Source organism: Pseudarthrobacter sp. NBSH8, from assembly GCF_014217545.1.
Taxonomy (GTDB): domain Bacteria; phylum Actinomycetota; class Actinomycetes; order Actinomycetales; family Micrococcaceae; genus Arthrobacter.
In genome coordinates, this window is record NZ_CP043178.1 from 1 (window position 1) to 57,671 (window position 57,671).

Sequence of the window (57,671 nt, forward strand, 5' to 3'; positions counted from 1 at the left end):
ATGACAGTAGACGAAGCCAACCACGCCAATACTGTCGGAAGTTCCTGGCGTCGGGTAGTGAGCCTGCTTGAGCAGGACGACCGCGTATCACCACGGCAGCGGGGCTTTGTCATCCTGGCGCAGGCACAAGGCCTGATCGGATCCACGCTCCTGGTGGCAGTGCCCAACGAACTGACCCGCGAAGTCCTCCAGACCCAGGTCAAGGACGCCCTGGACGACGCCCTCCACAACGTCTTTTCCGAGGACATCCGCTGCGCAATCGATGTGGACACCGACCTGGTGCCGATCCACAAAGAGCCGGAACCTGTCGTCGAGCCTTCCTACTCACCAGACCAGCTGATCGAGCAGAAGCCGCAGCCAATGCTGCCGAGCACTTCGCACGAATTCGGCCGGCTGAACCCCAAGTACGTCTTCGATACCTTCGTGATCGGCTCGTCCAACCGCTTTGCCCATGCAGCCGCCGTGGCGGTGGCCGAAGCGCCCGCCAAGGCCTACAACCCGCTGTTCATCTACGGTGATTCCGGACTGGGCAAGACCCACCTCCTACACGCGATCGGCCACTACGCCCGTCGCCTGTACAGCGGAATCCGGGTCCGGTACGTGAACTCCGAAGAGTTCACCAACGACTTCATCAACTCCATCCGCGACGACGAAGGCGCCAGCTTCAAGACCACGTACCGCAACGTGGACGTGCTGCTGATCGACGACATCCAGTTCCTGGCCGGCAAGGACCGGACGCTGGAGGAGTTCTTCCACACGTTCAACTCACTGCACAACAACAACAAGCAGGTGGTCATCACCTCGGACCTGCCCCCCAAGCAGCTGGCCGGGTTCGAGGACCGGATGAAGTCCCGCTTTGAGTGGGGCCTGCTCACCGACATCCAGCCGCCCGAACTCGAGACCCGGATCGCCATCCTGCGGAAGAAGGCCCTCAGCGAAGGCCTCTCCGCCCCGGACGATGCCCTGGAATACATCGCCTCCAAGATCTCCAGCAATATCCGCGAACTCGAAGGCGCACTGATCCGGGTCACTGCATTCGCCAGCCTGAACCGCCAGCCGGTCGATGTGGCATTGGCGGAAATGGTCCTGAAGGACCTCATCACCGACGACGGCGCCCAGGAAATCACATCGAGCCAGATCCTGATCCAGACAGCCGAGTACTTCAAGCTCAGCATGGAAGAACTCTGCAGCAAGTCGCGGACGCGCACGCTGGTGACCGCCCGGCAGATCGCCATGTACCTGTGCCGCGAACTCACGGACATGTCCCTGCCGAAGATCGGCCAGGAGCTCGGCGGCCGCGACCACACCACGGTGATCCACGCAGACCGCAAGATCCGTGAGCTGATGGCGGAGCGTCGTGTGATCTACAACCAGGTCACCGAACTCACCAACAGGATCAAGCAGCAGCAGCGCAACTCCTGAGCCGTCGCCTCTATACCTTATTAACAGGTGCATGTGGATAACCCTGTGGATAGTTAAGGGGACAACCACGCTTAATGGGCTTAAAACCCTTAAGGCGCCTGTGGATCAGCGAAAACCCAAAAATTGTTATCCCCATCCACAGCCTGTTTAAAACCTGCTTCGCCCACAATCCATGAACAGGCCTTGACCGCTGGATCCTGCGGCCGGATCGAGTTATCCACAGTATCCACAGCAGTTATTAACACTACTAATCCCAAGAAATTGATTTCCCTCAAATAACAACCTCGATCCGCACTCCGACCCGGCCCAGGCCCAAGGGCCTCCGGACCCCAGGCGTCCAGTCCGGGGATGGGTTAATCAGTCCTCTTCCGGCTAAGCTGTCAGCAGCGCTCCCATCCTCGGGTTTCTTAGTGGTTCAGCAATCGAAGAACCATGCAGGTTCCGTCTGTTGGGGCGCCCCTACTTTTGGGCTCCCTGTGGGAGTTTCCGGTTCAAACAAGGCAGCAGCAATGAAAGGCGGCACCCTTCCGTGAAGTTCAGAGTCGAACGGGATGTCCTGGCAGAAGCCGTCACCTGGACAGCCCGGTCGTTGTCTCCGCGGCCGCCGGTTCCAGTGCTGTCGGGCCTGCTCCTGAAGGCTGAAGCCGGCACGGTCAGCCTCTCGAGCTTTGACTATGAGACCTCCGCACGGTTGGAAATTCCCGCCGATATCACCGCCGAGGGAACCATCCTTGTTTCCGGACGCCTCCTGGCCGACATTTGCCGAAGCCTTCCTTCCGCTCCGGTCCTAGTGGAGACCGATGGCAACAAAGTCACGCTCACCTGCCGCCGCAGCAGCTTCCACCTGGCCACCATGCCCGAGGCTGAATACCCGCCCCTGCCTGCCTTGCCCGCCCTCAGCGGTACCGTCCCGGGTGACGCTTTTGCCCAGGCCGTGTCCCAGGTCATCATTGCGGCCAGCAAGGATGACACCCTACCCATCCTCACCGGTGTCCGCATGGAGATCGAGGATGACCTCATCACGCTCCTGGCCACTGACCGCTACCGTCTGGCCATGCGCGAAGTGCCGTGGAAGCCCACCACACCGGGAATTTCCACCAGTGCCCTGGTAAAGGCAAAAACCCTGAACGAAGTGGCCAAGACTCTTGGCAGCAGCGGCGACATCAACCTTGCCCTTGCTGACGATGACAGCCGCCTGATCGGCTTCGAAAGCGGCGGCCGCACCACTACGTCTCTGCTCGTCGACGGCGATTACCCCAAGATCCGTTCGCTTTTCCCGGATTCCACGCCCATCCACGCAACCGTCCAGACGCAGGAACTTGTGGAAGCCGTCCGACGTGTATCGCTGGTGGCCGAACGCAACACACCGGTTCGCCTCGCCTTCACCCAAGGACTGCTGCACCTGGACGCCGGCACCGGCGAAGATGCCCAGGCTTCCGAAGAGCTCGAAGCCGGGCTCTCCGGTGAGGACATCACCGTCGCCTTCAACCCGCACTATCTGGTGGAGGGCCTGGCCGTCATTGAAACGAAGTACGTCAGGTTCTCCTTCACTACTGCGCCGAAGCCCGCCATGATCACGGCCCAGGCAGACGCTGACGGTGAAGACCAGGACGACTATCGTTACCTGGTCATGCCCGTACGCCTCCCCAACTAGGCAGCAGAAAACGTCGCTATGGGCCCTCATAACGGCACTTAGGGTGACCTGGTGGCTGCCCCGTCCAGCAACGCCCAACCCCGCGCAGAAAAGAGAGACCCGTGCACATTGGACTGATCGGCCTTGGCAAGATGGGTTTCAACATGCGCGAACGCCTGCGCAAGGGCGGCATCGAGGTCACCGGCTTTGATCGCAACCCGGAGGTCACCGATGTTGCCTCCGTGGATGCACTGATTGCTGCCGTTCCGGCCCCGCGGCTGATCTGGGTCATGGTTCCGTCAGGCGAGGTCACCAATGCCGTCATCACCGAACTCGGGGACAAGCTCGACGCCGGCGACCTGGTCCTCGACGGTGGCAACTCCCGCTTCACGGAAGACCAGAAGCATGGTGCCGCGCTGGCTGAAAAGAGCATCCGTTTCGCCGACTGCGGTGTTTCCGGTGGAGTATGGGGTCTCAAAAACGGGTACGGACTAATGGCCGGCGGCGATGCCGCCGATATTGAACGGGCACTGCCGGTTTTTGATGTACTGCGTCCCGAAGGCGAGCGGGCGGACAGCTTTGTCCACGTCGGCGGAATCGGTGCAGGACACTACGCGAAGATGGTCCACAACGGCATCGAATACGGCCTGATGCAGGCTTACGCCGAAGGCTACGAATTGTTGGCCGCCAAGGACATTGTTGACGACCTGCCCGGTACGTTCCGCGCCTGGCAGAAGGGCACAGTGGTCCGGTCCTGGCTGCTGGACCTCATGGTCAAGGCGCTGGATGAGGACCCGGGGCTGGAATCCATCGATGACTACGTCGAGGATTCGGGTGAGGGCCGCTGGACCGTTGAGGAAGCCATCGCCAACGCTGTTCCTGCACCGGCCATCACTGCTGCACTTTTCGCGCGCTTTTCCTCCCGCGAAGAAAACTCGCCGGCAATGAAGATGGTTTCAGCGTTGCGCCACCAGTTCGGCGGGCATACCACCCGCCCCGCCAAGTAACATCCACCCCGGGACCCGCCGGTTCCGAGAATTGTCGAACACCGCGTGTACCTAGAACACCTTTCGCTCACTGACTTCCGCAGCTACGCCCAGGTTGACCTTCCCCTCGAACCGGGTGTCACCGTGCTAGTCGGGGCAAACGGCATCGGCAAAACCAACCTCATGGAGGCCATCGGGTACTTGGCCACGCTCAGTTCACACCGTGTCAGTTCCGATGCCCCGCTGCTGCGGTTCGGTACGGACCGCGCGCTGGTCCGTGCCCGCCTGGTCCGGGGCGAACAGACCACGGTCCTGGAACTTGAGATCAATGCCAGCCGGGCCAACCGGGGGCGCATCAACCGCAGCAATCCCGTCCGGGCCAGGGACCTCCTCGGAATCTGCCAGACCGTGCTTTTCGCCCCCGAGGACCTGGCATTGATCAAGGGAGATCCGTCCAACCGCCGCCGGTTCCTCGACGAGTTGCTGGTCAGCCTCATGCCCCGACATTCGGCGACGCGCACGGACTACGACCGTGTCCTGAAGCAGCGCAACGCCCTGCTCAAATCCGCCCGGGCCGGAAAGTTCACTGCCGGACATGAGGCCACCCTCGATGTCTGGGACCAGCACATGGCCCGGGCGGGCGCCGAGCTGCTGCACGCACGGCTGGAACTGGTGGAACTGCTGCGCCCGCACCTGGCCAAGGCGTATGCCCAGCTCACGGATGGCTCCAAGGAAGCCAACGCGGTCTACCGGTCCACACTGCAAAACCTGATGGACGACGACGGCGGTGCAGCACCGGGTGCCGGCGGCGGTTTGATGGTGGATGGGTCCGCCGCTGCCGAAGATCTGCGGGACCTCACCGTTGAGAACCTCACCGGGCGCTATGTTCAGGCCTTTGCGGCTTCCCGCCGCAAGGAACTTGAACGCGGAATCTCCTTGGTGGGGCCGCACCGGGATGAGCTGGAACTGATCCTGGGCGAAGCGCCTGCCAAGGGTTATGCTTCGCATGGCGAGACCTGGTCCATGTGCCTCTCCCTTCGCCTTGCCTCGTACTACGTCATGCTCGAGGACGCCAGGACCGGCGGATCTGCCCCGATTCTCATCCTCGATGACGTTTTCGCCGAACTGGATGTGCAACGGCGGCGTAAACTGGCGGCAATAGTCTCCGGCGCGGAACAGGTCCTGGTGACCGCCGCCGTCGACGCCGATATCCCGGAGGAGCTCTCCGGCCGGCGGGTGAAGGTCATTCCAGGAGGAATCGATGAATAAGGATGAAAAGAGCGGGCTGCAGCCCGGCCGGGATCCTGACAACATCGATGCCCCGCAGGCTGCGCTGAACCGCATGCGGGAGGCCGCGGCAGCGCGAGGCGAGATCCGTCGCAAGGCACCCCCGAAGGCCGGCGCCGCCAAAACAAAGGGTGGGATCCGGGATACGCGGGGTTTCCGCCAGTTCCACTCCACCGGCCGGGATCCGTTGGGGCTTGGCAAAGTGGTGGGACGTCTCGTGGCCGAACGCGGCTGGAGCTCACCGGTAGCGGTGGGGTCGGTCATGGCGGAGTGGGCCACGCTGGTGGGCCCGGAAATTTCAGCGCACTGCACCCCGGAGAGTTTTACCGATACCACCCTTCACGTGCGCTGCGACTCGACCGCCTGGTCCACGCAGCTGCGGCTGCTGAGTAACAGCCTGCTGGAGAAATTCCGCACGGAACTGGGCGATGGCGTGGTCACCAGCATCCAGGTGTTGGGACCGTCGGCACCCACCTGGCGCAAGGGCGGACGTACCGTCAACGGCCGCGGGCCGCGGGATACTTACGGCTAGCAGCCGCCGTCGGCTCTTGAATATTCGTCCGGCGGCGTGTAGGGCGGTCCAACGACCACGGAGCGTATAGGAACCCGGAGGCGGGACCTCGAGGGCGCCCAAGGCGGGGTCAATGGCCTCGCACAGGCATATCCGGGTGCCGCGAAGCCTGCCGGAATGCGGGTTTGCGGCTCATTTCACGATAGAATCACAGCAGATAACTGGGCGCCGGTGAAACGTTGACTGAGTCCGTTTTCCGCACGCTCTCCGCAGGCGGACTTCGGTTCCGCACGTCGACGTATCCGTCAGTGCCATCAGCTTGTGCCTGTTGGCGGATGCTTTCCCATGGAAGGACACCGCCGGCCATCATCGAAAAAGAGGAGTCGACAGCACCTGTGGCTAACGACAATACAGATACCCAGGCAGTGGAACGAGCAGCGGAGGACGTACCTACCCCCAATACGCCGGCGGAGGCCGTGACACCCCGGGAATACGGCGCAAGCGACATCACCGTACTTGAGGGCCTCGAAGCCGTCCGGAAACGCCCGGGCATGTACATCGGTTCCACCGGGCCGCGCGGCCTGCACCACCTGGTCTATGAAGTGGTGGACAACTCTGTTGATGAGGCGCTGGCCGGGTACTGCACGCACATCGAAATAGTCCTGCAGGCCGACGGCGGCGTCAAAGTTGTTGACGATGGCCGCGGAATCCCCGTGGACATGCACCCCACCGAGCACAAGCCCACCGTTGAAGTTGTTATGACCATCCTGCACGCCGGCGGCAAATTCGGCGGCGGCGGTTACGCAGTCTCGGGCGGCCTCCACGGCGTGGGTATTTCCGTGGTGAACGCGCTCTCCAGCAGGGTGGACACCGAAGTCCGACGGCAGGGCAGCGTCTGGCGGATGTCCTTCGCAGACGGCGGCAAGCCCCAGGGAGGTCTGGTCCAGGGTGAAGAGTCCGCGACGACCGGCACCACCCAGACTTTTTACCCTGACGCCGGCATCTTCGAATCCACGGAATTTGATTTCGAGACGCTCCGCGCCCGCTTCCAGCAGATGGCCTTCCTGAACAAGGGCCTGCGGATCACCCTTACGGACGAGCGCACCGCGGCGTCGCACGCGGACGCCAATGAGGACCTTGACCTTGATGCTGTGGTCACCGAAGGTGAAGTCAGCGCCGAGCACCGCACCGTGGTGTACCAGTACGACGACGGCCTGCTGGACTATGTGAAGCACCTGAACTCGGGCAAAAAGGTTGATGTTGTCCACGAGGACGTCATTTCCTTCGAAACCGAGGACACGGAACGGCACATCGCACTGGAAATGGCGATGCAGTGGACCAACGCGTATTCCGAGAGCGTCCACACCTACGCGAACACCATCAACACCCACGAAGGCGGCACCCACGAAGAGGGCTTCCGCGCCGCGATGACCTCCCTCATCAACCGCTATGCGCGGGAGAAGAGCATCATCAAGGAGAAGGATGACAACCTCACCGGTGATGATATCCGTGAAGGCCTCACAGCGGTCATCTCCGTGAAGCTGGCAGAGCCGCAGTTCGAGGGCCAGACCAAGACCAAGCTCGGCAACTCCGAGGTCAAGGGTTTCGTCCAGAGAGTTGTCACCGACGGCCTGGGCGACTGGCTGGAACGCAACCCCGGCCCCGCCCGCGATGTCATCCGCAAGGCCATTTCCGCGGCCCAGGCGCGGATGGCTGCCCGGAAGGCCCGTGACAATGCGCGCCGCAAGAGCCCGCTGGAATCCTTCGGGATGCCCGGCAAGCTCTCCGACTGTTCCTCAAAGGATCCCGCCCGCTGCGAGGTATACATCGTGGAGGGCGACTCCGCCGGTGGTTCCGCCAAGCGCGGCCGCAATCCTGAAACCCAGGCCATCCTGCCGCTACGCGGCAAGATCCTGAATGTGGAGCGGGCCCGGCTCGACAAGGCCCTGGGCAACACCGAGGTCCAGTCCATGATCACTGCCTTCGGAACCGGCATCGGCGAGGACTTTGACCTCAGCAAGCTCCGGTACCACAAGATTGTGCTGATGGCCGATGCTGACGTTGACGGCCAGCACATCACCACGCTGCTCATGACGCTGCTGTTCCGCTACATGCGCCCGTTGATCGAAAACGGCTACGTGTACCTGGCGCAGCCCCCGCTGTATCGGATCAAGTGGTCCAACGCGCCGCACGACTACGTCTTCAGCGACAAGCAGCGCGATGCCAAGCTCCTGTCCGGGCAGGCCGCCGGCCGCCGTATTCCCAAGGACAACGGCATCCAGCGCTACAAAGGCTTGGGCGAGATGGACTATACCGAGCTGTGGGACACCACCATGGACCCGGACCACCGGACCCTCCTGCAGGTCACCATGGACGATGCCCTGGCAGCGGACCAGACCTTCTCCACACTGATGGGCGAAGACGTGGAGTCCCGCCGAAACTTCATCCAGCAGAACGCCAAGGACGTCAGGTTCCTGGATATCTGACCGGTTCACCGAGTAGATATTCCAAGCCCGACATATACCTGAAACGGAAAATATAAACGATGAGTGACGAGACACCCGAGAACCCGGCGGAATCCGCCGATCTTCCGGAAACCGTTCTTGAAGGCGATGTGCTGGTTGACCGTGTGGAGCAGGTGGACCTGCAGACGGAAATGCAGCGCTCGTATCTGGACTATGCCATGGCCGTTATTGTGGGCCGCGCCCTTCCCGACGTGCGCGATGGCCTCAAACCCGTGCACCGCCGCGTGTTGTACGCGATGTTCGATGGCGGCTACCGGCCGGAACGGTCATTCAACAAATGCGCCCGTGTGGTGGGCGAGGTCATGGGCCAGTACCACCCCCACGGCGACACCGCGATCTACGATGCGCTGGTCCGCCTGATCCAGGACTGGACCATGCGCTACCCGCTGGCACTGGGTCAGGGCAACTTCGGTTCGCCCGGCAATGACGGTGCCGCTGCCCCGCGATACACCGAAACGAAAATGTCCCAGCTGGCCATGGAGATGGTCCGGGACATCGACGAGGAAACCGTCGACTTCCAGGACAACTACGACGGCAAAAACCAGGAACCCACCATCCTGCCGGCGCGTTTCCCCAACCTGCTGGTCAACGGTTCCTCCGGCATTGCCGTGGGCATGGCCACCAACATTCCGCCGCACAACCTCCGCGAGGTGGCTGACGGCGTTCAGTGGTACCTGACCAACCCGACGGCCAGCCGTGAAGAACTGCTCGAAGAGCTGCTGCTCCGTATCAAGGGACCCGATTTCCCGACCGGCGCGACCATTCTCGGCCACAGGGGCATTGAGGACGCGTACCGGACGGGCCGCGGATCCGTCACCATGCGCGCCGTGGTCAACGTTGAGGAACTCCAAGGCCGCACGTGCCTGGTTGTCACCGAACTGCCGTACCAGGCCAACCCGGACAACCTGGCCATCAAGATCGCCGAACTGGTCAAGGACGGGAAGATCTCCGGCATCGCGGACCTCCGCGACGAGACCTCCGGCCGCACCGGCCAACGGCTGGTCATTGTGCTCAAGCGCGACGCCGTGGCCAAGGTGGTGCTGAACAACCTCTACAAGCACACAGAGTTGCAGAGCAACTTCTCCGCCAACATGCTGGCCATCGTGGACGGGGTTCCTCGCACGCTGAGCCTGGACGCGTTCATCCGCCACTGGGTAACGCACCAGCTGGACGTTATTGCGCGCCGCACCCGCTACCGCCTGCGCAAGGCCGAAGAAGAGGCGCACATCCTGCGTGCCCTCCTGAAGGCCTTGGACGCTCTGGACGAAGTCATAGCACTCATCCGTGCGTCCAACACCACCGAAGCCGCGCGCGACGGACTGATGCAGCTGCTGGACATCGACGAACTGCAGGCCCGGGCCATCCTGGACATGCAGCTGCGCCGCCTTGCAGCCCTGGAACGCCAGAAGATCCAGGACCGCCATTCCGAACTCGAGGCCCTGATCGCCGAGTACAACTCGATCCTTGCCTCCGAGGAACGCCAGCGCGAAATCATCAGCACCGAGCTGGGCGAGATCGTGGCCAAACACGGCGATGACCGCCGGACCAAGATCCTGATGGGCTTCGACGGTGACATGTCCATGGAGGACCTGATCCCCGAAGAGGAAATGGTTGTCACCATCACCCGCGGCGGTTACGTCAAGCGCACACGCAGCGACAACTACCGGTCGCAGCAGCGCGGCGGCAAGGGCATCAAGGGCGCCCAGCTCCGAGGCGACGACGTAGTGGAGCACTTCTTCGTGACCACCACGCACCACTGGCTCCTGTTCTTCACCAACCTCGGCCGGGTATACCGGGCGAAGGCCTATGAACTGGTGGAGGCCGGCCGTGATGCCAAGGGCCAGCACGTTGCCAACCTGATGGCTTTCCAGCCGGACGAACACATCGCCCAGGTCCTGGACATCAGGGACTACCAGCAGGCCCCTTACCTGGTGCTGGCCACCAAGCGCGGACTGGTCAAGAAGACCCGCCTGGAGGACTACGACACCAACCGTTCCGCCGGCGTCATCGCGATCAACCTGCGCGACGAGGACGAACTGGTATCCGCCCAGCTGGTCTCCGAAACGGATGACCTCATGCTGGTGTCCCGCATGGGACAGTCCATCCGCTTCACCGCCACCGACGATGCCTTGCGTCCCATGGGCCGGGCCACGTCCGGTGTCACCGGCATGAAGTTCCGCGAGGACGATGAACTGCTGGCGGCGGACGTCGTCACGGACGGTTCCTTTGTCTTTGTCGTCACTGAGGGCGGGTACGCCAAACGCACCGCGGTGGAGGAATACCGCCTGCAAGGCCGCGGCGGCCTCGGCATCAAGGTGGGCAAGTACCAGGAGGAACGGGGCCACCTCGTAGGCGCCCTGATTGTCCAGGAAGAGGACGAAGTCCTGGTGGTCATGGAAGGCGGCAAGGTTGTCCGTTCATCGGTGGCCGGCGTACCTGCCAAGGGCCGCGACACCATGGGCGTTATCTTCGCGAAGCCGGATAAGAATGACCGCATCATTGAGGTGGCCAGGAACAGCGAACGCGGCCTCGAGGGCGAAGAATCCGCGGACGATGACGTAACGTTGGCTGAAGAGGCCGGGTCCGCCGAAGGATCCGCAGGGTCAGCATCAACAGCAGAAACATCACCGGATGTTGAGTCAGAGCACGTCTCCGGCGACGCTGAGCCGAACGAAGACTACACCGGAGGTAACGAGTGAGTAATCCCGACTCATATCCCAAACCGAGCAGCAATGTCCCCGGCGGTACGCCGCCCGCGGCCGCACCACGGGTGAACAACCCTGTCCGTCCGCAGCAGCGCCCAGCGGCCCCTACCGGCGCGCCGGGCCAGCGTCCCGCCGTTCCCGGCCAGCGCCCTGCGCAGGATCGGGTTCCGGCAGGCCAGAACGGCCAGCGTGCAGGGCAGGGCAGGCCGCCGGCAGCACAGACCAGCCAGCGCCCCGTGCAGGGCCGGTCTCCGCAGGGCCAGCCCGGCCTGGTCAAGCCTGCACCCAAGGCCAAGGTCAGGCGTGCACGGCTGCTGGTGAGCAAGGTGGATCCCTGGTCGGTCCTGAAGATGGCATTCCTCCTGTCGGTGGCGCTGGGAATCGTCACTGTCGTGGCCGCGATCGTCCTCTGGACGGTCCTGGACCTCACCGGAATCTTTGACCAGGTGGATAGCCTCCTGGGCACCCTGGCAGGCTCCGAAGGCGGCGGGTTCGAACTGAAGAAGGTCGCATCCCTGGGGCAGGTGGCTTCCTTTGCCACGATCATCGCAGTGGTGAACGTTGTCCTGCTGACGGCGCTGTCCATGCTCTCAGCCGTGCTTTACAACATCTCCGCAACGCTCGTTGGCGGCATCGGTGTCACCCTCACGGACGACTGAAAACCCGTATTTTCACCGGAAATTCTCCGGCCAAATGCCTCGATTTGAGATCGGGCCGGGATGTGCTGTAAAGTCATGTCTCGGCCCGATGAGGCATCGGGGCGTATAGCTCAGGCGGTTAGAGCGCTTCGCTGATAACGAAGAGGTCCCAGGTTCAAGTCCTGGTACGCCCACGGAACCTGTGCAGGTTCGAAGGAAGGTTTGGTTTGCTTCACGGCAAGCGGGACCGGAAAGGGGAGCATGTGAAGAAGTTGCTGGTACTTGCAGCTGCGATCGCAGGCATCCTGCTCTACAGGAAAGCACAGGAATCCGAGGCCCGGAAAACAGTCTGGAGCCAGTCGACCGACAAGGTCGAATAGGCCGGAGTCCCGGAGCGGGAGCTTGCAAAAGGCTCCACGGTTCTAGGGTATGATTGACGGGTTGCTTCTTATGGGGGCATGGCGCAATTGGTAGCGCACCTGCTTTGCAAGCAGGGGGTTCGGGGTTCGAGTCCCCGTGCCTCCACCATAAGGAAGTCCCGGACAGCTGAAAAGCCGTCCGGGACTTTTTTCGTTAACGCAGAACAGTAGGGTTGAACGGTGAACCTCCTTCTTGCGGCCCTTGGGGTCCTGGGCGTAGCTTCGTCCGGGCCGTTGATCGCCGCCACCCTCGGTGCCACCACCGTCAGCGCCCTCGCCATCGCCTTCTGGCGCAATGCCATCGGGGCCGCAGTGATGGCTACCCCCACCTTGGTCCGCGAACGCCGGCAGTTCGGCTGGATCACCGGTCCCGAGTTCCGCTGGTCGCTGTTCGCCGCCGTCGCCCTGGCCCTGCACTTTGCTTGCTTCATCACGTCCCTCCAGCTCACCTCCGTGGCTGCTGCCACCGCCCTGGTCTGCCTTCAGTCGGCCTGGATCGCCGTATTCCAGCTCTTCCGCGGCACCAGGCACCGCTGGCAGGTGCTGGTAGGGCTCGGGATCGCCTTTGCTGGCGTTGTCACCATCACCGGGTTCGACATGGGTTCCTCACCGGACGCGCTTCTGGGCGACCTGCTGGCCGTCGCTGGCGGGGCCCTTGCCGGCCTCTACACGCTTGCCGGCGGCAAGGCCCGCCAGACCATGACCACGGGAACGTACACCACGCTCTGCTATGGGATGTGCGCGGCCTTTGTGGCGGTACTGGCGCTCTTCAGCGGCCAGCCGCTGGTGGGGTTCGATGCCGTTGGCTGGGTAGGGATCCTAGCCATCACCGTGTGCGCCCAACTAGTGGGCCACACCGCCTTCAATCACCTGCTGGCCACGATGAGCCCGCTGCTGGTGTCGATGATAATCCTGCTGGAGATCCCCGGCGCAGCCGTGCTGGCCGCGGTCTTCCTGGACGAGACCCTGCCGGTCGGCACGTACGGCGGATTGGGGCTCATCCTGGTGGGGCTCGCCGTCGTGGTTCTGGGACAGAGGTCAGGTTCACGGATACGTCGGAATAGCTCCGGCCCGCATGCGGATGAGCCGCACACGGGCCGTCTGGCTGACCTTGGAACGGACTGAGGCAGGCCCTCGAGACAGGACTTGGGGGCGAGCTTACTGCCCGCCGCGGCGGACAGGCTGGGCGGTGTTGACCGTGTGGATCGCCCGCAGGAGCTTGGCCGGGAAGTAAACCGAGAAGAACACCACCATGGGTGCCTTGAGGGCCATTTTCTTGACGTTGTGCGCCTTGTACGTGCGGTCGAAGCGGGTCACGTAATACCGGTAGTCCCGCGGTGAATCCTCGAGCCGGCGGGCGGACATCCCGGAGACCATCTGGGGCCAGTACTGGACCTTGAGGTCGTGGTCGGCGAGGTGCAGGGAGAGGTCGATGTCCTCGTGCATCTCGTCCTTCTCGTCACGGCAGGTTTCGTCGCGGATGGTTTCCCATGCGGTGGCGCGCAGGGCCATGTTGGAGCCGAAAAGGAAGTGGTACTGGTGCTTGGCGAGCTTGAGCATCAGCTGGCGCATCTTGTCGTCTGCCTTGAGCCCGAACCGCCGCATCGGCATGTCGTAATAGACCACGGGTCCGGTGGCTGCCTGGACTGACGGGTCAAAAAAGGCCTTCTGGACCTGTTCAACCCAGTCCGGCTCGACAACCGAATCCGCGTCAATGCGTCCCAGGATGTCGCCGGTGGCGTGGTTGAGGCCAAAATTCCGGGTGGGAATCAGGCCCTGGTCCCGGTCCTGGCTGAGCAGGATGATGGGACTTTCCGGATACTCCAGCTGCATCTGCGCCACGATGGCGGCGGTGCGGTCGGTGGAGAGGTTGTCCACCACGATGATCTCGTGGGCCGGCACCGACTGGTACACCGCAGCGATGAGACACTGCCGGATGACACTTTCCTCGTTGTAGGCCGGGATAACAATGGACACGCACGGCAGCTGTGCTGCGTCGTTCAAGGCATCCCCAGAGGATTTATCGGCTGACATCAGATCAAATTTAGCACCGATCGGGATTTGACCTGCCAGCGGCTGGATCCGGTCCGGACAAACACTGGGAAACGCTGAAAGGGCCCCGCACCAGGCGGAGCCCCTTCGTATGGACGGCGCTGCGGCGCCGGAGGTGCTAGTTGCTGCCCTTGTCCGCGGAACCGTTCATGTTGGCCGCGATGTTCTTGATGGCGGTCTTGGCATCGGTGGATGCCTTGGCTGCCGCGTCTGCCGATTCGTCGGCGACGTGCTTGGCCTTCTCGGCGGCGTCGTCCACGGTGTCCTTCGCGTCCGTTGCAGCATCCTGTGACTGCTCGGCCACGGCGTCAGCGGCCGAAGCCGCGGCGGCTGCGGTCTTGCTGGCTGCGTCCTCGGCCGTGTCTTTGGCGTCGTTCACGGTGGTGGCGGGAACCGGCGCCGGAGTGGGGGTGACAGGAGAAGGGGTCTTCCACGGATCTTCCACGGGCTTGGAGGCTTTCCAGGCCGCGACGCCGGCGGCGACGGCCGCGGCGATGATGCCGAACACCAGCCAGCCGCGCTTCTTGGGCTTCTGGGGCTGGGCGATCTGGACGCCGACAGCCTTACCAGCTTCATGCGCGGCGGCCTTCAGCTGGGTGCCGGCCGTCTGCGCCTGTTCCTGGAGGGAATGCACGACGCCGGAATCGGCAAGCCGCTGGGCGACGGCGTCAACGTGGGACGGCGCGCTTTCCAAAGTGCGGTGCACGGCGTCGGACGCGTGGCCGATCTGGTCCGAAAGGCGCGGCAGGTATTCCACCACCACGCGGTCCCGGGCGTTCTGGATAACGGGAGTGGCCTTGTCCAGTGCCTCGTGCAGGCGCGGCGTGGCGACCTCCACGGCGTCGTGAATTTTCGGGGCGAGCTGGGCCAGTCCCTCCTGGATGCGCGGTGTCACTGTTGCGACGCCGTCGGCAAGGTTGTGGGCCGCGGTCTTGAGCCCTTCCTGGATCCTGGGAGATGCGGTGTCCAGGCCATGCTGCAGGCGGGGAACTGCCCAATCCACTGCTGCTTCCACGCGGGGGGATGCCCAGTCCTTGGCGTTCTCAACTGCGCTGTTAACTGACTGTTCAAGGTCACGGGCAATACGATCCGATTTCTTCACAACTACCTCCCGATTAATGTGACGGTTCTGTTGTTAGCCTACGTGCCATGGCCTGCACGGGCTATTCTTCCAGCGGATTTCCGGCTGATTTCACCCAGCGCGGAACTGCTCGTCCTGCCCCTTCCGCGTTGACCTGCCGTGAAAGAATGGGCGGTATGACTGCAATCGCAACTGCAAAAGCAACCATCCACACCAGCCTCGGCGACATCGTCGTTGATCTCTTCGGCAACCATGCGCCGAAAACGGTCAAGAATTTCGTTGGTCTGGCCACCGGTGAGCAGGCCTGGACCCACCCTGAAACCGGCGAGGACAAGACGGGCACGCCGCTGTACGACGGCACCATCTTCCACCGCATCATCAAGGACTTCATGATCCAGGCCGGCGATCCGCTGGGCCGCGGCGTGGGCGGACCGGGCTACAAGTTCGACGACGAAATCCACCCTGAACTCAGCTTCAACGCCCCGTACAAACTGGCCATGGCCAACGCCGGCATCCAGGCGGGCAAGGGCACCAACGGCTCACAGTTCTTCATCACCACCATCCCCACCGACTGGCTGCAGGGCAAGCACAGCATCTTCGGCGAGGTTGCTGACGAGGACTCCAAGAAGGTCGTCGACGCCATCGAGGGCGTCCGCACCGGCATGGGCGACCGCCCGGTTGAGGACGTCACCATCAACAGCATCGACATCGAGCAGCTCTAGCCATCACATGAGCTACGGAATTCCGGCGGCTGAGCCGTCCGCGCAAATTCCGGTGTGCCCCAGGCACCCGGACAGGCCCTCCTATGTGCGCTGCCAGCGCTGCGGGCGCCCAGCGTGCCCGGACTGCCAGCGGGCGGCCGCCGTCGGATTCCAGTGTGTTGACTGCGTCAACGAAACCAAGCGGACGACGCCGGCCGTCAAGACTGTCTACGGCGGCGCCGTGGCAACCGGCAAACCGGTGGTGACGTTTGGAATTATCGCCCTGTGTGCGGTGATGTACGTTCTGCAATGGATAGTTCCCGACGAGTGGATCTACCAGAACCTGGCGTTTGCCAATGTGTTTGCCAGCCCCGAATTTGGTCAGTTCGAACCCTGGCGCATGCTGACGGCGGCATTCTTGCACTCACAGGGATTCATCCTTCACATTGTGCTGAACATGTACATGCTGTGGATTTTCGGCCAGGCACTCGAACCGCTTCTGGGCCGGGTCCGGTTCCTGGCGGTGTATCTCATCTCTGCCATCGGGGGTTCCGTTGGCTACCTTCTTCTGACCCCCGGCTACGTACCTGGCGTGCCTCTTGCCGGCGTGGTGGGCGCCTCGGGCGCCATCTTTGGACTCTTCGGCGCGATGCTTCTGGTGCAGCGGCACCGCGGCGGGGATACGCGGCAGTTGTGGATCCTGATCGCCATCAACGGCGTGATCGGATTTGTGGTCCCCCAGATCGCCTGGCAGGCCCACCTGGGCGGCCTTGTCACCGGCGCCCTCTGCGCTGCCGTGATTGCTTACACGCCCCGTGGCCCTCGGCAGCGCCTGCTGCACGCGGCCGGACTGGCCGGAGTGGTTCTCCTTCTGGCCCTGGTGAGCTGGCTCCGCGTCACGGCGGGCTGACTGCCCGGGTCCGCCGACCCACCTCCGGAGTCCTTTCAAGACCCCGGTGTCCCATTGGACACCGGGGTCTTCGCTGCGCCCAGCAGGCCGCAGCAGTCGCAGGTTAAGGTCTGGACTCAAATGTTATCCACAGGGCTTATCCACACTGTTGGTAACTTACACGGGTGTAGTTCGGGATTTTGATGTTTCCCTGGGCCCGGATGTCCGGCTATTTCCCGGATGTGGTCCTCCCGTTGTCCACAATTGTGGACAACCCCTGGGGATGTGCCTGTGGTTAAGTGGAAAAACCCGCCTCCAAGACCCGACCTGTGGATAACTCGGCCGTTTCCGGCAGTACAGCCCTGCACGAGGGGATGTACGCTGCCGGTATCAACAGGGTTGTTCACAGCGTTAACAACTTACGGACATGTAGTTAACCTTCGGAGTTTCCCGGGCTGGGGCAGCTGGGGTAGGCGCCCCGACCCGTTCTGTGGATTGTTGTCCACAACTGTGGATAAGTTGTGGGTAGTCCATTGTTAGTAAGTGGAAAACACCTGTCCGGGCGAGGGTATTCGTGCGCAGCAACCGTACGCCACAACCCAGCACATCTACCTCGACAGGCAGTACCCCGCGGTATGGCGTGCCCTCAACGGACTGGGGCGGAAAGTGCGCGAAGCCGCAGACGCGGCCGGGATTGACCGCAGGACCCTCGCACCACCGAGCCTGAAGAAGGCTATGCCCGTCAGCACCGCAGCGCCGATGAATTTACGGTGGTCAGCTGGCTGGTGATCAGCATGAACGCCTTCAACCGCGTATCAATCACCAGTCACCATCCGGTTCGCGGCGACCGCTGAGCGGGGTCGATTATCCACAGCTAATCCACACTGTTAATAACTGTTCGTCCGAGTGTCTTGGATCCGGGCCCCGTGGACCATGGCCTGCACGGGATGGCATTGCTTTCGGCCCCGAGAAAGTTATGCACAGTGTGGATAACTTTCCCAACAGCTGGGGAGAACTTACCCCGGAGGAATGCCCGGTCAGCCGGCGACGGGGTGCCCCGCTCACCAGCGCCGTTGCCGGTCAACCCTGCCAGACGCCTGAGGAACCGCGCCGGTGGCTGTCCAGAAGATGGGTGTCCACCATGCCGATGGCTTCCATCAGGGCGAACATGGTGGTGGGGCCAACGAAGGAGAATCCTTGCTTCCGCAGCGCCTTGGACAGCGCCACCGATTCCGGTGACTGCGTGGGGATCTCCGCGTGCGCGACCGGCTGGGGAGTGGTTGTGGGCTGGAACTGCCAGACGAAGGCAACCAGGCCTCCCCGCTCGCGCAGTTCGATGGTGGCCTGGGCATTAGCGATAGTGGCCCGGATCTTGAGCCGGTTGCGGACGATGCCGGGATCCTGGATCAGGCGCTCGACATCCGCTTCCGTAAACGCGGCAACAGCGTCCGGCTGGAAGTCGAGGAAAGCCTGACGGAAGGCAGGGCGCTTTCGCAGGATCGTGGCCCAGGAAAGGCCTGCCTGGAAGCCCTCAAGACAGATGCGCTCGTAGAGGCCCTGTTCGTCCCGGACGGGCAGGCCCCATTCGGAGTCGTAGTACTCGCGCAACAGCGGATCCACGGCCGCCCACGGCGGACGGGCGAGGCCGTCGTCGCCCAGGACAGTTCCGTACATACCCTCGTTCCGTGGCTGGGCGGCGGCCGCGGGAGTCATGTGGGTCTTGCGGTCAGCGTCAGGAACGCCAGCGCGTGGTCATCAGGAAGCCAATGATGGCAATGCCGAAGCCGGCCATAATGTTCCACGACTCCCAGGCCTGGACAGGGAACCGGCCCTCGCTGATGTAAAACGTGATGATCCAGAAGAGTCCGATGATCATCAGGCCGAACATCACCGGCTTGAACCAGACAGCGTTGGGCTTATACGTCTGCGCCCCGGAAGCGGGTTGCGCGGCGCTGGAAGTCTTCTTGCGAGGCTTTGACTCGGGCACGTGCTCTCCTTGGCGGACTGGAGCAAGCTCGGCGTCGCGGGCTTGGTATCCTGCAAGAAGGAAGTTGCCAGCGGTCTGCGCGATCTTGGTCAAATCTGGATTCTTACTAGCAGTCAATTCTAGCCGTAGTTCAGGGCACTCAAATGCCCATCGCGGCCACCCCGGAGGAGAACGCGTGGTATTGCAGGAAAAGGCGAGGCGCGCCGCCAGGAGGCCCGCCCGTGCGGCGCCCGCCCGCGCTTCCATTCTGCGTGGGACCGTGCAGGTGCTCGGCGAGCTGCTCATCACGGCCGGCATTGTTCTCCTGCTCTTTGTGGGCTGGCAGCTGTGGTGGACCAACATCGAATCCGACGCCAAGCAGAGCGCGGTCATCAAGGAATTCGCCCAGGGGCTCCGCGGTACGGTGCCCGCAGCCCCGGAACCGGACCCCACGGCATCGCCCGCGGACTATGGCACTCCAGCCGTTTCCCCGGCGCCGGGCCATGCAGGCACCATCGGCATCATGTACATCCCGCGGTTTGGCCCGAACTACACCCGGCCCATTGTGCAGGGCACCTCCGGGGATGTCCTGGATACGCTGGGGCTCGGCCATTACGCCAACACGGCGATGCCGGGCGCCGTCGGGAACTTCGCCGTCGCCGGTCACAGGCAGACCCATGGGGCCGTCCTGGACAACATCCACACCCTTGTTCCTGGGGACAAAATCTACGTCCAGACCAAGGACGGCTATTACATCTATGTCTTTCGCAACAACCAGATTGTGATGCCGTCCCGGACCGATGTCCTGGAACCGGTCCCCACGCGCCCCGGCGTCACTCCCACCGAAAGCTTCCTCACCATGACCAGTTGCAATCCGCGTTTCGGCGCCGAGGAACGTATCATCGCCTACGCGCTGCTGGACAGCTGGCGGCCTGCTTCGGCGGGGCCGCCGGCCGAGATCGCCGCCCAGGTGGCGGCAGCCGTTGGAGGAAACTGAATATGTACGGCTGGATTTTCCGCCACCTTCCGGGCCCCCTCTGGCTGCGGATCATCACGTCGCTGGTGCTCATCTCCGGCGCACTGATCCTGATGGTTCAGTTTCTGTTCCCCTGGATGTCCGGGTTCACCGCATTCACCGACTCAACGATTGGTTCTGCAAGCCAGCCATGACCACAATTAAAATCCTGGTCGTAGACAACTACGACAGCTTCGTTTATACCCTGGTGGGCTACCTCCAGGAGCTCGGCGCCGAGACCACAGTTGTCCGCAATGACGATGTGACCCTCGCTGAAGCCATCGAGATGGCCCAAACGCGCGACGGCGTCCTCATCTCACCCGGCCCGGGAAACCCTGCGGAGGCGGGTGTGTGCATTGAGCTGATCAAGTGGTGCGGCCAGAACAACAAGCCGATGTTCGGTGTGTGCCTGGGCCATCAGGCCCTGGCTGAAGCCTACGGCGGCACGGTGACCCACGCGCCGGAGCTGATGCACGGCAAGACGTCGCTTGTGGAGCACAACGGCACCAGCGTCTTCGCCGGACTCCCCTCCCCCGTGACAGCGACGCGCTACCACTCGCTGGCAGCGGTAAGGGACACCATTCCCGACGTTCTCGAAATCACCGCGGAAACAGCGACCGGCGTCGTGATGGGCCTCCAGCACCGCACTGCACCGCTGTGCGGCGTGCAGTTCCACCCGGAGTCGGTCCTGACCGAAGGCGGCTACCAGATGCTGGGCAACTGGCTTGAGTCCTTGGGCATGGCGGGGGCCGCCGCCCGTGCCGCTACGCTGAGCCCGCTCATCCAGCACTGACAGGCGCCACCCTCAAACAACGCGGGGTCACTTACCGCCCATCCCGGAGGGGAACATGGGCGAGAAGTGACCCCGCGTTGGTTTAAGGAGGGTTGGAGGCTTAGCCCTTTTTGGTCGCTGTGGGCGTGGCGGTCGGCGTGGCGGTTGGCGTCGGTGTGGGCGGCGGGGTCGGTTCCTTTGCCACCACAATATTGACCGTCTTGCCCTGATCGACGGCGGCGTTCACCGGGTCACTTTGATCTGTGACCCGGTCGGCCTCCACCTGGGAGTTCTCCACTTCCTGGACATTGGGGACCAGGCCAAGTTCCTTCAGCGCCGTTTCCGCCTCGGCACGCGTGCGGCCGCGCAGTTCTGGCATGGCCACCTTGCCGGTGGAAATCACGATCTCCACCTGGGTGCCCACACCCACCATCTGACCGGGCGACGGGCTGGTGGTAATCACCCTGCCGGCCGGAACGGTGGCGCTGTTAGCGGTGGTGGTGGACGCGGCGCCCTGCAAGCCGTTCTGGCGCAGGATGTCCCGGGCCGCTGCTTCCGTTTGGCCCGGAAGGGTTTCCGGAATCTTGACGGCGCTTGGGCCTTCAGAGATATTCAGGATCACCTCCGCATTGGGATTAACCGAGGTCCCGGCCACCGGGTCAGTGCCGATGGCCGTCCCGCTGGGTATGGTCTCGTGTTTGTTCCGTTTGATCTGCGGACGCAGGTTGGCACCATAAAGTTCCTGCAGCGCCGCCGATTCCGTCAGCGACGCCACCGCCGGGACCTCCACCTGGGGCGGCGGGGGCGCAGGCCGGTTGACGATGCTGTACAGCCAGAAACCGCCGCCGCCAAGGATCAGCAGGGTGAAGATCACCAGGATAGCCATCCACGTACGACGACGGGACTTCTGCCGGGCGGTCCGCTCACGTTCCGGCGCGAAGCCCAGGGGAAGTTCGTCGACATCTGACGGTTCGTGTGCGTCGGCCGCCATGACGGGGAATCTCCCGTCAGTGCGGGTGTCGTCCGCGTTGCGCTGCCGGCCGGTGGGGACATCGTCGAGGAAACCTGCACCGGTGAGCCCGAACGCCTCTGTCACGGGCGGGCGTTCCGGCGCCGGGACGTGGTCGTTGGGATCGGTGGGGGCTTCGGTTGCGGCCAGCGCGGGCACGGACACGCCCGCCCGCGCGGCGCGCAGCGCACGCCGGAAGGCAGCTGCGTCCTGGAAACGGTCCGTCCGGTTCTTCTGCAACGCCTTGGCCAGGACACTGTCCAAGGCGGCCGAAACCTCCGGGTTCACTGTGCTGGCTGGCTCCGGAATCTCCCTGACGTGCTGGTACGCCACGGAGACGGGGCTGTCACCAACGAAAGGCGGCCGGGCGGTGAGCATTTCGTAGAGCAGGCAGGCAGCCGAGTAGAGGTCGCTGCGCGCATCCACTGTTTCGCCCCGGGCCTGCTCGGGCGAGAGGTATTGGGCAGTGCCCACCACGGCCTGGGTCTGCGTCATGGTGGCCGATGAATCGGCGATGGCCCGGGCAATTCCGAAGTCCATGACCTTCACGGAATTGGAGCCTTCGCAGATCATCACATTGGCGGGTTTAATGTCGCGGTGGACGATGCCTGCCTTGTGGCTGTATTCGAGTGCAGAGAGCACGCCCAGGCAAAAGTCGATGGCCAGGTCAATGCTGACTTCCTTGGCCCGGATCAGGTCTCGGATGGTCCTGCCCTCGACAAACTCCATCACGATGTAGGGCACCCGGACACTGTCGTCCGAGCCATCCGGAACGGTGTGTTCGCCGGTGTCGTAAATAGCCACGATGGAGGGGTGATTCAGCGCCGCTACGGACTGCGCTTCGCGTTTGAACCGCGCCTGGAACTGCGGATCCCTGGCCATGTCCGGGCGGAGAAGCTTGACAGCAACTGTCCGGCCCAACCTGGTATCGACTCCGCGGTGGACATCCGCCATCCCCCCGCGGCCGATCATTCCGCCGAGTTCGTAGCGGCCGCTCAGGACGCGCTGATTGTCCACCGGAAGGCTGTCCTCCCGGTGCAGCGGAGTGCGGGGTGAGTCATTCACTGTCAGTCAATCCTGACGACTAGGGCCCGCAGGTAGGGGGCAAGCCCTGCACCTGGCCGGGGTTGCAGCTGGGCAGGGCGGACGTCGGCTCAGCCGAGGCAGCCGGCGAAGACGGCGGAGCGGTCGGCGTAGTGGCCGGGGCAGGAACGGCGTACGTCACGGTCACTTCAGCTCCCTTGGGCACGGTGCCCGTGGGATTGACCTGCAACACCGTTCCCGCCGCGGAAGTACTCTGCTGCGGGATGACCCGCACGGACAGACCCATGGTTTCAAGCGTCCCCTGGACCTGACGGTAGTCCTTCCCGAGGTATGCCGCCGAAATGATGTCCACGGTGCTGGGGGTGGGCGTCGGCGTGGGCGCGTCGGTGGTCCGGCTCGGGGTGGGCGTGGCGGACGCCGAAGTCTTTGTAGGGCTGGCGCTGGTGGACGGCGGGTTGCTGGATGCCGAGTTAGTGGTGGTGGTGGCCGGGTTAAAAATCCCCTGCTGCGTCAGGAAGAACCCCACCAGCGCGAATAGTATCAGCACGATCAAGGCGACCAGCGGCCACGTCCAGGGGCTCCGGCCGCGACGCTCGGGCTCATCCGCCCGTTCGTCGTCGTACGTTTCTTCCTCCTGCACCCAGCTGCGCTCCGCAGCAAGGGCATCCGCACGAGAAAGCGTGCTGCCGGCTCCGGTGGCTGTGCCCGCAGCCCCGGCGCCGAGAGCAGCACCGGCGGCAGCGGCACCCAACACGGGCAGAGCGGACGTTGCGGTTGTGTTGCTGTCCTTCTGCGCGATGACGCCGGTGGGTGCTGTGGCAATGTCCACCGGCGTGGGGCCGGTTGTCGCCTCGAAGAGCAGCATGCCGGGAACTGCGGCGTGCGCAGCGTCAATGTCGCCGTTGCGGATGGCCTCGGCGGCTTCGGACAGCTTGATGGCGTTGGCCGGACGGTTCTTGGGGTCCTTGGCCAGCATGGACATCAGCAGTGCGCGGACCGGTTTGGGCAGGGTCTCCGGAAGCGGCGGCGGGGCATCGTTGACCTGCGCCAGGGCAATGGCGATCTGGGATTCGCCGGAGAACGGCCGGTGCCCGGTGAGGCACTCGTAGCCGATCACGCCGAGTGAGTAGATGTCCGAGGCACCGGTAGCGGTCTGGCCGGTGGCCTGCTCCGGGGCGAGGTACTGGGCGGTACCCATGACCTGGCCTGTCTGCGTTAACGGGACCTGGTCGGCCAGGCGGGCGATGCCAAAGTCGGTGACCTTGACCCGGCCGTCGGGGGTGATCAGCAGGTTGCCCGGCTTGATGTCGCGGTGGACCAGCCCCTGGGCATGGGCGACGGAAAGCGCGCGGGCGGTCTGCGCCATCATGGACAGCGTCCGGTCAGGTGACAATACCTGCTCGTGCTCGATGATGCTGCTCAGCGGCTGGCCTGGGACGAGCTCCATGACCAGGTACGCGGAGCCCTCCTCCTCGCCGTAGTCAAAGACATTGGCGATGCCGACGTGGTTCAGGAGGGCGGTGTGGCGTGCCTCGGCGCGGAACCTCTGGAGAAATCCGGGGTCACCGGTGTATTCCTCCTTGAGTACTTTGATGGCGACAATCCGGCCCAGGACCTGGTCCTTGGCCTTCCAGACCTCTCCCATCCCGCCGATCGCAATCCGCGTGGTCAGCTGGAATCTGCCGCCGAGGGTGATTCCCGTTGTAGGCCTCACTTATTCAACACCGCCTCAAAAATCTTCTTCGCGTTCGGACTGGTTAGCTGTGCACCGGTGGTGATGTCTACGCCCTCCATGGCGATGGTGACAGTCACCTCCGGGTTGTTCGCGGGGGCAAACCCGGTGAACCAGGAGTTGTTAAGGCCGTTGCCCAGTTCAGCGGTTCCGGTTTTGCCGGCCACCTGAACACCGGGGACAGCCGCGCCGCGGGCGATGCCCTGGCTCACCACGCTTGTCATCCATTCGGTGATCTGCCGGGCAATCTCCGGCGTGGTGGAAGTCCGGAGCGCTTCAGGCTTGGGTTCGTCAATGACGCGAAGGTCCGGGGCCCGCACGGTTTTGACCAGGCTGGGGCTCATCTGGACGCCGTTGTTGGCGATGGCGGCGGTCATCATTGCGATCTGCAGCGGCGTGGCGCGCACGTCCTTCTGGCCAATGGCGGACTGGGCCAGGCCTGGCCCGTCCAGTTCATCGGGGAAGCCGTTGCCCTTGGCGTAGGCGAGCTTGAGGTGATCGCCCAGTACCTCGCCGAAGCCGAACTTTGCTGCCTGCTCGGCGATGGCGTCGCGGCCCAGGTCGAGGGCAATGCTGGCGAACGGCGTATTGCAGGACTGCTGCAGGGCGAAGGCAAAGCTGGCCGTCTCCTGGGTGTAGCAGTTGCCCCCGGCGTAGTTCGGCAATTTGTACTGGATCCCCGGGAAGGGCATCTCGGCCGGGTTGGGGAGCGCACTGTCCTTGTTGTACTTCCCGGAGGCGAGGGCCGCAGCGGTGTCTACCAACTTGAAGACTGACCCCGGAGCGAGCAGCTCGCCCGTGGGTCCGCTGACATTCTGGTTCAGGTTGATGCCGGGGACCTTGACCAGCTCATTGATGTTGGTGGTTTCGGCGTTCGGGTCCTGGGTGGCGACCAGGTTGGGGTCATAGGACGGCTTGGACACCATGGCCAGGATCGCGCCGGTCTTGGGGTTGGTGACCACAATGGAACCTCGCTGGCCGTCCGGAATGAGGTCGTAGGCAAGCTTCTGGATAGCGGGATCGATGGTGAGTTCCACCGAAGCCCCCTTCGGCTGGCTGCCCAGGAAGAGCTGGCCGATCCGGTCGAAGAACTGCTGGTCTGAGCTGCCAGCCAACTGGGCGTTCATCGCAACTTCCAGGCCGGTGGCACCATAGTTCTTCGAGAAGTAGCCCGTGATGCCTGCATACAGTGCCGGCTGCGCGTAGGTCCGCTGGAACTTGCAGACCTCGGAGGTGCCTTCCACCGATTCGGCGACAGGGTTTCCGCCCACGATGATGGCGCCGCGGTCGTTGCAGTAATTCTGCAGAATGGCGCGCTGGTTCAGGGGGTGGTCCCTGAGGTCATCCGCGCCCACCACCTGGACGAAGCTGATAGAGCCGAAGATCAATGCAAACATGGCGATCGCTGCCACCCAGGAATTACGGATTGCCTGGTTCACGCCTGTTTCACCGCCTCGGTGGGAGTATCAATTCCGGCAGATTCCGCAGCGCCGCCAGGAGGAAGTGGCGTGGTGTCCACCGGACCCCGCGCAGTATGGGAAATCAGCAGGAGCAGGCCCACGATGATCCAGTTGGCCAGCAGCGACGAACCACCGGCGGCGAGGAACGGCGTGGTCAAACCGGTCAACGGAATCAGCCGTGTGACTCCGCCGATCACCACAAAGCACTGAAGGGCGATGGCGAAGGAAAGCCCGCAGGCCAGCAGTTTCCCGAAGGCATCCCGGGTGCCCAGCGCCGCCCGGAACCCTCGTGTGAACAGCAGCACGTACATCAGCACCACGGCGAACAGTCCGATCAGGCCCAGCTCCTCGCCGATGGACGCGATGATCATATCGCTGTTGGCGAAGGGGACCAGGTCCGGCCGGCCCTGGCCCAGGCCGGTACCCACCAGGCCGCCGTTAGCCATCCCGAAGAGTCCCTCGATGACTTGCCGGCTGCCGGTCTCGTAAACTTCCGGGCTGAAGGCGTTAATCCAGCCGTAGATGCGTACTTCGACATGGGAAAACACTTGGGCTGCCACGAATCCGCCGCCCAAGATCAAGGCCACGCCGATCACTACCCAGCTGATACGGCTGGTGGCCACGTAGATCATCACGATGAACAGGCCGAAGAAAAGCACGGAAGACCCGAGGTCGCGCTGGAAGATCAACACGCCGATGCTCACCAGCCAGGCGGTGATCATGGGCCCCATGTCCTTGAACCGGGGGAACTGCAGCGGGCCGATCTTGCGGCCGGCCAACAGGATGAGGTCGCGGTTGGAGGACAGATAACCGGCGAAGAATATAGCGAGGGTGATCTTGGCAATTTCACCCGGCTGGAACGTCAAGGGGCCCATCCGGATCCAGACCCGGGCGCCCAGGATTTCGCCGGCAGAGATGCCGGGCACCAGCGGAAGAATGAGCAGGAGCGCGCTCACGGCCAGCGAGATGAAGGTGAAGCGGCGGAGCACGCGGTGGTCCTTGAGGAACCAGATCACGCCGATGGCCACCGCCATGGCGATCAGGGTCCAGCGGAGCTGGTTGTTGCCGGTGTCTTCCCCGGGGGCGTCGAGGCGGTGGATCATGGCAAGACCCAAGCCGTTGAGTGCAACAACCAACGGAAGTATTACCGGATCGGCATATCTAGCCCGGATCCGCAGAACCACGTGGAAGAACAGGGCTGCCACCGCGAGGAGGCTGGACTGGAACCAGAAATCGGAGTCGAACGCTTTCTCCTGGTCAACGCCCACCAACATGTTGGCGCCGATACCCACAGAGAGGGCGAGGATCAGCAGCAACAGTTCCACGTTGCGCCGGGGTTTGGGTATGGTGCTGAGCTGGCTCACTGGCCTCCCTCGCAAGCGGTAGTGGGGCTGGGCGAGGCGGACGGGGACGGCGCCGCCGCAGGAGCGGCCGGGTCCGACGATGGGGCAGGCACCGTGGGTGTTGCAGCCGGCGCAGTCGTTGGGGCCGGAGCGGGCGACGGGGTCAGGCACTCATCCGGCGGAGCAATGGTCCCGGTGCCTTCGAGGTTCTTCACGATCCGCTGGGCGTCGTAGAGATCGCGCGCGGGAACTGTCTGCCGGACGCGCTGCTGGGAAAACTGGGGCAAGGAATCCATCTGGATCTCTGTTACGGCTTCGAGGGTGGAAAGCTGGATGGGACCAAGCCGCTGCGATACACCGTTATAGATGGCCACGCGGGAATCGTATTCCCCGATGTAATAGCGGGTCTGGGTCCAGGCATAGCCGAGCCAGAGGCCAACCGTCAGCACCACTAGCACGGATGCGGCGATGGACATGGTGACCCAGCGGCGGGGTTTCGGCCGCCCCAGGGCGGCGTCATCCGCCTCCGCTACGGGAGCGTCGGCCTTGTGCGTCAGGACGGTGGCGGCTCGCCTGGCCACGGTGCGGCCGGCAATGGTGGGAATGGAGCCGGACTCGGCCGCGGTGGCCGCAGCTCCGACAAGTTCGTGCGGGCGCGATGCGAGTTCCTGCCGCAGGACTTCGGCCGAAAGGTGCTCGCCGAGATGGGGGTCGGTGGAGGGCGCGGGTTCCGCGGCCACTGGCTTTTCGGGGGCTTTGCCGGCTGCGGGGCTTTTGACGTCGGACGCCACTGGGCCCGGTGAAGTGCTGGCCGCTTCGCTGTCAGCGGCAGGGGCTTCGGTGACCAGCTGCGAGGGGACGATGTCGACGGCGGCGGTACTGACGTCGTCGGGCGTTTCCTCATTGATTTCGACCATGACGACGGTTACGTTGTCCGGTGAGCCGGCTTCAAGCGTGAGGTTCACCAGGGTTTCGACGCACTCGCGGAGGTCCTTTGTCTCACGGACCGTCCGCTCCACCACGTGTCCGGCCACGTAGTTGAGCCCGTCGGAGCAGAGCAGCCAGCGCTCCCCGGGCTGGACGTCCAGGGTGTCCAGATCCAGCTCGGGGCTGGCGTCGACGTCGCCCAGGACGCGCATAAGGACGTTTTTGTGTGGGTGGGTTTCGGCTTCTTCGGGGCGGAGCCGCCCCTCATCGATCAGCCGCTGGACGAACGTGTGGTCAATGCTGATTTGTGCGAATTCGCCGTCACGCAGGCGGTAGGCCCGGGAGTCTCCGATGTGCGCGAAGTGTAGCTTGCCTTCGGCCAAAAGCAGGGACGTAACGGTGGTGCCCATGCCGGCCAGCTTGGGGTTGATGTGCACCAGCTCGGAGAGCAGGGAGTTGGCCGTCTGGATTTCGTCGGCGAGGACCGTGCCGGCATCGCCGTCGTGGTCGTCGTGGTCCAGGTGCAGCATGTCCAGCACGGTGGCGGCAGAGGCGACATCGCCGCCCGCGTGGCCGCCCATTCCGTCCGCGACCACCGCCAAATGCCGGCCGACGTACGCCGAGTCATCATTTTTGGCCCGGATGCGTCCCACGTCCGAGCGCGCCGCATAGCGCATGATGAGGGGCCGCTGGACGGGCGTGGCCTCGCCGGCGGGAAGATCAGCGGCCATTGCTATGGCCTCAATTCGATGACCGTCTTGCCGATTCTCACGGGTACGCCAAGCTCAACGGGCAGGGCCCGGGTAAGTTGCTGGTCGGCCAGGTAGGTGCCGTTGGTGGAGCCCAGATCCTCGATAAACCAGCGGCTGCCCTGCGGGAACAGCCGCGCGTGGCGGCCGGAGGCATAGTCGTCCTCGAGAATCAGCGTGGCTTCCTGCGCGCGGCCCAACAGGATGGGGCTGGCGGCGAGGGGGATGGTGGTTCCCTTGAGCGGGCCTTCGGTGACCACCAGTTGGTGGGCCTGCTGCTTGAGGGTCTGCGGCGGAGCCTCGGCCAGATCTGGATTCTTGCGGACCTGCCGGGCGGTCGGAGTGCCGGCGGCAGCTTTGCGGCCCACCATCAGGTCCCTGCGCATGGCCGAAACTATGCTGAAGATGAGGACCCAAAGCAGGATCAGGAAGCCAAACCGCAGCGCAGTGATGGTCAGGTCGCTCATGGGCGGCCCCCAGGGTTGGCGGGAAGCAGGCGGAAGATGATCTTAGTCCGTCCCATCGTGATGGTGGAGCCGTCGGTCAGTTCGGTGCTGTCCGCCACCTTGTGGCCATTGACGTAACTGCCGTTGGTGGAGCCGAGGTCCACGGCGCTGGTGACACCGTTGGTGGTGCGGATCTCGAGGTGGCGGCGCGAGACGCCGGTGTCGTCAACCAGGATGTCAGCCTCGGAAGACCGGCCCAGGACGATGGATGGGGCATTGAGGGAGTAGCGCTGGCCGTCGATATCCAGGACGGGCTGCAGCCGCAGGGGCGGGCGGCCGGGGGCCGCCGGCAGGTTGGGCCTGCCCGACGCGACGCCGGGGCCGGCTTTGGACTTCTCGGTGGAGGAGACGATCTCGAAGTCGCCTGCGCGCAGCTCCTCGGACCGGCGGAAGGAGATCCGTACCGAGCCCTGCAAGGTGTAGCCCTGGCTGCGGACGTGGTTGATGACGACGTCGCAGAGTTCTTCGGCCAGTGGCGTGCCCCATTCCTGCGCCCTCGTGAAGTCGTCATCACTGAGCTGGACGTCGAAGACGTTCGGGGCCAGCGTGCGGCCGGCGGCGATCGTGAGGGCTTTGTTGTCCACCTCGCGGCGGAGGCGGCTGGCGATTTCCACAGGTTCCACCTGGGCGCGCGAACCGGTGGAGAAGACACCGCGGACGGCCTTTTCAATACCGCGCTCGACCTTGTCCAGCAATCCCATGGTCCTTCTCCTTTCCCCCCCTGCTGCGGGGCAGTTTTCGTTCCGGAACTCGACCAACAACACAGTTCAGAACCCAGTGGCCTGCCTGGCAGTGGCAGGCACTACTACATCAGATACTACTGGGCAGGCCTGTAAATGACCTTAATCCGCAACGGCCGGGCCGCCGGAAAAGTTCGTTCCGGGACCCCGGAAGGCGCACTTCCGGCGGGGAATTTGACCGCGTCCGGAGCTCAATTGGTGTTTTGCCGCCGATGTCCGTTATGCTTGATCTCGCTGCTTTTACACGGTTGCGGATCCGGGAAACCGGCCGTTATTCATGGAAAAGAAGTTGCGCGCGAGTGGCGGAACGGCAGACGCGCTGGCTTCAGGTGCCAGTGTCCGAAAGGGCGTGGGGGTTCAAATCCCCCCTCGCGCACGCAAATTCACAGGAAAGCCCCGGTCTTAGGATCGGGGCTTTTCTGCGTCCGGGCTCCATCCCGGGCGAGGCCCGGGATCCGTGCCGGGTGGCAGCGGCTCTACTTCCTTAACGCCCCGAAGCCCAAAATAAGGGCCTCAAGCCCCAGGCTGAACGCCACGTCCGCAGGTTTCTCGTGCCCCTGCGCGGCGAGGCTCCGGACTGCTCCCGTGAAGCTCGGCGTCGATTCGGCCATCCGGCCGGATTCGAAAATGTCGGCGGGGGCGGTGACGTCGTAAGCGGATCCGAAGATGAATGATTCCAGGGCCACGATGGCGGACACGATCCGCTCCTCCGGGAATCCGGCCGTCCGGAATCCCGCGCTGACGGTTTCATACATGGCGAGGGTCTGAGGTGCGTCCGTCACGGGAAGTACTGCGATGACGGGAATCAAGGGCGTGTGTTCCGCGAAGACATCCCGGTAACTCCAGGCCCATTTCCGCACTGCCGACTCCCAGGGCTCCGCTGCGAACGCAGTCACGTCCACCAGGGCAGCCAGGTGGTCTTCCACGAGCAGGAGCACGTCCCGCTTGGATTCCACATGGTTATAGAGGGCCGACGGCGCCACGTGCAGTGAGCGGGCCAGTGCTGCCATGGTGAGGCCGTCGTAGCCGTTCTTTCCGATGAGCCGCAGGGCTGCAGCCGTGATGCCCGCAAGGTCCAGGACAGCTGCGGCGGGCCGCCCAGCGCGACGCCGCAACGCACCGGTTTTCGGTGCGGGGTCGTGCTCCGTGATGCTGGGTGAATCGGCTGGTGATGCCGGCATTGCTGGCCTTTCTGCGGGCAGTATCCCCAGCATTATTCCACCGGCCTCTTCCTCGCGGGCCGCGCAACAGCTATAGTTCTACTAAATGAATGGCATTCATTTAGTAGAACGCATCACAAGTGGCCACAGAGAGGACATCATGCTGAATCTTGACCGCGACGTTGCAATCGTCGGCGCTGGACCGTCCGGGCTCACCGCTGCCCGCGAGCTGAAGAAGGCCGGCCTCAGCGTGGCAGTGCTGGAAGCACGGGACCGCGTGGGCGGCCGGACCTGGACCGACACTATTGACGGGGCCATGTTGGAAATCGGTGGCCAGTGGGTCTCCCCGGACCAGACTGCACTGCTGGAGCTTCTGGACGAGCTCGGCCTGAAGACATACTCCCGCTACCGTGAGGGCGAATCCGTCTACGTCGGCGCCGGCGGCACGACGACCCGCTACACCGGCGATTCCTTCCCGGTCAGCGGAGACACCGGGGCGGAAATGGACAAGCTGATCGGCATTCTGGACGGCCTCGCCGCGGAAATCGGCGCCACCGAACCTTGGGCGCACCCCAAGGCCCGTGAACTGGACACCATTTCCTTCCACCACTGGCTGCGCGCCAATTCGGCCGACGAGGAGGCGTGCAACAACATTGGCCTGTTCATCGCCGGCGGCATGCTCACCAAGCCCGCACACGCCTTCTCGGCGCTGCAGGCGGTCCTGATGGCAGCCTCCGCCGGGTCCTTCAGCCACCTCACGGACGAGGACTTCATTCTGGACAAGCGGGTGATCGGCGGGATGCAGCAGGTGTCCCTGCTGCAGGCAGCGGAACTGGGTGCCGACGTCGTACTTAACAGTCCGGTGCGCACCGTCCACTGGGGGGATGACGGTGAAGACGGGCATCGCGTCAGTGTCGTTTCGGAGCGTGCCACCGTAAATGCGCGCTTTGTGATCATGGCCGTGCCGCCGAACCTCTACTCGCGCGTCTCCTTTGACCCGCCGCTTCCGCGGCGGCAGCACCAGATGCACCAGCACCAGTCACTGGGCCTGGTGATCAAGGTCCACGCCGTCTACAGCACGCCGTTCTGGCGTGAAGACGGACTCTCCGGCACTGGCTTCGGTGCCGGGTCGCTGGTCCAGGAGGTCTACGACAACACGAACCACGCTGATTCGCGCGGAACCCTGGTGGGCTTCATCTCGGACGAAAAGGCCGACGCCGTCTTCGAGTTGAGTGCCGCCGAACGGAAGCGCGTGGTGCTGGAGTCCATTGCCGGCTTCCTGGGGGATAAGGCCCTGGCACCCGAGGTCTACTACGAATCCGACTGGGGCTCCGAAGAATGGACCCGGGGCGCGTACGCAGCCAGCTACGATCTGGGCGGCCTGCACCGTTACGGCAAGGACCAGCACACCCCCGTGGGCCCGATCTACTGGTGCTCCTCAGACCTCGCAGCGGAGGGCTACCAGCATGTTGACGGGGCCGTCCGCATGGGCCGGCGCACGGCGGCGCGCGTCGCTGCTGCGGCGGGTGTTGCAGCCAATGCGGGCGCATCCAGTGCGGAACATATGGCCGCGGCCGCCGTCGACTGACAGCAGCACCAGCTCCAATCCATTCAGCGTCGAATGAACTACGAGAGGCAAGGCCGTGATTCCCAAAGAAGTGACAGTACAGAAAGCCAGCGGCGTGGACAATGGCCTGGCTGAAAAGGGCCTGAGCGGGAAGGGCTTGAAGGCCGGAGCGGTGGGGCTGGTGGGCGCCGTCGTGATCGGGGTTTCCTGTATCGCGCCTGCATACACGCTGACCGCGGCGCTGGGGCCAACGGTATCGGAGGTGGGGGTTCAGCTGCCGGCGATCTTCCTGGTGGGCTTTATCCCCATGATTCTGGTGGCGTTCGGCTACCGGGAACTGAACAATGCCATGCCCGACGCCGGCACCTCGTTCACGTGGGCATCGCGCGCCTTTGGTCCGTGGATCGGTTGGATGGGGGGCTGGGGGCTGATTGCGGCCACCATCATTGTGCTGTCCAATCTGGCGGCTGTCGCCGTCGACTTCTTCTATCTCATGCTGTCCCAACTGTTCGGGAACCCGGAACTGGGCGAGCTGAGCAAGAACCTGCCGCTGAACATCGCCACCACATTGGTGTTCATCGCTCTGGCTTGCTGGATTTCCTATCGCGGCATGGAAGCCACCAAGGGCGTGCAGTATGTACTGGTGGCGTTCCAGCTGCTGGTGTTGGGCTGGTTTGCCGTGGCTGCCTTCAGTCACGTGGCCAACGGAACAGCCTTTGAGGCGATCGCCATTACACCGGACTGGTTTAACCCGTTCGCAGTAGGATCATTCTCAGCCTTTGCCGCCGGCGTTTCGCTCTCCATCTTCATCTACTGGGGCTGGGACGTCACCCTGACCATGAACGAGGAAACCAGGAATCCGGAGAAGACTCCGGGGCGGGCGGCAACTGTCACCGTGGTGGTGATTGTGGCGATTTACATGACCGTTGCGCTGGCAACCCTGTCCTTTGCGGGAGTGGGCGAAACGGGCCTGGGCGCCGGGAATCCGGACAACCAGTCGAGCATCTTCGCCGTCCTCTCCGGGCCGGTCATGGGACCGTTCGCCATCCTGATGTCCCTGGCCATCCTGAGCAGTTCGGCCGCGTCGCTGCAGTCCACGTTTGTGTCGCCGGCTCGGACCATGCTGTCGATGGGCCACTACAAGGCACTCCCGGCCACCTTCGGCAAGGTCAGTCCGCGCTTCAAATCCCCGAGCTACGCCACGATCGCCGCGGGCGTTGCCGCCGCAGCCTTCTACGTCATCACGCGGACCACCTCGGAAAACGCACTCTGGGACACCATCACGGCATTGGGCATGATGATCTGCTTCTACTACGGCATCACAGCCCTGGCATGCGTCTGGTTCTTCCGGGCGCAGGCAGTCAGCAACGGCCGCGCCTTCTTCTTCAAGTTCCTGTCGCCGCTGCTGGGCGGTGTCATCCTGCTGGTGATGTTCTTCAAAACCGCGTCCGATTCCATGGACCCCGGGTACGGCTCCGGATCATCAGTGGGCGGTGTGGGGATGGTGTTCATCCTGGGCATGGGTGTCATCCTGCTGGGCGTGATGCTCATGCTGGTGATGTCCCGGCTGCGGCCCGAATTCTTCAAAGGGCAGGTTCTCGCGCACGGAAACCGAGCGCCCGCCTAGGGGGATCGGCGAACCGAAGCCTTGAACCGCCGTCGGGAATTTGCGAGGTGGCTGCGCATGGCGGCCGAGGCGGCGGTTTCATCGCCGTCGGCGATGGCGGCAGCGATGGAGCGGTGCTCGTGCACCACCTGGTCGAAGTGGTCTCGTGCGTAATGTTCGACGCCGGAGAGCAGCCGGGTGCGTGGCATCGCGATCATCGTTTGGCCCAGTGCGGCGAGGCAATCTGAGTAGAAAGGGTTGCCGGAGGCGGCTGCGATGGCCCGGTGGAACTCGAAGTCGGACTTCATGGCGTGGCCGGGGTGGTCGGCGCTGGCGGCGAATTGTTCCAGGGCGGCATTGACCGCCCTGAGCTGGCGGTCGGAGTGGTTGCGGGCGGCCAGGGCCGCAGCCTCGGCCTCCACGCCCAGCCGGAATTCCAGCAGGTGAAGGCGGTCTTCCACGCTGGCCACGGGGCGGCTGCCCGGGACCGGCTGGGGCCCGTCGTCGGGCGGGGTCAGCGCGAAGCTGCCCCGCCCGCGTTCGGTTTCCACCAGTCCTTCGGCCTGAAGGCGCGTCAGCGCCGAGCGGACCACGGTGCGGCTGACGCCGAAGTCACCCATCAGCGCGTTTTCGCTGGGAAGCTTGTCGCCGGGCTGGATGACGCCGTCCACGATGCGGGTGCGAAGGTCCGCGGCGAGGTCCGCTGTCAGGTTCCGGCTCATGCGTTCTAGGTTACGCGCCGAACTCCACGGACTCGGTGGTCCAGGCGCGGGCCTGGTCACCGAGGGTCACGCCCAGGCCAGGACGGTCCGGGACCAGCATGCGGCCGTTCTTCGTTTCGAGGCGTTCGTTGAACAGCGGATCCAGCCAGTCGACGTGCTCCACCCACGGTTCCCGCGGGTAGGCTGCGGCGAGGTGCAGATGGATCTCCATGGCGAAGTGCGGCGCCAGGCCGAGTCCGCGCTCGTCTGCGAGGGCCGCAAGGCGCAGGAACTGGGTGATGCCGCCGACGCGGGGTGCGTCCGGCTGGATGATGTCGCACCCGTTGGCGTTGATGAGGCCCTTATGTTCGGCCACGGACGCCAGCATCTCACCCGTGGCGATGGGCGTGTCAAGGACGTTGACCAGGTGCGCGTGGCCTTCAAAGTCGTAGGCATCCAGCGGCTCTTCGATCCAGATGAGGTTGAACTGCTCCAGCTGGCGGCCCATGCGCAGGGCGGTGGCGCGGTCCCACTGCTGGTTGGCATCCACCATCAGGGGAACATCCCAGCCGATGTGTTCGCGGATGCCGGCCACACGACGCAGGTCTTCGGCGGAATCGGGCAGGCCCACTTTGATCTTGATGCCGCCGATGCCTTCCTCGAGGAGGGCGGTGGCGCGGTCCTTGACCTCTTCGAGGGAGGCATTGAGGAAGCCGCCGGAGGTGTTGTACGTCTGGACGGAGTCCCGGTAGGCGCCAAGGAACTTGGCCAACGAGAGGCCCGCGCGCTTGGCTTTGAGGTCGTAGAGAGCGATGTCGATGGCGGCGAGGGCCTGGGTGGCCACACCCGAGCGGCCCACGGAGGCGCCGGCCCAGAGCAGCTTGGTGTAGATCTTGCCGATGTCGTTGGGGTCCTCGCCGATGAGTCCCTGTGCGACCTCCTTGGCGTGGGCGTGCTGGGCGGGGCCGCCGGCGCGCTTGGAGTAGCTGAAGCCGATGCCGCTGTAACCAAGTTCGGTGGTGATCTCCGCGAACAGGAACACCACTTCGGTCATGGGCTTCTGGCGGCCGGTGAAAACCTTGGCGTCACTGATGGGGACGGCCAGCGGCAGCCGCGCGGTGGAAAGTTTGACGTGCCGGATGAAGTCGACGGTACTCATGGGGCTCCTCGAAGGCAGGCTGTCCGGGCTGCATTTCCCTCCACTTAGGATATAAGTATCCAACTTGTATTACAAGTGGCTCCAGTGGCACGGGTCCGCGGCACGGGATCGTGCGGTCGTTTAATTTCCAGACTCCACCCGCACCTTTGTTGGTCAGAGTTGGGACGATCGAGCGCAGGTCATCTAGGTTTCGGGCGAGCCGGGCCGTGCTGTGGACCACCACAATGGTTCCGTCCCGTGTAAGCGCATCAGTTCGCCAGGTTGTGTCCTGGCAATGTCCCGGCCGGAGGCCGTATCGCTGAGGGTCCTAGCCACGGACTCACCGTCGAGCTGGCACTTCTCGCCCGGGCCCAGAATGCTATCGGGCACGTACCCGATCCGCGGACCCGCCACTGAGTCCTTGCCAAGCCAAAGCCGTCAGGTTGAAACCTAAGACTTTCGTTGTGCTCATGCCAATGAATACGAGCTTGAGCCCTACTCTGACGGTGTTTGAATGACTGCCTGACGTCAGTTTGGGGTGTACTTTAGTTTGACGTTTCAAGCGGACGCCGTTTAGCCTCGAGTCTCACCAGACAGGTACTCTGGTGGGCTTGGCTTGGACGTCGAGCCACTCAAATTAGGCTGGCCGCGATCTGCTGCATGACTGTGTTGTCGGCGTGGGTGGTGGCGTCGCTGGGACGCGGCCAACGATCCGCAGATCCGTGGACGAGTCACCGCCGAACGCAGAGAGAGCACACCTCCCAGCAGAGCAAGGGCCATGGGTCGAGGGGCAGCCAAGGCCAGGAAAACCCGCGTAGGGGAAGCAGTTGGTGCAGTGAGAGCGAAGAACGGCGCTGCTCGCTAATTCCAAAACGAGATAAAGAAGGGTGGTCGCCTATTAGGTGACCACCCCTTCTTTGCGGAGCGGCTGCCCACGTTACGGCGGGGGAGGAGTTAGCTCTTAGGAATGGAGGTTTGAACCCAACTTGTCTCGTCACATTCCCGGATCTCACCGAACGGTAATGATGGATCCAGTTCCACCATGAACTCATGATGCCCTCGGCGTGTCACTAGGATCCCTGATCCTTGGCCGGCGGCGCTCTTCGCTTGTGCCTGTGCAACCGCCCGGTCGAGTTGGTCTTGCATATCCGTGGGAGACGTGGGGTAGATGATGGAAACGAGTTCGGTCACTTGGTGGTCTTTCCTTGGATCGGGATCAGTCGGTCTCGGGCCCGTTGCAGTATGGGCAGTCCTCGGGGCATGGGGCGCATACGGGTGGGAATTCATCGAACGAGCGGTAGGCCTCGGCCGTGGCTGTTCTGTCCAGAATCGTGTGTGTGGGTTGTACGACGAGTCCGGGCAATGCCGGTCCGGCGGGCGAAGGCTCTTCGCGTCGGGCACTGGGTGAAGACTGTAGCGAAGGCACTGCCAGCCCAGTGCCTGCAGATGGGAGGAAGGGCAGCCCGCAAATGTACTCGTTTGGAGTTTCGGGGGCCAGTTTCATTCTTTTCATCGTGTTCCTGGGTTCTGTCTTAACACTCGCGGGGGTGAAGGTGGGAGGAGGCAAAGGTGGGGGCAGCTCCCCGGCCACCCGCGCCGCCGGTTGGACGCAAGGCTTGTGCACGATTTTCTGGACCCCTGCGCGGGTTTGGGTATCGAGTGGTAAACCCGCGCAGGGTGGTCAGGGAACCTGCTTAGGCGGGTTGTCCTGCGAGGCCGGCCATTTCGTCGGCGTCGGAGCACGGAACTTTCATTTCGAAGGTGTCGGTGATGACGGTGTAGTCGTAGTAGCCCATCCGGGCGATGGGCTTCACTTTCGCGATGTCGATCCGTCCGTCGGGTGTGAGGGATTTCTCGTCCAGGTGGATTCTTTCGACGGTGGCGTAGACGATGTCGATGCTTCCAACGGTGGAGTTGCCGGGGAGTCTGTGGGTGGAGAGGTATCGGCATTCGAAGTGAAACGGGCTTTCGGCGACCATGGGTGTGTTTGAGAGGTCGGCCTTCCGTTTGGTGACTTGAAGGCGGTCGAATTCGTTTTCTCCTGGGGGGATGGCCATGGCGCTGGTGTTGACTGCGTCGCGGAGGTCCCAGGTGGCCATGTTCCAGACGAACCAGCCGGTTTCTTCGGCGTTGATGACGGTGTCCTTGCGGCGTCCGTCGGGGTATTGGTTGGCGGCAAACATGACCATTGGGGGGTCGAAGGTGAGGTTTTGCCATTGGCTGTAAGGGGCGATGTTCTCTATGCCGTCTTTGCTGATGCTGGAGAGCCAGCCGATGGGACGGGGGACTGTGAGGCTTTTGAACGGGGCGTAGGGGAGTGGGCTTTTTTCGAGGCTGGGATCGTATTTCAAGGGGGCTCCTGCGTGGCGATGTACGTCAGATGTGGGGGTGGATCATGGCGGCAGCATCCTGCTTGCCGTCAAGGGGCGGGTTTGTGGAGTAGGTGGGCGTTTTGCGGACCGGAGTGAGCAGGTAGTAGAGGCCGCCGGAGACGACCAGGCCGATCAACCAGGCGATTTCGGCGCCGCCAAGCCATTCCGCGATCGGGCCGACGTACAGGGGGCTGTTCATGAAGGGGATCTGGATGAGGATTCCGGCGGCGTAGGCGCCGATGGCGATCCAGTTGATGCGGCCGTATTCGCCGTCGGGCTGGAAGAGGGCTTCGACGTTGTACTTCTCTTTCCGCACGAAGTAGAAGTCGACGAGGTTGATCGCTGACCACGGTGTCATGAAGTAGAGCAGAAACAGAAGAAAGTTGGTGAAGGCGCCCAGGAAATTATCGGTGGCGGCGAGGGCGATGCTGAGGGCTGCCGCGGAGATCAGGACGATGTAGAGCGTACGGGCTTTGCCGGTGATGAGTTCACGTCGGGTGATTGCTGTGATGATGGTGGCCAGGGACATGAATCCGCCGTAGGTGCTGAGGGTGTTGCCGGTGAGTTTTCCGCAGATTACAGCGAGCAGAACCAGCCACGCGAACTGGGCGCCCAGGTTCGCAAGGTAGCCGACCTGGTTAGTGTTGAAGCTTTGGCCGCCGATCGCGGCCCCAAGTGCTCCAAGAATCATGGCGAGCGAGCCACCCAGGACGCTTCCGGCGAACGTCCAGCCCATCGTCGCCCCTTGTGAGGTGTTGGCCGGCAGGTAGCGGGAGTAGTCGGCGATATAGGGTCCGAAGGTGAGCTGCCAGGACGCTGCCAGGGAGATGCCCAGGACGAACGGACCGATGGCGAAGTCTGTCTGCTGCATCAGGGCGCCGGCGTCCGGGGCGGTGAGGACGCGGATAAAGAGCACCACGAACACGGCCGCGCTCAACGCTGTGGCGATCTTGGAAAACTTGTGGATGTAGCGGTAACCGAAGATGGCAAGGGTGGTGGAGAGCAGCGCGAAGATCGCGGATCCGACCTGGACCGGGACGTTGAGAAGGTCCCCGATCGCCTGGCCGCCGAGGACAAGGCCCGTGGCGTAGAACCCGAGGTAGATGATCAGCGAAAGTACGAGCGGCAGGATAGCGCCGTAGTAGCCGAATTGGGCCCGGCTCTGGATCATCTGCGGGACACCGAGCTTGGGGCCTTGCGCGGAGTGCAGGGCTGTGACGGCACCGCCAAGGATGTTCCCGATGATCACTGCCGGGATGGCCCATAGGGCCGAGTTCCCGAGGATGACAAACAGCGCTCCAGTCACCACCGCAGTGATGGAGGTGTTCGCGGCAAACCACACAAAGAAGAGGCTTCGAGCCACCCCGTGGCGCTCAGCGTCGGGGATGTAATCGATGGCGCGGTGTTCAATACGCGAGGATTTCATGGCTTCCTTCGTCGAAGAGGTGCAGTGGCAGCGTAAGCCGTTACGGTCATCATTGACCGACATGCAACCGATATACCGGTAACATATGCCCTAGGATGTGGTTAGGTCAAGGCTTCTTTTCATTGCCCGATGAACAGTGAGGTGCCGGGGCCAGTGGACGGCCCGGTGGGAGGAGTAACGATATGGCGGAAAAAGGCAAGGCCGACGGTGCTTACGACGCGATTGAGCGGATGATCATCTTCCAGGAAATTACACCAGGGTCCTTAGTCTCGGAGTCAATGCTTACTGCTTCCACCGGGTTCGGCCGGACCCCGGTGCGTGAGGCTCTGCAGCGTCTCGCACGGGAGGGAATGGTTCAGATACACCCCAGCAAGGGGGTTCTGGTCCCGGCGGCTTCGGTGGATACCCAGCTTCGTCTCCTTGAACTGCGCCGGGTACTGGAGTCCCTGGCTGTGGGGCTTGCCTGTGACCGGGCCCTCCACGAGCACCGGAAGAACATGGCCGCCATGGTGGACCGGCTCAAAAAGGAGCAATTCACGCTAGGCAGCTACCTGGAAACTGTGAAGGAGACTCACCACCTGATTGTCGGTGCCGCCGCCAACGAGTATCTCGCCGATGCCCTGGCGCCGGCGCAGGCCCTCTCAAGGCGCTTCTGGATCGCCCACATGCGAGACGAGGAGCACCAGATCTCTCTTGGATCCGCGCTTCACTCGAAAATACTGGAAGCGATTCTCGCCAGAGACGAGTCAGCGGCCAAGGCCGCCTCCCAGGCTCTCAATGACTATCTGGTGGACTTTGCCTACGCTGTCCTTGGTCATCAAAGGCCGCTACGGAACAAGGATTCATCTGCCGCCTGATTGATGACAGTTCCGGTGGGATGGGACCGATCGGGGGCGGCCAACGTCGCGTTCCTCCCGACGGAAGTCCTCGCAACCACTTCTACCCCCGTACGTTGAATGCCGATATGGACCTTCCGTCAAGCTACGGCCGCGGCGGCTACGGCACAACGATTGCGTCGGCCGGGGAGCGGTTCACTCCAGCTTGGCATGGGGCAGGTACTGATAAACCGTCTCGCGGCTGATCCCATAATCACGGGCAAGAACAGCTTTCGGAGCACCGCTGCCGGCGCGCTGAACCAGCTCGGCCGCCCGTTCCGGCGTGAGGGTCTTTTTCCGCCCTTTATAGGCGCCGCGCTGCTTGGCCAATGCGATACCTTCCGGCTGCCGCTCCCTAATGAGGGAGCGTTCAAATTCAGCGAAGGCCCCCATAACGGACAGCATGAGGTTGGCCATGGGGGAGTCCTCCCCGGTGAAGACCAGGCTCTCTTTGACGAATTCCACCCGCACCCCTTTGCGTGTGAGGCCCTGGACGAGCGCACGTAAGTCGTCGAGGTTGCGGGCGAGGCGGTCCATGCTGTGCACCACGACGGTGTCCCCGTCGCGGGCGAACCGCAGTAATTCCGTAAGTTCCGGTCTGGTGGTGTCCCTACCCGAGGCCTTGTCCGTGAAGACCCGGTCCAGGACCTGGCCATCGAGCTGGCGCTTCTCGTTCTGGTCCAGCGTGCTCACGCGCACATACCCGATCCTCTGTCCGGCCACTGCCGTTCCAACCCTTCGCTGTGAAGTTGAGTTCCAGACCCGTCCTACAAGGAAGTCAATACCCCTGCCGCCCGTCGTCAGATTGGGGTGTTCTCTAACTGGACGTGAACTTGGCATGCGAACCAAAGGCTTCCGGACTTGCAGCTTCGTCTGCTCACGGAGCTGTTCGCCACAACTTTGATCTGAGCGGTCCTACACCGTTGTTGAGAACGCTCGAAATAGAATATGCCGCGTACAAGTAATCGCCGCGGCCGCTACGGATCTGGCGGCCGTGGCCCGCCAGGGGCTCGATTCGCATCGGCTTGGTACAACGACTGTCCTGGCTTGTGGTCTCCGTGCTGACCTTTGTTACGGGCTAGGGAGACATCGGAGCACCCAGCCAACGCGCCTTTCCAGGTTGGCCCCCCGTGTTCCGGTTTGAGGGTCTTTTGTGCCCTTTGCAGGCCCTGCGCTGCTTGGCCAGGGCGATTCCCTCCGCGGGCGTTCCCTCACGAAGCTTGAGACTGCCATGGGGAGTCCTTCCCGGAAGGGCAGGGGGGCACCACTCGCGAATTGCTGACCTACGTGCAGTGTCTCCGAAAGTCTCTCGTCTGGCAGGAGAATTTGTAATAACCCTTGACTTGTTGCTACTGCAGGAAATAAGTTGTTGTATGACCAACGGTGATCTGGATCATACGTGCGATGCATTGCCCCAGTGGCTAGGCTGAAGTGAAGCACCTCGCGGTCTTGGCACCATCCCCTGAATGGAGACAACATGGAACGCGATCTTGCAGATAATTCCCTGGAGAAGGTGAGTCCGGAGCGCCTGCGTAAGGTGGTGCGGGCCTCTTTTGCTGGAACCGTGGTGGAGTGGTTCGACTTTGCTATCTACGGCTACATGGCAACCCACATTGCCGCCACCTTCTTCGCATCCAAGGATCCGGTAACGGGTCTGCTGGAGACATTCGCCGTGTTCGCTGTCGCGTTCGCGCTCCGGCCCTTGGGCGGCATCTTCTTCGGACGCCTGGGCGACCGTCTTGGACGCAAAAAGATCCTGGTGCTGACCGTCCTGCTCATGTCCGGGTCAACGGCCGCAATCGGGCTCATCCCAAGCCATGAGACGATCGGCATCTGGGCCGCCGTCCTGCTGGTGCTTGCCCGGTGTTTGCAGGGCTTTTCCGCCGGCGGCGAATACGCCGGCGCCACCATCTACGTCGTCGAGCACAGCCCCGACAACCACAGGGCCCGCTACTCGTCCGCCATGTCCGCGGCGACGTTCTCCTCGTTCGCCCTCGCCGCTGGACTCGGCGCGCTGCTCAGCTTCATCCTGCCGGCCGCCGCCATGGGTGATTGGGGCTGGCGCATCCTCTTCCTGCTGTCAATACCGATGGGCCTGATCGCCTTCTACATTCGCGCAAAACTCCACGAATCTCCCGAGTTCCAAGCGATGATCGATGATTCCGCCGCCCGGCCCGCCCCGTCTTTGGGAGTCGTCTTCCGTACCCAGTGGCCTGCGATGCTGCGGCTGGGTGGGTTCGTGATGCTCACGGCGCTCTCCTTTTACATTTACTCCACGTACATGTCGACCTTCCTGATCAAAGTGGTCGGCCTGCCCCCGCACCTTGCCCTGTTCTCGAGCTTGATCTCGCTGACCCTTGCGACGGCGCTGACCCCCGTCATGGGGCGTGTCTCGGATCGCATAGGGCGTCGCCGCACCATGCAGACCGCCGCCGGTCTCCTGGCCATCCTCACCATTCCGGCGTACATGATCGCCGAGCAGGGAACGTTCGCTACCGCCGTTGTCAGCCAACTGCTCATTGGACTCGGTGCGGTGACCGCTAATGTGGTGACCTCGGTCCTGATGTCGGAAATGTTCTCGACCGACGTGCGCTTCGCGGCATCTGGCACCTGCTACAACATCACCTACGCCATCTTCGGCGGCACCGCACCTTTCGTGGCAACGTGGCTTGTCGCGGGGACCGGATACTCGCTGTCCCCGGCGATCTACGTCTCAGTCATCGCCGTCGCATCCTTCCTTGTCGCCACGTTCCTCATACCTGAGACCGCAGGACGGCCTCTGCGCCGTTACCACGACGACCCCGTGCCAGCAGAGCCTGCCCACGTCGTGGCCTCAAAAGCGGTGACCGGGGCCTGAGGCCCCGGGGCAGTAAATTTGGTCGGCCGTTGTCCGGACCTGTGTAGGTCCGGACAGCGGCCGGCCAATGCCTCGGCCGATCGCGATGGAACAGAGCCGCCGGTGGATGAAAGGGACGGTTTGGGGACACCTGGCCTGCTCATTGCCGCCTTCCTCATCGCCGCCTTGTTCAACTCTTTCGTGACCCTTAGAACCTGCTCTGGCAACGGTGAACCGACGGGGGTAGCGTTCGAATAGAACGACGGCCGCGGTCGCAGCCTGACCAGTACCGGCACGCTGGCCGTATGGTGGTGCCAATCCGTTCAAGGAGCCGGAAATGGCTGGATGGAATGCCGATACGGCGGCCGGGCCGCTGGGCGCCGGGACAATCACGTTGGTGGAAGGTTCATCCTTCTGCATCTCGCTGCCGAACGGGGACATCCAACCCGAGCTGCCGCACGGGGTCTTCTTCCAGGACACGCGAATCCTGTCCCGCTGGATCCTGACCGTCAACGGCCAGGTGCTGGAGCCGTTGGCGGCGGAACCCAAGGAACCTTACCGGGCGTTGTTTGCGGGCCGTGTTGCCCGTTCTGACGGGTATGCGGACAGCCCGCTGCTTGTCGAGCGGCTGCGCGAGGTGGGTGTCGGCATTACAGAGGAGATTACGGTCTGGAACTACTCGCTGGATCCGGTCGAATGCGTGGTCTCGCTCAGCGTCGAAGCGGATTTCGCCGATCTGTTCGAGGTCAAGGAGGCGCGCATCCTCCGGCACTGGGACGAAACCCGGCAGCCGGACGCAGGTTCGCTGACGATCAGGGGCACTTGGCAGGATGCCCGCAAGGGGATCGTCATCAACGCGGACGGCGCCGACCACGTGGGGGCGGACGCCCTGACATATCGCACAGTTGTCCCGCCGCACGGCCACTGGAGCACCGTGCTTAGCGTGATGCCTGCCGTGGACGGAACCGACCCGGCGGCACCGTTTGTTCATCCGGCACCGGGCGATATCTCTCCCCGGGACCGGCGCCGGATGGAGTGGGTGGCCAGGATTCCGGTGCTGCAGATGGGCAACCGTTCGATCGAACGCACCCTGCAGCGCAGCTACGACGATCTGGGCGCGCTCAGGATCGAAGACCCCGAGTATCCGGACCGGGTGGTGGTCGCCGCCGGGGCGCCATGGTTCATGACCCTGTTCGGCCGCGACTCACTCTGGGCCTCGGAAATGGCGCTTCCGGTAGACCCGTCCCTGGCCCTGGGCACGCTGCAGACGCTTGCCGACCGCCAGGGCCGGGTGCTGGACCCGATGAGCGAGGAGGAGCCGGGTAAGATCCTGCACGAGGTCCGGCTCGGTGTCTCCAGCGGACTGTCCTTGGGCGGCAAGCCGGAATATTATGGCAGCGTCGATGCGACCCCGCTGTTTGTGAGTGTGCTCGGGGCCGTCAGCCGCTGGGGGTTTGCCAAGGAGACCATAGCCGCCCTGCTGCCCAACGCGGATCGAGCACTGGACTGGATCCGGGACTACGGGGACCGCGATGGCGACGGCTTCGTCGAATATGAACGCCTTAATGATCGGGGGCTGATCAACCAAGGCTGGAAGGATTCCTGGGACGGGATCAACTTCGCCGACGGTACCTTGGCAGAGCCGCCGATCGCCCTGTGCGAGGTCCAAGCCTACGTCTACTCGGCGTACATGGCGCGTGCGTGGATGGCCTACGACGCCGGCGACACGGCCGTCGGTGACGAGCTTACCGACCGGGCGGCAGAGCTGAAAAAACGGTTCAACGAACAGTTCTGGCTGCCCGATCGCGGGTACTACGCGATCGCGTTGGATAAGGACAAGCGCCCGGTGGATGCCTGTGCCTCTAATATGGGCCACTGCCTCTGGTTCGGTCTGGTGGATGAGGACAAGGCACCGCTGGTAGCCGAGAAGCTGATGTCCCCGCAGATGTTCTCCGGTTGGGGCGTTCGCACCCTGGCTACCGACATGGGGGCTTACAACCCTGCGAGCTACCATAACGGCTCGGTCTGGCCGCACGACAACGCAATTATTGCGGCCGGCCTGGTGCGCCATGGTTTCGTGGAAGAAGCGCAGCAAATCGCCACGGCCCTGCTTGAGGCCGCCCAGTACTCGGAGGGCCGGTTGCCCGAGCTCTTCTGCGGCTTCGACCGGGAACGGTTCACCCAGCCCGTGCCGTATCCCACGGCGTGTTCGCCGCAGGCCTGGGCCGCGACCGCGCCGATCCTGCTGGTGACAAGCCTGATGCGCTATGACGCGCATGTATCCCGTGGCGGTCTGTGGCTGGACCCGGTACTGCCGGAGGCCTACGGCGACCTGCACATCACCAATGCACCCATGGCCGGCGGCCGGATTACCATCGATATTTCCGGGTCCACCGTCGCCGTCCAAGGGCTGCCCGAGGGCATGGTGCTGCACCGCGGGCACCGGCCGTGGATGACCGAGCTGGTGGAGCAGGCCAAGCTGCGCAAGGAAGCTTAGCCGGACGAGCTGGCCCGTCAGCGCTCTTCGGCGACCTCGGCATGCCAGCTCCTGCTCACCCCATGCGGGGGAAACGGTGCAGCAGCAAACCCGTTGGACCGGTAGATGCGGGGGTGCGTTCATGGATCAGGCGGTGTCAGCGCCAGTGCTTGAGGGCGGTGAGGATCTCGCTGTGGGTGGTTCACTCGATAAGGGAACCTGCCTTATTAAGGTCATCGGCACGGCGGGAGCTCTCTGGTGTCAGGAGTTCCCGCCGTGCGGATGGTGTTTGTGGTGCGGGTTGGTCCCTGTCAGTCCGTGCGGACCTTGCTGGGGTCCACGTTCCGGGCGGCAAAGATGAGCAGGCCGGAGGCAAGGATGGGGAGGACGCCCCACCATAGGGTGGCGTTGATCCATCCGGCTCCGGAGGCGAGGGCGGCGGTGATGAGCAGGCCGCCGATGATCGCTCCGACCTGGCCGGAGGCGTTGATGATGGAGGCGCCCGTTGCCCGGGTGTGGACGGGGAAGCTTTCGCCGGTGAAGAACAGCAGGGCGGAGAAGGGTCCGATGAGGAAGAACAGCCCGGCGCTGTACAGCGCGATGATGAGCGGGAAGTTCCCGTTCGGTGCCTGGAGCATGGTGAAGAAGGAGGCGGCGCACAGGATCCAGCCGATCCCGATCGCGTTGCGGCGCCCGATCCGGTCGCCGAGCCAGCCATGGAACAGGTAGCCGGCGAAGGCCGTGGCATTGGAGATGATGAGGACCAGCAGGGCGTTGTCGAACTCGATGTTCTTGCCGTCCGCTGCGGTAAGCAGCGACGTGCCGAGGATCGCGAATGCAAGGACGCCGAGCCAGTTCAGGAGGAAGGCCCCGCCAATCGTCAGGGTGGACCGCAGCGACTCCCCACGGAAGACCGAGACGAGTGGGCTGGCTTTCTCCGAGACGTCGATTCCGTATTTCTCCCCGAGTTGCTGTGCCTCTTCCACCCGGCCGTCCTTGATCATCTTGTCGATCTGGTGACGGTGGGCGAACTGGGGGCTCTCCTTGAGCCAACGTCCGGCGAGGACGATGAAGATGGCGGGGAGGGCGGCCACGACGAAGCAGAGCGCCCACCCGCCGATGGGGAACAGCAGGTAGACAGACCCGGCAGCCAGGACGGAGCCCACCGGCCAGCCCGACTGGACGAGCGAGTAGATGAGACCGCGGCGGCGGGCCTTGGCGGGATCGCTCTGGTGGGCAAACATTTCGTTGAGGTAGGCCGCGTTGATGGCCTGCTCGGCGTAGCCGAGGCCGGCCAGTGAACGCACGAGGACCAGGAAGACGAGTCCAAGGCCGGCAGCGAGGCCGACAACCCAGCCGACAGTGGCGGTCAGCAGGGAGGCGACGGCGGCACCGACGACGGCGATCAGGATGCCCTTGCGGCGGCCGATCCGGTCGACGATCGGGCCGATCGCGAAGGCCACGAGGGCAGTGCCGGCGGTGACCCAGGTATTGATCCCCGTGGACTGGGCCGCGCTCCAGCCCAGGTCTGCGGCCAGCACCGGCAGGAGGTTGCCAAACAGGACGAAGTCATAGACGGCGAAGGTCCAGGCGAAGAAGCATATCCAGGTGGCCAGCCGGACGTCTTTGGGGGTGACGTCTGACTCGACGAATCTGGAGAGTGGGGCAGTGGACATGGCGGTTCCTAATTCACGGGGATGGGTGGGTGGTGTGATGAGGATGTAATGAGTACTGAAAGAGGGGACGGTCTGCAGGCCAGACTCGCAAACCTGGCCTGCAGACGCCCCCTCAATGCAGGTGTTCGTAGATCAGCTGACGGTGCTGAGTTCGGAAACCGGGATCTCACGGCGTCCGGCGGTGGCCTCCAGGTCGACCGTGAGCTGGCCGTTGACCTCCTTGAGGACCACGCCGTAGTCCCGGTCGGCTGCCTCGGCAGTCGTGAAACCGTCCAGCACGTCCTCGAGGACCTTCAGCGGGTCCCGCTTGTGCGGGTCACCGAAGCCGCCACCGCTGGGCACGGTGATCTGCAGGGAGTCACCGGCCAGCAGTTGACGTCCGGTGACCTTGGACGGCCAGGACTCCTCGCCCGCCCGGCCGACGTTCTTCACCAGCGAGCCGTTGAGGCCCTCATGACCGCCGAAGGCGCCCCACGGAACGTCCGACTCGTGGCGTTCCCCCTCGCAGGTGATCGCGGTGTCGGTCAGGAACGTGTTCTCCCGGACGATGCCGATGCCGCCGCGGAACTCGCCGGCCGCCCCCGGCTCGGAACGCAGTTCGTAACGGTCCGTTCGCATCGGGAACCGCCACTCGAGCTCCTCGATCGGGTTGTTGCGGGTGTTGGCGATGAGGTTGTCCACTGAGTCCGGCCCGTCGCTGGCCGCGCGGCCACCGTAGGCGCCCTCGTTGACCTCGAGGTAGACCCAGTACTCGCCCTGTTTCTCGTCCCATCCTGAGTAGGAAATGAAGTGGATGTGGGCGGAGTTGCCGGCGGTGACGCGCTCGGGGATGACCGGGGCGAGTGCCCGCAGCGCCAGGTCGACCGCGCGCTGTACCTGGGAGAACCGCGAGAAGGTCGCCGCCGGGTACGTCGGGTTGAAGATGGTGCCCTCCGGGGCGATGACCTTCAGCGGCTTGAGCATGCCCTCGTTCTGGGGCACAAACACCGGGAAGGCGACCTCGTCCAGGAATATCATCCGGGTGATGAACGTGAACGCCGAGACGGTGGTGCCCTCGAAGGCGCAGTTATAAGCGGTGGGCACCTGTTCGGAGGATCCGGTGAGATCGTACGTAATCTCGTCGCCCTCGATGATTACCTTCACGACGATCGGCAGCTTCTTGCCGTAGTTGCGTCCGTCGTCATCCAGGTAGCCGACCTCGGTCTCGTAGACGCCGTCGGGGATCTTGGCGATCTCCTGGCGCAGCATCCGCTCCGAGTAGTCGATCCAGCTCTGGCCGGCTTCGCGGACCGCGCCGAAGCCGTACCGCTCGATGAGGGCGGTGTAGCGGGTTTTGGCCAGCTCGCAGGCGGCGATCATCGCCTGGAAGTCGCCTTCGTTGGAGGTGGGTGTCCGGGTGTTGTTGAGGATGTGCCGGATCAGCGATTCCTGGCGGACGCCTTTCTCGGAAATCTTCACTGCCCGGAAAATGGTGCCTTCGGACTGGATGTCCTGGATGTCAACCATCAGCCCGGAGTACGCCCCGCCGTTGTCGATCAGCTGGCCGGAGGCGCCGGCGAAGCCGACGAGTTCCCCGTCGTGGAAGATCGGTTCGATAATCGCCACGTCGGGGGAGTGCGTGGCGCCCAGGTACGGGTCGTTGTGCAGGATGATGTCACCGTCGTGGATGTCATCGCCCAGGACCGAGATCACGCCCTTGACGATCTTGGGCATGGAACCCATGAACATTGGTGTGGAGTCGGACTCGGCCAGCACGTTGCCGTCCTTGTCGAACAGACCCGCACCAAGGTCCTCGGACTCGCGGATGATCGAGGAGTAGGCCATGCGGAACAGCACCGAGGCCATTTCCTTGGCTGCGGAGTTCAGGGCGCCGCCAATCACGCGCATCAGGATCGGAGTGGCCAGTTTCTCGGCGCTCTGGGCGGCGGCCGGGCAGTCGACGACGAGGTTGCCGGCCGGGTCCACCGTTCCGGAGAATCCCGGCGGAATGACTGTGGTGGAGTCGTACTGCTCGATGATCGCGGGGCCGGTGAAGGTGGTTCCCACGCCCATCCTGTCGCGGTCATAGAAGCCGGTATCCAAGGTGACCGGCTTGCCATCCTGTTCGAAGGTCACCGGGCGGGTTTCGACCAGGGCGTCCTTGAGGGAACCGGACTTGATCGCTTCCGGCGTAGGCAGGTCATCCATCAGGGCGCTGGCCTCGACACGGATGTTGATGACCTCCACGGTGCCGTTCTTGAAGCGGTGGCCGTACTCCTCGAAGTGGGCGTCGTGGAAGGCTGCCTCGGCCTTTTCCAGCCATGCCTGGTTGACCGGTCCGGCGGGGGCGGTGAAGCGGATCTCGTATCCCTGGCCCTCGTAGCGGGCGTCCGCGAGCCATTCGAGCTTGCGGCGTTCGGCCGGGACGTCCTCGGCATCGAGCTGGGCGTTGGCCTCGCGCTTGAGCTGTTCATAGGAGCCCTGGATAGCGGCGGTGTCCGCGCTGGCGAAGGTGAACCTTCGGGTCGCGACGAACTCGTACTTCTCGTCTGTGGCCAGCAGGCCGGTGGCGGCCATGATGCCGGGGTGGGCCGGGATCAGTACCTTCGGGACCTCCAGCTCCGCGGCGATCTCGCAGGCGAACAGTGCCCCGGCACCGCCGGCGGCGACGAGGGTGAAGTCACGCGGGTCGTAGCCGCGGCGAACAGAGTTCTGCTCGATCGCCTGGGTCATGCCGAACTTCTGGATCTGCAGCGCGCCGAGGGCTGCCTGATCCACGGACATGCTGAGCTTTTCTGCCAGACCTTCCATGGCTTTTCGGGCGCCCTCGAGATCCATGTCCATTCCTGAGCCTGCCAGGACGCGGTCAGGGCGCATGCGGCCCAGCAGCACCTGGGCGTCAGTTGATGTCGGCTCCGTACCGCCGCGGCCGTAGCAAACCGGTCCAGGGACGGCGCCGGCCGACTGGGGACCGACGCGGAAGACCCCGCCGGCGTCAACGTAGGCGATGGAGCCGCCGCCGGCACCAATGGTGTCGATGTCCACCATGGGGACCATGGCCTGGTGATCGCCGATCTTGGTATCCAGCAGGTGGCGCATGCGCAGTTCACCCTGGTACGCCACACCGATGTCGGCCGAAGTACCACCGATGTCCAGGGTGACGACGTTCTCGAAGCCGGACTGGCGACCGGCCCACATGCCGCCGATCAGACCGCCGACCGGTCCTGACATCATCAGGGTGACGGGCCGCTTGGCGGCTTCCTTGATCGGAACCATGCCGCCGGAGGACTGCATCAGCAGGATCTCCCGCTTGTATCCCAATCCTTCGGCCTGCTCCTGCAGGCGGTAGAGGTATTTCGAGACCCGGGGCCCGACATAGGCATTTAGCGCTGTGGTGGAGAATCGCTCATACTCCCGGTACAGGGGCACGATTTCGCTGGACAGGGACAGGTAGGCCTCGGGGAATTCTTCCGCGACGATCTCCCCGATCCGCTTCTCGTGGGCCGGGTTCAGATAAGAGTGCAGCAGGCAGACCGCGATGGCCTCAACTCCGGCCGCCTTTAGCTCGAGGACGCGCTCACGGACCTCGTCCTCGTTCAGGGCAACCAGCACGTCGCCGTTCGGAGCAGTGATGCGCTCCTTGACCGTGAGCCGATGACGGCGCTTGATCAAGGGCTTGGTCTGCCACGGCAGCTCCTGCTGCAACGAGAAGTTGTACGGCTTCTTGTGACGGGCGATGTGCAGGATGTCCCGGAAACCCTCGGTGGTGATCATCCCCACCTCCGCACCTGTGTGCGTCAGCGCGGTGTTCGTGGCAACCGTGGTCCCGTGCACCAGCTGGTCGATCTCCGCAAGCGAGACACCGGCCTTCTCACAGAGCTTGATGATGCCGTTGATCACGGCCTCAGACGGGTCGTGCGGGGTGGACGGAACCTTCTCCACAACGGCGATGCGCTGGGCGTCGTCCGAGAAATACAAGTCGGTGAATGTACCGCCGACGTCTACTCCGATGCGCTTCATACTGGGATCCTTTCGAAAGTTTGGTTCAGGACTGGTTGAAGGGAAAGGCGGGGGGCCTCTTTGCCTGGCCCGCTCTCACACTCTGGATTGGAGCTAGTCCACTGGGCCGGGGTTCCGGTCCCGCAATCCGATGTGCTGTAGCTCACATCTTTGCGTTGCTTAGAAAGCAATTTAGTTCCTTTATGAACAACATGCAATGGTTCATCGCTCTTTTTTCAGACGCCCCTCCGTCTACAGCCTTGGGTGCTGCGAGTGGTCAAAGGTTGACCTCACTCGCTCGTGGATAGATCGCCTTGCTCCGAGTTCGATGCTTTCAGAAGGCGCAGGCCCCAAGATCCCTTGGCCCGCGGGGCCTGGAAGCGAATTCCGGCAACCTCAAGAAAAGGGTTGTGCGTTGCGCAAACAGCAACTACTGTGATGGGACAGCAACAACATGCGGCCAGGAAAAGCCAGGTCCCAAAGAGAGTGGAGAGAACCATGACAGCAGAGACAGAGACGTTCAACGACATCGAAGCCCGTCTGGCAGCAGTGCTGGAGGAGGCGTTCGAAGCAGGCACGGACATCTACAACGAGCGAGGCTTCAAGCGTCGGATCGGCTACGGCAACCGCCCCGCCGTCATCCACATCGACCTCGCCAACGCTTGGACCCGTCCGGGCCACCCTTTCAGCTGCCCGGGAATGGAGACGATCATCCCGAACGTCCAGCGGATCAACGAGGCCGCGCGCGCCAAGGGTGTCCCGGTCTTCTACACCACGAACGTGTACCGCAACCGCGACGCCACCTCCGGGACGAACGACATGGGTCTGTGGTACTCGAAGATCCCCACGGAGACCCTTCCGGCGGATTCCTACTGGGCGCAGATTGACGACCGCATTGCGCCCGCGGAGGGCGAGGTCGTGATCGAGAAGAATCGCGCCTCGGCGTTCCCGGGGACGAACCTCGAGCTCTTCCTGACCTCCAACCGCATTGACACCCTGATCGTGACCGGCGCGACCGCGGCCGGGTGCGTGCGCCACACCGTCGAGGACGCGATCGCAAAGGGCTTCCGCCCGATCATCGCCCGGGAGACCATCGGCGACCGCGTCCCGGGCGTCGTGCAGTGGAACCTCTACGACATTGACAACAAGTTCGGTGACGTGGAGTCCACGGATTCGGTGGTGGAGTACCTGAACCGCCTCCCGCAGTTCGAGGACACGGTCCCGAAGACCCTCTCGGATCCCCAGCCGGAGGTGGCGGCCCCTGCGGATCCGGCCTGAGCCGCACCATACTCTCGGAGCCCCGCTACCCGGCATCCCCAGGCCGACCCGACGACAGCCGGCACCCCTCAGCGGGTGCCGGCTGTCGTCGGGTCGGGCCGGGCTGCGGTGATGAGTGCGTTTCTTAAACACGGCAGTTGCCAAGGATCCCGCTATGCCGATCCAACACTTGTCGAGCCGCTGGAGAACGTCATCCAGTACCTCAACAACCTGCCCAACTTCGCTGACACTGATCCGACCTCGACTCCTCAGCCGCGCCGCGGCGGGGCCGCAGCGGCCGGCGGCCCGGCCTCCGGCAGGAGGAGGAAAGGGCATCGTACGATGACTGGTACGGGTGACTTGCGCTAGCGCCCGAAGAGGGAGAACTCATGCTGGAGCCACAAACCACCGCCGACAAACCGCAAGGGGCGGCAGCATCGCTGCTCAACGGTCTGACGGTCCTCGAAGCCTTCTCCGTCGCCAAGCGATCCCTCCTGGGCGTCACGGAGATCTCCGAACTCGTCGGCCTGCACAAGAGCACGGTCTCCCGGATGCTTACCGGCCTGGATGAAGCCGGCTACGTGCAGCGCGACGACGAAACGGGACGATACCGCCTCGGACTCGGGATGATCGGCCTGGCTGGACCACTGCTGGCCGAGCTTAGCGTCCGCCGCGCCGCCCTGCCCCACCTCGAAGAACTCACACAGGCCACCGGCGAGACGGCCGCGATCGCCGTCTGGAACGGCACCAACGCGATCGTCGTGGAACAGACGGCTTCCCCCCATCAGGTCAAGCACAGCGCGGCGATCGGCACGCGCTACAACAAGTTCGCCAGTTCCTCAGTGCGCGTGTTCCTCGCCGAACTGCCGTCCGAGGAGACCGACCGTCTGCTTGCCGGCCGGACGGTCCTGCGGGAGGGCTACCTCGGTCTCGAGGACCCGGCCCACGAACAGCTCGCCGGCGTACGGGACGACGGCTTCGCCGTCAACGACGGCGAGACCACTTACGAGGAGTACGGCGTGTCCGCACCCGTTCGGGACTACCGCGGTGCAGTCGTCGGCTGCATCACAGCCAGCGCGCCCCGATCCCGAGTGCAGCACCAGCAAAGCCAGGCGATCCTGCGCGAAGCCGTGCTAGCCGCCGCTGAGCGGGTATCGACACGGCTCGGCAGCCTGCCCCTGCCGGGGGAAACAAATACGGTGCACTAACGGCCCTCACAGCGGATCCGCGCAGGATTCTGAGGGGTCTACGAGCCGTTTTCCTCTTTGGTTTTCCCAGACCAGGAAGCGACGGAACCTCAAGCAGGGCCGCCCCTCACTGTGGCAGCTGCTCTCTCACAGAATAGTTCTTTCAAGGACGACAGCGCGGTCGGCCTCTCGATCTGAAATGCGGTCGGCACACGATGCTGCTGACGTTCGCCAAGTTGCGTGGGTGAATCAGCCAGGAAGGGAAGCCGACCAGCCCAAGCGTGTGGATACTTCCGAGGCAGCATGCTGTACGGCTTGAACCAGAATGTCCCTGGTGGCGTGTTTGTGCACCCGGGAACGGGGAGCGGATGCGGTGATGCACCCAACCACCTTGCCTCGGTAATCCCGAACCGGTGCGGAGACCCCAAATTCCTCCTCCGTCGTCGAACCGTCGTTGACGGCGTATGCCTGACGGGCGACTTCCTGAAGGTGGGCGGTGTGGTCCAACGGCAAACCGTCTCCTGCCGTGCGTAGTATCTGCCCGGATCCGATCAGTTCGGTCGCGACAGCCGGCGCCAGCTCCGCCAGGAAGACCCGCACCGAAGAGCTCTCGAATTTGTTGTACCGGGTTCCGATGGTGGCAGTGTGTTTGACCTGAAAGGGGCTGGCCACCTGCTCCACGACGATGGCCTCGCGACCATTCCAGACCGAGATGGCGCTGGTCTCTTTGGTGCTTTCGGTTAGCTGCTCCAAATACGGAACCGCAGCACGGCGGACATCCAGGTCCGCCAGTAAAGGGGCGGACAACGCAAGGAGGCCCAGCCCGAGCCGATAACGTCCCGTCTCCTCATCCCGCTGGACATATCCAGCGTCTGTTAATCCGCCAAGAATGCGTGAGACCGTGCTCTTATGGAGGCCAACGCGCTGAGCAACCTCAGTCACACCAAGAACCGGATTTTGAACGGAGAAGGCTTCCAGTACAGCAAGACCGTTCAACAGCGACGCCGCAGCTCCCTGGACCTGCCCGTTGTCCTGCCTCGGCCTACCTGCCACCTTCATCCCTTCGCGCTGCGTGACTATCCCGCCACTCTTTTGGCTATCATATGCCGCAGTCCTGGCGCAGATACGGAAGATGCGGCAGGGCACCGCCGTGAAACCACTCACCGGCAATCTCCCGGCGGCGTCAGCTCAGCTATCCGGTCATCAACGTCCAGTGCCCGGCGAGAGCAAACCTGATTTACAAAGCTGTAACAGGACGGCAATCCAAGTTGCGCAAACAGCAACTAATTTGGTTCGAAAGCAACAATGCTCCGCGGGGGCGCGCCGCCGTCCGCAAAACCGACAAGTACTTCCACCCAGGGAGCCTCCATGACCATGCTTCATACCGCCCCACCAAGCAGCAAATCGACCCTCCGCAAAGTCACCGGTGCAGCCGCCGCCGGAACTGTGGTCGAATGGTTTGATTTCGCGATCTACGGGTTCCTGGCCCCCGTCATCGCCCGAACTTTCTTTCCGTCCAGCGACGACATCACCGGTCTGCTCCAGACCTTCGCCGTGTTCGCTGTCGCCTTTGCCCTACGGCCGCTGGGCGGCGCCTTCTTCGGTGCTCTCGGAGACCGCATCGGCCGGAAGAAGGTTCTTGCCTTGACCGTCCTGCTGATGTCGGGCGCAACCGCGGCCATCGGACTTCTGCCGACCTATTCCAGCATCGGCATTTGGGCGGCCGTGCTGCTGACCTTGGCCCGCAGTGTTCAGGGGTTGTCCGCCGGCGGCGAGTACGCGGGCGCCGTCACTTATGTGATTGAACACGCGCCGGCCGATCAGCGGTCGCGCTACAGCAGCTGGATGCCTGCAGCCACCTTCTCCTCGTTCTCCGCTGCGGCCCTGTTGTGCTACCTCCTCACGGCCAACCTTTCGGCCGAGGCCATGGACACCTGGGGTTGGTGCATACCGTTCCTGGTGGCGGTGCCGCTAGGGCTCGTCGCGTTCTATATCCGGCAAAGGCTGGACGAGAGCCCGATGTTCCAGGAAGTGCTGAAAAGCGCCAGCACCGCACACGCGCCCCTTCGCGATACCTTGGCTCTGCAGTGGAAACCCATGCTGACCTTGGGCGGATACATCAGCCTGACCGCACTTTCCTTTTACACCTTCTCTACCTACATGAACACGTTCCTGAGGGAAGTCGCCAATCTTCCGGCCGACCAGGTCCTCATGAGCAACGTCATCGCCCTGGCGTTTGCCGCCGCGATGGCACCGGTCCTGGGCCGCGTCTGCGACCGGGTCGGAAGGCGGGCCACCATGGTGGCCTCCTCGGTCCTTCTGGGCGGTCTGGCAGTCCCTGCCTATCTGCTCGCCTCCACCGGGGGATTCGGCAACGCGCTAGCCGGCCAGCTCCTGTTGGCCCTCGGCGCAGTGACGGCAAACGTGGTGACGGCAGTCCTGTTGTCCGAGGTATTCCCAACCGCCGTCAGGTACACCGCCTCCGCAATCACCTACAACGTCAGCTACGCGATCTTCGGAGGGACCGCACCCCTGGTGGCCACATTCCTCATCGCCAGCACCGGGAACAAGCTTGCCCCCGCCATTTACCTCACGGCAATTGCCGCTTGCGCACTGCTGGCCGCATTTCTACTGCCCGAAACCCGCGGCCGTTCGATGACCAGTCTCGTCCCCGGGCAAATCGAGGCATCACCCGAGAACCGGGCATCAACTCCGGCCAGCAACACGGCACGCCAGTCCTAGGACCCTGGCAACGCGTCGTCAGCGAACATCAACTCCGACCCGCCGCGGACGAGAGCACGTAAGTCGTTAAGGTTTTGTTCGCGCCGGTCCATGCTGTGCACCACCACGGTGTCCCCGTCACGGGCAAAACGCAACAGTTGCACGAGCTGGCGCCTGTCTGTGTTCCTCCGGAAGCCTTGTCGGCGCAGTCCCTGTCAAGAACCTGGCCTTCGAGCTGGTGTTTCTCGTTCTGGTCCAGCGTGCTGACCCGCACCTACCCGATTCGCTGTTCACCCACAGGCGCCTCCAACCCTCATCGACTGGTCAGGTTGACTTCCAGGACCCTCCCAGAAGAGAGTCAAGACGTAATGGTGTTCGTCAGGTTTGGGTGTACTTCGCACTAACGGGGACGGAACCGCTGGGCGCTGTTTCAGCCTTATGGCGTGTGATGTCGACGGCTGGGGTGGACCAAGAGTTGAGCACCACCGTGGTAGATCCTGGCCCTAACAAGCACTTACAGTTCTGGGAGGACGGGCTGCCTCTGGCCCGCGTAGGGTTCGGCGATGCCGATGTATTGGGTGGT

At 63.6% G+C, this 57,671-nt stretch carries 44 protein-coding genes, 3 tRNA genes and 1 pseudogene (1 of these 48 running past the window's edge); 26 read left to right on the forward strand and 22 right to left on the reverse strand.

What is annotated here, in order from left to right; genetic code table 11:
* From dnaA to FYJ92_RS00055, 12 genes are all read left to right on the forward strand, one after another.
* A complete protein-coding gene (gene dnaA / locus FYJ92_RS00005; RefSeq protein WP_185262049.1) occupies positions 1 to 1,422 on the forward strand; it encodes a chromosomal replication initiator protein DnaA in 1,422 nt (473 codons plus the stop codon).
* 529 nt (positions 1,423 to 1,951) lie between these two features.
* Positions 1,952 to 3,076 carry a DNA polymerase III subunit beta gene (gene dnaN / locus FYJ92_RS00010; RefSeq protein WP_185262050.1) on the forward strand — a complete coding sequence of 375 codons (1,125 nt, stop codon included), beginning with the start codon at positions 1,952 to 1,954 and terminating at the stop codon, positions 3,074 to 3,076.
* 101 nt (positions 3,077 to 3,177) lie between these two features.
* On the forward strand, positions 3,178 to 4,062 hold the full coding sequence (gene gnd / locus FYJ92_RS00015) for a phosphogluconate dehydrogenase (NAD(+)-dependent, decarboxylating) (RefSeq protein WP_185262051.1): 885 nt from the start codon (positions 3,178 to 3,180) through the stop codon (positions 4,060 to 4,062).
* A gap of 45 nt (positions 4,063 to 4,107) precedes the next feature.
* The gene (gene recF / locus FYJ92_RS00020) at positions 4,108 to 5,310 is read left to right on the forward strand and encodes a DNA replication/repair protein RecF (RefSeq protein ID WP_185262052.1); all 1,203 of its coding nucleotides are present in this window, start codon (positions 4,108 to 4,110) and stop codon (positions 5,308 to 5,310) included.
* Positions 5,303 to 5,860: a DUF721 domain-containing protein gene (locus tag FYJ92_RS00025; protein WP_185262053.1), complete on the forward strand. Its 558-nt coding sequence runs from the start codon at positions 5,303 to 5,305 to the stop codon at positions 5,858 to 5,860. The genes recF and FYJ92_RS00025 overlap by 8 nt, the downstream gene beginning before the upstream one ends.
* A gap of 374 nt (positions 5,861 to 6,234) precedes the next feature.
* A complete protein-coding gene (gene gyrB / locus FYJ92_RS00030; protein WP_185262054.1) occupies positions 6,235 to 8,325 on the forward strand; it encodes a DNA topoisomerase (ATP-hydrolyzing) subunit B in 2,091 nt (696 codons plus the stop codon).
* Positions 8,326 to 8,384: 59 nt separating this feature from the next.
* Positions 8,385 to 11,063 (forward strand): DNA gyrase subunit A, encoded by a 2,679-nt coding sequence (gene gyrA / locus FYJ92_RS00035; RefSeq protein ID WP_185262055.1) that lies wholly within the window; start codon positions 8,385 to 8,387, stop codon positions 11,061 to 11,063.
* A complete protein-coding gene (locus tag FYJ92_RS00040; protein ID WP_185262056.1) occupies positions 11,060 to 11,728 on the forward strand; it encodes a DUF3566 domain-containing protein in 669 nt (222 codons plus the stop codon). Before gyrA ends, FYJ92_RS00040 begins: the two co-directional genes overlap by 4 nt.
* Before the next feature lie 99 nt (positions 11,729 to 11,827).
* A tRNA-Ile gene (locus FYJ92_RS00045) sits at positions 11,828 to 11,901 on the forward strand.
* 69 nt (positions 11,902 to 11,970) lie between these two features.
* Positions 11,971 to 12,087 (forward strand): DLW-39 family protein, encoded by a 117-nt coding sequence (locus FYJ92_RS18800; protein WP_219729672.1) that lies wholly within the window; start codon positions 11,971 to 11,973, stop codon positions 12,085 to 12,087.
* Positions 12,088 to 12,159: 72 nt separating this feature from the next.
* Positions 12,160 to 12,235 (forward strand) — tRNA-Ala (locus tag FYJ92_RS00050).
* Between the two features lie 71 nt (positions 12,236 to 12,306).
* On the forward strand, positions 12,307 to 13,251 hold the full coding sequence (locus FYJ92_RS00055) for a DMT family transporter (protein WP_185262057.1): 945 nt from the start codon (positions 12,307 to 12,309) through the stop codon (positions 13,249 to 13,251).
* Positions 13,252 to 13,284: 33 nt separating this feature from the next.
* Here the strand turns inward: FYJ92_RS00055 and FYJ92_RS00060 are convergent, their stop codons facing one another.
* Together FYJ92_RS00060 and FYJ92_RS00065 are read right to left on the reverse strand one after the other, a co-directional pair.
* Positions 13,285 to 14,160, reverse strand: coding sequence for a glycosyltransferase family 2 protein (locus FYJ92_RS00060; RefSeq protein ID WP_185262058.1), 876 nt, complete (start codon positions 14,158 to 14,160; stop codon positions 13,285 to 13,287).
* A gap of 136 nt (positions 14,161 to 14,296) precedes the next feature.
* A complete protein-coding gene (locus FYJ92_RS00065) occupies positions 14,297 to 15,280 on the reverse strand; it encodes a hypothetical protein (protein WP_185262059.1) in 984 nt (327 codons plus the stop codon).
* Positions 15,281 to 15,435: 155 nt separating this feature from the next.
* Here FYJ92_RS00065 and FYJ92_RS00070 point away from each other — a divergent pair, with 155 nt between their 5' ends.
* Both FYJ92_RS00070 and FYJ92_RS00075 read left to right on the forward strand, forming a co-directional pair.
* Positions 15,436 to 15,981 carry a peptidylprolyl isomerase gene (locus FYJ92_RS00070; RefSeq protein ID WP_185262060.1) on the forward strand — a complete coding sequence of 182 codons (546 nt, stop codon included), beginning with the start codon at positions 15,436 to 15,438 and terminating at the stop codon, positions 15,979 to 15,981.
* A gap of 7 nt (positions 15,982 to 15,988) precedes the next feature.
* Positions 15,989 to 16,870 carry a rhomboid family intramembrane serine protease gene (locus FYJ92_RS00075; RefSeq protein WP_185262061.1) on the forward strand — a complete coding sequence of 294 codons (882 nt, stop codon included), beginning with the start codon at positions 15,989 to 15,991 and terminating at the stop codon, positions 16,868 to 16,870.
* Positions 16,871 to 17,929: 1,059 nt separating this feature from the next.
* On the opposite strand, the gene FYJ92_RS00080 is transcribed toward FYJ92_RS00075, so the two are convergent.
* On the reverse strand, positions 17,930 to 18,562 hold the full coding sequence (locus FYJ92_RS00080; RefSeq protein ID WP_255482211.1) for a DNA-3-methyladenine glycosylase I: 633 nt from the start codon (positions 18,560 to 18,562) through the stop codon (positions 17,930 to 17,932).
* 19 nt (positions 18,563 to 18,581) lie between these two features.
* Positions 18,582 to 18,836: a cell division protein CrgA gene (locus tag FYJ92_RS00085; RefSeq protein ID WP_185263582.1), complete on the reverse strand. Its 255-nt coding sequence runs from the start codon at positions 18,834 to 18,836 to the stop codon at positions 18,582 to 18,584.
* A gap of 175 nt (positions 18,837 to 19,011) precedes the next feature.
* On the opposite strand from FYJ92_RS00085, the gene FYJ92_RS00090 reads away from it, so the two are divergent.
* Genes FYJ92_RS00090 through FYJ92_RS00100 form a run of 3 tightly spaced genes read left to right on the forward strand, consistent with a single transcriptional unit; the run spans position 19,012 to position 20,623 of the window.
* On the forward strand, positions 19,012 to 19,812 hold the full coding sequence (locus tag FYJ92_RS00090) for a class E sortase (RefSeq protein WP_185262062.1): 801 nt from the start codon (positions 19,012 to 19,014) through the stop codon (positions 19,810 to 19,812).
* Between the two features lie 2 nt (positions 19,813 to 19,814).
* On the forward strand, positions 19,815 to 19,985 hold the full coding sequence (locus FYJ92_RS00095; protein ID WP_185262063.1) for a hypothetical protein: 171 nt from the start codon (positions 19,815 to 19,817) through the stop codon (positions 19,983 to 19,985).
* Positions 19,982 to 20,623: an aminodeoxychorismate/anthranilate synthase component II gene (locus tag FYJ92_RS00100; protein ID WP_185262064.1), complete on the forward strand. Its 642-nt coding sequence runs from the start codon at positions 19,982 to 19,984 to the stop codon at positions 20,621 to 20,623. Before FYJ92_RS00095 ends, FYJ92_RS00100 begins: the two co-directional genes overlap by 4 nt.
* Positions 20,624 to 20,723: 100 nt before the next feature.
* On the opposite strand, the gene pknB is transcribed toward FYJ92_RS00100, so the two are convergent.
* Genes pknB through FYJ92_RS00135 form a run of 7 tightly spaced genes read right to left on the reverse strand, consistent with a single transcriptional unit; the run spans position 20,724 to position 30,073 of the window.
* Complete coding sequence (gene pknB, locus FYJ92_RS00105; protein ID WP_304632675.1) at positions 20,724 to 22,676, reverse strand: Stk1 family PASTA domain-containing Ser/Thr kinase; 1,953 nt, start codon at positions 22,674 to 22,676, stop codon at positions 20,724 to 20,726.
* Between the two features lie 19 nt (positions 22,677 to 22,695).
* Positions 22,696 to 24,369 (reverse strand): protein kinase, encoded by a 1,674-nt coding sequence (locus FYJ92_RS00110; protein ID WP_185262065.1) that lies wholly within the window; start codon positions 24,367 to 24,369, stop codon positions 22,696 to 22,698.
* Complete coding sequence (locus FYJ92_RS00115) at positions 24,366 to 25,826, reverse strand: penicillin-binding protein 2 (protein ID WP_185262066.1); 1,461 nt, start codon at positions 25,824 to 25,826, stop codon at positions 24,366 to 24,368. Before FYJ92_RS00115 ends, FYJ92_RS00110 begins: the two co-directional genes overlap by 4 nt.
* Positions 25,823 to 27,211, reverse strand: coding sequence for an FtsW/RodA/SpoVE family cell cycle protein (locus FYJ92_RS00120; protein ID WP_185262067.1), 1,389 nt, complete (start codon positions 27,209 to 27,211; stop codon positions 25,823 to 25,825). The genes FYJ92_RS00115 and FYJ92_RS00120 overlap by 4 nt, the downstream gene beginning before the upstream one ends.
* Complete coding sequence (locus FYJ92_RS00125; RefSeq protein ID WP_255482212.1) at positions 27,208 to 28,848, reverse strand: PP2C family serine/threonine-protein phosphatase; 1,641 nt, start codon at positions 28,846 to 28,848, stop codon at positions 27,208 to 27,210. The genes FYJ92_RS00120 and FYJ92_RS00125 overlap by 4 nt, the downstream gene beginning before the upstream one ends.
* Before the next feature lie 2 nt (positions 28,849 to 28,850).
* A complete protein-coding gene (locus FYJ92_RS00130) occupies positions 28,851 to 29,333 on the reverse strand; it encodes an FHA domain-containing protein (protein WP_185262068.1) in 483 nt (160 codons plus the stop codon).
* A complete protein-coding gene (locus tag FYJ92_RS00135) occupies positions 29,330 to 30,073 on the reverse strand; it encodes a DUF3662 and FHA domain-containing protein (RefSeq protein ID WP_185262069.1) in 744 nt (247 codons plus the stop codon). The genes FYJ92_RS00130 and FYJ92_RS00135 overlap by 4 nt, the downstream gene beginning before the upstream one ends.
* A gap of 332 nt (positions 30,074 to 30,405) precedes the next feature.
* On the opposite strand from FYJ92_RS00135, the gene FYJ92_RS00140 reads away from it, so the two are divergent.
* Positions 30,406 to 30,488: transfer RNA gene (locus FYJ92_RS00140), tRNA-Leu, on the forward strand.
* A 100-nt stretch (positions 30,489 to 30,588) separates the two neighbouring features.
* Here FYJ92_RS00140 and FYJ92_RS00145 read toward each other — a convergent pair.
* Positions 30,589 to 31,326 carry a TetR/AcrR family transcriptional regulator gene (locus FYJ92_RS00145; protein ID WP_185262070.1) on the reverse strand — a complete coding sequence of 246 codons (738 nt, stop codon included), beginning with the start codon at positions 31,324 to 31,326 and terminating at the stop codon, positions 30,589 to 30,591.
* A 106-nt stretch (positions 31,327 to 31,432) separates the two neighbouring features.
* Here FYJ92_RS00145 and FYJ92_RS00150 point away from each other — a divergent pair, with 106 nt between their 5' ends.
* Positions 31,433 to 32,860 carry an NAD(P)/FAD-dependent oxidoreductase gene (locus FYJ92_RS00150; RefSeq protein WP_255482213.1) on the forward strand — a complete coding sequence of 476 codons (1,428 nt, stop codon included), beginning with the start codon at positions 31,433 to 31,435 and terminating at the stop codon, positions 32,858 to 32,860.
* 94 nt (positions 32,861 to 32,954) lie between these two features.
* Complete coding sequence (locus FYJ92_RS00155; protein ID WP_185263585.1) at positions 32,955 to 34,466, forward strand: APC family permease; 1,512 nt, start codon at positions 32,955 to 32,957, stop codon at positions 34,464 to 34,466.
* Here FYJ92_RS00155 and FYJ92_RS00160 read toward each other — a convergent pair.
* The 4 genes from FYJ92_RS00160 to FYJ92_RS00175 all read right to left on the reverse strand — a co-directional run bounded on the left by FYJ92_RS00160 (position 34,463) and on the right by FYJ92_RS00175 (position 40,082).
* Positions 34,463 to 35,167 (reverse strand): FadR/GntR family transcriptional regulator, encoded by a 705-nt coding sequence (locus FYJ92_RS00160; protein WP_185262072.1) that lies wholly within the window; start codon positions 35,165 to 35,167, stop codon positions 34,463 to 34,465. The two genes, FYJ92_RS00155 and FYJ92_RS00160, sit on opposite strands and share 4 nt — an antisense overlap.
* A 10-nt stretch (positions 35,168 to 35,177) precedes the next feature.
* On the reverse strand, positions 35,178 to 36,305 hold the full coding sequence (locus tag FYJ92_RS00165) for a mandelate racemase/muconate lactonizing enzyme family protein (RefSeq protein ID WP_185262073.1): 1,128 nt from the start codon (positions 36,303 to 36,305) through the stop codon (positions 35,178 to 35,180).
* Positions 36,306 to 37,978: 1,673 nt separating this feature from the next.
* On the reverse strand, positions 37,979 to 38,635 hold the full coding sequence (locus FYJ92_RS00170) for a flavin reductase family protein (protein ID WP_185262074.1): 657 nt from the start codon (positions 38,633 to 38,635) through the stop codon (positions 37,979 to 37,981).
* A 25-nt stretch (positions 38,636 to 38,660) separates the two neighbouring features.
* The gene (locus FYJ92_RS00175; RefSeq protein WP_185262075.1) at positions 38,661 to 40,082 is read right to left on the reverse strand and encodes a cytosine permease; all 1,422 of its coding nucleotides are present in this window, start codon (positions 40,080 to 40,082) and stop codon (positions 38,661 to 38,663) included.
* Between the two features lie 182 nt (positions 40,083 to 40,264).
* On the opposite strand from FYJ92_RS00175, the gene FYJ92_RS00180 reads away from it, so the two are divergent.
* Positions 40,265 to 40,939 (forward strand): GntR family transcriptional regulator, encoded by a 675-nt coding sequence (locus FYJ92_RS00180; protein WP_185262076.1) that lies wholly within the window; start codon positions 40,265 to 40,267, stop codon positions 40,937 to 40,939.
* A gap of 174 nt (positions 40,940 to 41,113) precedes the next feature.
* Here FYJ92_RS00180 and FYJ92_RS00185 read toward each other — a convergent pair whose 3' ends face one another.
* Positions 41,114 to 41,680 (reverse strand): recombinase family protein, encoded by a 567-nt coding sequence (locus tag FYJ92_RS00185; RefSeq protein ID WP_185262077.1) that lies wholly within the window; start codon positions 41,678 to 41,680, stop codon positions 41,114 to 41,116.
* A 754-nt stretch (positions 41,681 to 42,434) separates the two neighbouring features.
* Here FYJ92_RS00185 and FYJ92_RS00190 point away from each other — a divergent pair.
* On the forward strand, positions 42,435 to 43,814 hold the full coding sequence (locus FYJ92_RS00190; RefSeq protein ID WP_185262078.1) for an MFS transporter: 1,380 nt from the start codon (positions 42,435 to 42,437) through the stop codon (positions 43,812 to 43,814).
* Positions 43,815 to 44,130: 316 nt separating this feature from the next.
* On the forward strand, positions 44,131 to 46,290 hold the full coding sequence (locus FYJ92_RS00195) for an amylo-alpha-1,6-glucosidase (protein WP_185262079.1): 2,160 nt from the start codon (positions 44,131 to 44,133) through the stop codon (positions 46,288 to 46,290).
* A 290-nt stretch (positions 46,291 to 46,580) separates the two neighbouring features.
* Here the strand turns inward: FYJ92_RS00195 and FYJ92_RS00200 are convergent, their stop codons facing one another.
* The gene (locus tag FYJ92_RS00200) at positions 46,581 to 47,945 is read right to left on the reverse strand and encodes an MFS transporter (RefSeq protein ID WP_185262080.1); all 1,365 of its coding nucleotides are present in this window, start codon (positions 47,943 to 47,945) and stop codon (positions 46,581 to 46,583) included.
* Positions 47,946 to 48,077: 132 nt separating this feature from the next.
* Complete coding sequence (locus FYJ92_RS00205) at positions 48,078 to 51,944, reverse strand: hydantoinase B/oxoprolinase family protein (protein ID WP_185262081.1); 3,867 nt, start codon at positions 51,942 to 51,944, stop codon at positions 48,078 to 48,080.
* A 477-nt stretch (positions 51,945 to 52,421) separates the two neighbouring features.
* Between FYJ92_RS00205 and FYJ92_RS00210 the strand changes: the two genes are divergently transcribed.
* A complete protein-coding gene (locus FYJ92_RS00210; protein WP_185262082.1) occupies positions 52,422 to 53,201 on the forward strand; it encodes an N-carbamoylsarcosine amidohydrolase in 780 nt (259 codons plus the stop codon).
* A 368-nt stretch (positions 53,202 to 53,569) separates the two neighbouring features.
* Positions 53,570 to 54,388, forward strand: coding sequence for an IclR family transcriptional regulator (locus tag FYJ92_RS00215; RefSeq protein WP_185262083.1), 819 nt, complete (start codon positions 53,570 to 53,572; stop codon positions 54,386 to 54,388).
* A 228-nt stretch (positions 54,389 to 54,616) separates the two neighbouring features.
* Here the strand turns inward: FYJ92_RS00215 and FYJ92_RS00220 are convergent, their stop codons facing one another.
* Complete coding sequence (locus tag FYJ92_RS00220; protein ID WP_255482214.1) at positions 54,617 to 55,309, reverse strand: IclR family transcriptional regulator; 693 nt, start codon at positions 55,307 to 55,309, stop codon at positions 54,617 to 54,619.
* Positions 55,310 to 55,735: 426 nt separating this feature from the next.
* Between FYJ92_RS00220 and FYJ92_RS00225 the strand changes: the two genes are divergently transcribed.
* On the forward strand, positions 55,736 to 57,109 hold the full coding sequence (locus tag FYJ92_RS00225; protein WP_219729673.1) for an MFS transporter: 1,374 nt from the start codon (positions 55,736 to 55,738) through the stop codon (positions 57,107 to 57,109).
* Between the two features lie 41 nt (positions 57,110 to 57,150).
* Here FYJ92_RS00225 and FYJ92_RS18840 read toward each other — a convergent pair.
* Positions 57,151 to 57,362, reverse strand: a pseudogene (locus FYJ92_RS18840) (recombinase family protein); the annotation flags it as partial.
* Between the two features lie 240 nt (positions 57,363 to 57,602).
* Positions 57,603 to 57,671 carry the final stretch of an NAD-dependent succinate-semialdehyde dehydrogenase gene (locus FYJ92_RS00235; RefSeq protein WP_185262085.1) on the reverse strand. 1,464 nt of this gene lie beyond the right edge of the window, so the window shows 69 of its 1,533 coding nt (coding positions 1,465–1,533); the start codon falls outside the window, past its right edge; it ends in the stop codon at positions 57,603 to 57,605.

Coding starts and splice junctions, on each gene's coding strand:
- FYJ92_RS00160 (WP_185262072.1), bottom strand. CDS start 35,167: ATGAGCCGGAACCTGACAGCGGACCTCGCCGCGGACCTTCGCACCCGC.
- FYJ92_RS00070 (WP_185262060.1), top strand. CDS start 15,436: ATGACTGCAATCGCAACTGCAAAAGCAACCATCCACACCAGCCTCGGC.
- FYJ92_RS00025 (WP_185262053.1), top strand. CDS start 5,303: ATGAATAAGGATGAAAAGAGCGGGCTGCAGCCCGGCCGGGATCCTGAC.
- FYJ92_RS00075 (WP_185262061.1), top strand. CDS start 15,989: ATGAGCTACGGAATTCCGGCGGCTGAGCCGTCCGCGCAAATTCCGGTG.
- FYJ92_RS00135 (WP_185262069.1), bottom strand. CDS start 30,073: ATGGGATTGCTGGACAAGGTCGAGCGCGGTATTGAAAAGGCCGTCCGC.
- FYJ92_RS00095 (WP_185262063.1), top strand. CDS start 19,815: ATGTACGGCTGGATTTTCCGCCACCTTCCGGGCCCCCTCTGGCTGCGG.
- FYJ92_RS00175 (WP_185262075.1), bottom strand. CDS start 40,082: ATGAAATCCTCGCGTATTGAACACCGCGCCATCGATTACATCCCCGAC.
- FYJ92_RS00205 (WP_185262081.1), bottom strand. CDS start 51,944: ATGAAGCGCATCGGAGTAGACGTCGGCGGTACATTCACCGACTTGTAT.
- FYJ92_RS00145 (WP_185262070.1), bottom strand. CDS start 31,326: ATGCTGGGGATACTGCCCGCAGAAAGGCCAGCAATGCCGGCATCACCA.
- FYJ92_RS00165 (WP_185262073.1), bottom strand. CDS start 36,305: ATGAGTACCGTCGACTTCATCCGGCACGTCAAACTTTCCACCGCGCGG.
- FYJ92_RS00150 (WP_255482213.1), top strand. CDS start 31,433: ATGCTGAATCTTGACCGCGACGTTGCAATCGTCGGCGCTGGACCGTCC.
- FYJ92_RS00190 (WP_185262078.1), top strand. CDS start 42,435: ATGGAACGCGATCTTGCAGATAATTCCCTGGAGAAGGTGAGTCCGGAG.
- FYJ92_RS00080 (WP_255482211.1), bottom strand. CDS start 18,562: ATGACTCCCGCGGCCGCCGCCCAGCCACGGAACGAGGGTATGTACGGA.
- dnaA (WP_185262049.1), top strand. CDS start 1: ATGACAGTAGACGAAGCCAACCACGCCAATACTGTCGGAAGTTCCTGG.
- FYJ92_RS00125 (WP_255482212.1), bottom strand. CDS start 28,848: ATGGCCGCTGATCTTCCCGCCGGCGAGGCCACGCCCGTCCAGCGGCCC.
- FYJ92_RS00100 (WP_185262064.1), top strand. CDS start 19,982: ATGACCACAATTAAAATCCTGGTCGTAGACAACTACGACAGCTTCGTT.
- FYJ92_RS00200 (WP_185262080.1), bottom strand. CDS start 47,945: ATGTCCACTGCCCCACTCTCCAGATTCGTCGAGTCAGACGTCACCCCC.
- gyrA (WP_185262055.1), top strand. CDS start 8,385: ATGAGTGACGAGACACCCGAGAACCCGGCGGAATCCGCCGATCTTCCG.
- FYJ92_RS00130 (WP_185262068.1), bottom strand. CDS start 29,333: ATGAGCGACCTGACCATCACTGCGCTGCGGTTTGGCTTCCTGATCCTG.
- FYJ92_RS00210 (WP_185262082.1), top strand. CDS start 52,422: ATGACAGCAGAGACAGAGACGTTCAACGACATCGAAGCCCGTCTGGCA.
- FYJ92_RS00215 (WP_185262083.1), top strand. CDS start 53,570: ATGCTGGAGCCACAAACCACCGCCGACAAACCGCAAGGGGCGGCAGCA.
- FYJ92_RS00180 (WP_185262076.1), top strand. CDS start 40,265: ATGGCGGAAAAAGGCAAGGCCGACGGTGCTTACGACGCGATTGAGCGG.
- FYJ92_RS00225 (WP_219729673.1), top strand. CDS start 55,736: ATGACCATGCTTCATACCGCCCCACCAAGCAGCAAATCGACCCTCCGC.
- FYJ92_RS00060 (WP_185262058.1), bottom strand. CDS start 14,160: ATGTCAGCCGATAAATCCTCTGGGGATGCCTTGAACGACGCAGCACAG.
- FYJ92_RS00195 (WP_185262079.1), top strand. CDS start 44,131: ATGGCTGGATGGAATGCCGATACGGCGGCCGGGCCGCTGGGCGCCGGG.